Source organism: Trinickia mobilis (assembly GCF_017315705.1).
Taxonomy (GTDB): domain Bacteria; phylum Pseudomonadota; class Gammaproteobacteria; order Burkholderiales; family Burkholderiaceae; genus Trinickia_A; species Trinickia_A mobilis.
This window is the reverse complement of the sequence record NZ_JAFLRF010000007.1, coordinates 117,521-174,085: the sequence shown is the minus strand read 5'-3', so window position 1 is coordinate 174,085 and position 56,565 is coordinate 117,521. Positions and strand designations below refer to the sequence as shown.

At 66.0% G+C, this 56,565-nt stretch carries 52 protein-coding genes and 3 pseudogenes (2 of these 55 only partly in view); 20 read left to right on the top strand and 35 right to left on the bottom strand.

Annotation, left to right across the window (positions count from 1 at the left end):
- The 3 genes and pseudogenes from hpaE to J3489_RS12460 all read right to left on the bottom strand — a co-directional run.
- Positions 1–666 carry the beginning of a 5-carboxymethyl-2-hydroxymuconate semialdehyde dehydrogenase gene (gene hpaE / locus J3489_RS12470; RefSeq protein ID WP_206998346.1) on the bottom strand. Its footprint begins 798 nt before the window's first position, so the window shows 666 of its 1,464 coding nt (coding positions 1–666); its start codon is at positions 664–666; the stop codon falls past the left edge of the window.
- Between the two features lie 24 nt (positions 667–690).
- Complete coding sequence (locus J3489_RS12465; protein ID WP_206998344.1) at positions 691–1,455, bottom strand: fumarylacetoacetate hydrolase family protein; 765 nt, start codon at positions 1,453–1,455, stop codon at positions 691–693.
- A gap of 128 nt (positions 1,456–1,583) precedes the next feature.
- Positions 1,584–2,270, bottom strand: a pseudogene (locus tag J3489_RS12460) (fumarylacetoacetate hydrolase family protein); the annotation flags it as partial.
- Between the two features lie 153 nt (positions 2,271–2,423).
- On the opposite strand from J3489_RS12460, the pseudogene hpaR reads away from it, so the two are divergent.
- Positions 2,424–2,849: pseudogene (gene hpaR / locus J3489_RS12455) on the top strand (homoprotocatechuate degradation operon regulator HpaR); the annotation flags it as partial.
- A 394-nt stretch (positions 2,850–3,243) separates the two neighbouring features.
- On the opposite strand, the gene J3489_RS12450 reads toward hpaR, so the two are convergent.
- A complete protein-coding gene (locus J3489_RS12450; RefSeq protein WP_206998338.1) occupies positions 3,244–3,813 on the bottom strand; it encodes a cupin domain-containing protein in 570 nt (189 codons plus the stop codon).
- 142 nt (positions 3,814–3,955) lie between these two features.
- The gene (locus tag J3489_RS12445; RefSeq protein WP_242539970.1) at positions 3,956–4,615 is read right to left on the bottom strand and encodes a hypothetical protein; all 660 of its coding nucleotides are present in this window, start codon (positions 4,613–4,615) and stop codon (positions 3,956–3,958) included.
- A gap of 59 nt (positions 4,616–4,674) precedes the next feature.
- Here J3489_RS12445 and cydX point away from each other — a divergent pair, with 59 nt between their 5' ends.
- Both cydX and J3489_RS12435 read left to right on the top strand, forming a co-directional pair.
- Positions 4,675–4,827, top strand: a complete 153-nt coding sequence (gene cydX / locus J3489_RS12440) for a cytochrome bd-I oxidase subunit CydX (protein WP_206998336.1) — start codon at positions 4,675–4,677, stop codon at positions 4,825–4,827.
- A complete protein-coding gene (locus J3489_RS12435; protein WP_206998334.1) occupies positions 4,824–5,444 on the top strand; it encodes a P-loop nucleotide/nucleoside kinase family protein in 621 nt (206 codons plus the stop codon). The genes cydX and J3489_RS12435 overlap by 4 nt, the downstream gene beginning before the upstream one ends.
- Before the next feature lie 27 nt (positions 5,445–5,471).
- Here the strand turns inward: J3489_RS12435 and J3489_RS12430 are convergent, their stop codons facing one another.
- Both J3489_RS12430 and J3489_RS12425 read right to left on the bottom strand, forming a co-directional pair.
- A complete protein-coding gene (locus tag J3489_RS12430) occupies positions 5,472–6,569 on the bottom strand; it encodes a saccharopine dehydrogenase family protein (RefSeq protein WP_206998331.1) in 1,098 nt (365 codons plus the stop codon).
- A gap of 257 nt (positions 6,570–6,826) precedes the next feature.
- Positions 6,827–7,555, bottom strand: coding sequence for a TetR/AcrR family transcriptional regulator (locus J3489_RS12425; protein ID WP_206998329.1), 729 nt, complete (start codon positions 7,553–7,555; stop codon positions 6,827–6,829).
- Between the two features lie 70 nt (positions 7,556–7,625).
- On the opposite strand from J3489_RS12425, the gene J3489_RS12420 reads away from it, so the two are divergent.
- Positions 7,626–8,207, top strand: coding sequence for a hydrolase (locus J3489_RS12420; RefSeq protein ID WP_206998327.1), 582 nt, complete (start codon positions 7,626–7,628; stop codon positions 8,205–8,207).
- A 154-nt stretch (positions 8,208–8,361) separates the two neighbouring features.
- On the opposite strand, the gene J3489_RS12415 is transcribed toward J3489_RS12420, so the two are convergent.
- Entirely contained in the window at positions 8,362–8,826 is a 465-nt protein-coding gene (locus J3489_RS12415; RefSeq protein ID WP_206998324.1) for an Lrp/AsnC family transcriptional regulator, read from the bottom strand.
- Between the two features lie 50 nt (positions 8,827–8,876).
- The gene (gene panE, locus J3489_RS12410; protein ID WP_206998323.1) at positions 8,877–9,827 is read right to left on the bottom strand and encodes a 2-dehydropantoate 2-reductase; all 951 of its coding nucleotides are present in this window, start codon (positions 9,825–9,827) and stop codon (positions 8,877–8,879) included.
- Between the two features lie 393 nt (positions 9,828–10,220).
- Between panE and J3489_RS12405 the strand changes: the two genes are divergently transcribed.
- On the top strand, positions 10,221–10,688 hold the full coding sequence (locus J3489_RS12405; RefSeq protein WP_206998320.1) for a Spy/CpxP family protein refolding chaperone: 468 nt from the start codon (positions 10,221–10,223) through the stop codon (positions 10,686–10,688).
- A gap of 163 nt (positions 10,689–10,851) precedes the next feature.
- Positions 10,852–11,286: a PGDYG domain-containing protein gene (locus J3489_RS12400; protein WP_206998318.1), complete on the top strand. Its 435-nt coding sequence runs from the start codon at positions 10,852–10,854 to the stop codon at positions 11,284–11,286.
- A 38-nt stretch (positions 11,287–11,324) separates the two neighbouring features.
- Here J3489_RS12400 and J3489_RS12395 read toward each other — a convergent pair whose 3' ends face one another.
- From J3489_RS12395 to J3489_RS12360, 8 genes are all read right to left on the bottom strand, one after another.
- The gene (locus J3489_RS12395; protein ID WP_206998316.1) at positions 11,325–11,690 is read right to left on the bottom strand and encodes a DUF3022 domain-containing protein; all 366 of its coding nucleotides are present in this window, start codon (positions 11,688–11,690) and stop codon (positions 11,325–11,327) included.
- Positions 11,691–11,743: 53 nt separating this feature from the next.
- A complete protein-coding gene (locus J3489_RS12390; RefSeq protein WP_206998314.1) occupies positions 11,744–12,574 on the bottom strand; it encodes a YhfC family intramembrane metalloprotease in 831 nt (276 codons plus the stop codon).
- 93 nt (positions 12,575–12,667) lie between these two features.
- On the bottom strand, positions 12,668–13,750 hold the full coding sequence (locus tag J3489_RS12385) for a LacI family DNA-binding transcriptional regulator (protein ID WP_206998312.1): 1,083 nt from the start codon (positions 13,748–13,750) through the stop codon (positions 12,668–12,670).
- Positions 13,751–14,016: 266 nt separating this feature from the next.
- Entirely contained in the window at positions 14,017–14,994 is a 978-nt protein-coding gene (locus J3489_RS12380) for a 2-hydroxyacid dehydrogenase (RefSeq protein ID WP_206998310.1), read from the bottom strand.
- Between the two features lie 35 nt (positions 14,995–15,029).
- Positions 15,030–16,310 (bottom strand): MFS transporter, encoded by a 1,281-nt coding sequence (locus J3489_RS12375; RefSeq protein ID WP_206998308.1) that lies wholly within the window; start codon positions 16,308–16,310, stop codon positions 15,030–15,032.
- A 125-nt stretch (positions 16,311–16,435) separates the two neighbouring features.
- A complete protein-coding gene (locus J3489_RS12370; protein ID WP_206998306.1) occupies positions 16,436–17,431 on the bottom strand; it encodes a sugar kinase in 996 nt (331 codons plus the stop codon).
- 85 nt (positions 17,432–17,516) lie between these two features.
- A complete protein-coding gene (locus tag J3489_RS12365) occupies positions 17,517–18,332 on the bottom strand; it encodes an IolE/MocC family protein (protein ID WP_206998304.1) in 816 nt (271 codons plus the stop codon).
- A gap of 92 nt (positions 18,333–18,424) precedes the next feature.
- Positions 18,425–19,378 (bottom strand): LysR family transcriptional regulator, encoded by a 954-nt coding sequence (locus tag J3489_RS12360; protein WP_206998302.1) that lies wholly within the window; start codon positions 19,376–19,378, stop codon positions 18,425–18,427.
- Positions 19,379–19,486: 108 nt separating this feature from the next.
- On the opposite strand from J3489_RS12360, the gene J3489_RS12355 reads away from it, so the two are divergent.
- The 6 genes from J3489_RS12355 (at position 19,487) to J3489_RS12330 (ending at position 25,543) form a co-directional block, all read left to right on the top strand.
- Positions 19,487–20,578: a YeiH family protein gene (locus J3489_RS12355; RefSeq protein WP_206998299.1), complete on the top strand. Its 1,092-nt coding sequence runs from the start codon at positions 19,487–19,489 to the stop codon at positions 20,576–20,578.
- A gap of 174 nt (positions 20,579–20,752) precedes the next feature.
- Complete coding sequence (locus J3489_RS12350; protein WP_206998297.1) at positions 20,753–21,475, top strand: glutathione S-transferase; 723 nt, start codon at positions 20,753–20,755, stop codon at positions 21,473–21,475.
- Between the two features lie 128 nt (positions 21,476–21,603).
- On the top strand, positions 21,604–23,337 hold the full coding sequence (locus tag J3489_RS12345; protein ID WP_206998295.1) for a ClcB-like voltage-gated chloride channel protein: 1,734 nt from the start codon (positions 21,604–21,606) through the stop codon (positions 23,335–23,337).
- Positions 23,338–23,544: 207 nt separating this feature from the next.
- Positions 23,545–24,882, top strand: coding sequence for a C45 family autoproteolytic acyltransferase/hydrolase (locus tag J3489_RS12340; protein ID WP_206998293.1), 1,338 nt, complete (start codon positions 23,545–23,547; stop codon positions 24,880–24,882).
- A gap of 108 nt (positions 24,883–24,990) precedes the next feature.
- Complete coding sequence (locus J3489_RS12335; RefSeq protein WP_206998291.1) at positions 24,991–25,251, top strand: hypothetical protein; 261 nt, start codon at positions 24,991–24,993, stop codon at positions 25,249–25,251.
- Between the two features lie 61 nt (positions 25,252–25,312).
- The gene (locus J3489_RS12330) at positions 25,313–25,543 is read left to right on the top strand and encodes a DUF2795 domain-containing protein (protein WP_206998289.1); all 231 of its coding nucleotides are present in this window, start codon (positions 25,313–25,315) and stop codon (positions 25,541–25,543) included.
- 27 nt (positions 25,544–25,570) lie between these two features.
- Here J3489_RS12330 and J3489_RS12325 read toward each other — a convergent pair whose 3' ends face one another.
- Positions 25,571–26,191, bottom strand: coding sequence for a TetR/AcrR family transcriptional regulator (locus J3489_RS12325; RefSeq protein ID WP_206998287.1), 621 nt, complete (start codon positions 26,189–26,191; stop codon positions 25,571–25,573).
- A gap of 301 nt (positions 26,192–26,492) precedes the next feature.
- Between J3489_RS12325 and J3489_RS12320 the strand changes: the two genes are divergently transcribed.
- The 3 genes and pseudogenes from J3489_RS12320 (at position 26,493) to J3489_RS12310 (ending at position 32,240) form a co-directional block, all read left to right on the top strand.
- On the top strand, positions 26,493–27,590 hold the full coding sequence (locus tag J3489_RS12320) for an efflux RND transporter periplasmic adaptor subunit (RefSeq protein WP_206998510.1): 1,098 nt from the start codon (positions 26,493–26,495) through the stop codon (positions 27,588–27,590).
- Positions 27,587–30,781, top strand: coding sequence for an efflux RND transporter permease subunit (locus tag J3489_RS12315; RefSeq protein ID WP_206998286.1), 3,195 nt, complete (start codon positions 27,587–27,589; stop codon positions 30,779–30,781). Before J3489_RS12320 ends, J3489_RS12315 begins: the two co-directional genes overlap by 4 nt.
- A 2-nt stretch (positions 30,782–30,783) precedes the next feature.
- A pseudogene (locus J3489_RS12310) lies at positions 30,784–32,240 on the top strand (efflux transporter outer membrane subunit).
- On the opposite strand, the gene J3489_RS12305 reads toward J3489_RS12310, so the two are convergent.
- The 4 genes from J3489_RS12305 to J3489_RS12290 form a co-directional block, all read right to left on the bottom strand.
- Complete coding sequence (locus J3489_RS12305) at positions 32,237–33,079, bottom strand: ABC transporter permease subunit (protein WP_206998508.1); 843 nt, start codon at positions 33,077–33,079, stop codon at positions 32,237–32,239. The pseudogene J3489_RS12310 and the gene J3489_RS12305 sit on opposite strands and share 4 nt — an antisense overlap.
- A complete protein-coding gene (locus tag J3489_RS12300; RefSeq protein WP_206998285.1) occupies positions 33,079–34,008 on the bottom strand; it encodes an ABC transporter permease subunit in 930 nt (309 codons plus the stop codon). Before J3489_RS12300 ends, J3489_RS12305 begins: the two co-directional genes overlap by 1 nt.
- On the bottom strand, positions 34,005–35,165 hold the full coding sequence (locus J3489_RS12295) for an ABC transporter ATP-binding protein (RefSeq protein ID WP_206998284.1): 1,161 nt from the start codon (positions 35,163–35,165) through the stop codon (positions 34,005–34,007). The genes J3489_RS12300 and J3489_RS12295 overlap by 4 nt, the downstream gene beginning before the upstream one ends.
- Positions 35,166–35,257: 92 nt before the next feature.
- Entirely contained in the window at positions 35,258–36,358 is a 1,101-nt protein-coding gene (locus J3489_RS12290) for a polyamine ABC transporter substrate-binding protein (protein WP_206998283.1), read from the bottom strand.
- Between the two features lie 458 nt (positions 36,359–36,816).
- Here J3489_RS12290 and J3489_RS12285 point away from each other — a divergent pair, with 458 nt between their 5' ends.
- The gene (locus tag J3489_RS12285; protein WP_206998282.1) at positions 36,817–37,020 is read left to right on the top strand and encodes a DUF1289 domain-containing protein; all 204 of its coding nucleotides are present in this window, start codon (positions 36,817–36,819) and stop codon (positions 37,018–37,020) included.
- Between the two features lie 209 nt (positions 37,021–37,229).
- Here the strand turns inward: J3489_RS12285 and J3489_RS12280 are convergent, their stop codons facing one another.
- Together J3489_RS12280 and J3489_RS12275 are read right to left on the bottom strand one after the other, a co-directional pair.
- Complete coding sequence (locus J3489_RS12280; RefSeq protein ID WP_206998281.1) at positions 37,230–38,822, bottom strand: ABC-F family ATPase; 1,593 nt, start codon at positions 38,820–38,822, stop codon at positions 37,230–37,232.
- A 150-nt stretch (positions 38,823–38,972) separates the two neighbouring features.
- The gene (locus tag J3489_RS12275; RefSeq protein ID WP_206998280.1) at positions 38,973–41,321 is read right to left on the bottom strand and encodes an AsmA family protein; all 2,349 of its coding nucleotides are present in this window, start codon (positions 41,319–41,321) and stop codon (positions 38,973–38,975) included.
- Positions 41,322–41,482: 161 nt separating this feature from the next.
- Here J3489_RS12275 and J3489_RS12270 point away from each other — a divergent pair, with 161 nt between their 5' ends.
- Together J3489_RS12270 and J3489_RS12265 are read left to right on the top strand one after the other, a co-directional pair.
- A complete protein-coding gene (locus J3489_RS12270) occupies positions 41,483–42,175 on the top strand; it encodes an ABC transporter ATP-binding protein (RefSeq protein WP_206998279.1) in 693 nt (230 codons plus the stop codon).
- A complete protein-coding gene (locus J3489_RS12265; RefSeq protein WP_206998276.1) occupies positions 42,172–42,981 on the top strand; it encodes an ABC transporter permease in 810 nt (269 codons plus the stop codon). The genes J3489_RS12270 and J3489_RS12265 overlap by 4 nt, the downstream gene beginning before the upstream one ends.
- An 18-nt stretch (positions 42,982–42,999) precedes the next feature.
- Here J3489_RS12265 and J3489_RS12260 read toward each other — a convergent pair whose 3' ends face one another.
- Both J3489_RS12260 and J3489_RS12255 read right to left on the bottom strand, forming a co-directional pair.
- On the bottom strand, positions 43,000–43,572 hold the full coding sequence (locus J3489_RS12260) for a DUF6013 family protein (protein ID WP_206998275.1): 573 nt from the start codon (positions 43,570–43,572) through the stop codon (positions 43,000–43,002).
- Between the two features lie 375 nt (positions 43,573–43,947).
- On the bottom strand, positions 43,948–44,964 hold the full coding sequence (locus tag J3489_RS12255; protein WP_206998273.1) for a zinc-binding alcohol dehydrogenase family protein: 1,017 nt from the start codon (positions 44,962–44,964) through the stop codon (positions 43,948–43,950).
- Positions 44,965–45,178: 214 nt separating this feature from the next.
- On the opposite strand from J3489_RS12255, the gene J3489_RS12250 reads away from it, so the two are divergent.
- Positions 45,179–46,141 (top strand): LysR family transcriptional regulator, encoded by a 963-nt coding sequence (locus J3489_RS12250; protein ID WP_206998271.1) that lies wholly within the window; start codon positions 45,179–45,181, stop codon positions 46,139–46,141.
- Positions 46,142–46,171: 30 nt separating this feature from the next.
- On the opposite strand, the gene J3489_RS12245 is transcribed toward J3489_RS12250, so the two are convergent.
- Entirely contained in the window at positions 46,172–47,416 is a 1,245-nt protein-coding gene (locus J3489_RS12245) for a cytochrome P450 (RefSeq protein ID WP_206998269.1), read from the bottom strand.
- Positions 47,417–47,500: 84 nt separating this feature from the next.
- On the opposite strand from J3489_RS12245, the gene serB reads away from it, so the two are divergent.
- The gene (serB, locus tag J3489_RS12240; protein WP_206998267.1) at positions 47,501–48,340 is read left to right on the top strand and encodes a phosphoserine phosphatase SerB; all 840 of its coding nucleotides are present in this window, start codon (positions 47,501–47,503) and stop codon (positions 48,338–48,340) included.
- 72 nt (positions 48,341–48,412) lie between these two features.
- Here serB and J3489_RS12235 read toward each other — a convergent pair whose 3' ends face one another.
- The 8 genes from J3489_RS12235 to J3489_RS12200 form a co-directional block, all read right to left on the bottom strand.
- A complete protein-coding gene (locus J3489_RS12235; RefSeq protein WP_206998265.1) occupies positions 48,413–49,600 on the bottom strand; it encodes a cystathionine beta-lyase in 1,188 nt (395 codons plus the stop codon).
- A 52-nt stretch (positions 49,601–49,652) separates the two neighbouring features.
- Positions 49,653–50,168, bottom strand: a complete 516-nt coding sequence (locus J3489_RS12230; protein ID WP_206998506.1) for a hypothetical protein — start codon at positions 50,166–50,168, stop codon at positions 49,653–49,655.
- 203 nt (positions 50,169–50,371) lie between these two features.
- The gene (gene bktB, locus J3489_RS12225; RefSeq protein ID WP_206998263.1) at positions 50,372–51,556 is read right to left on the bottom strand and encodes a beta-ketothiolase BktB; all 1,185 of its coding nucleotides are present in this window, start codon (positions 51,554–51,556) and stop codon (positions 50,372–50,374) included.
- 142 nt (positions 51,557–51,698) lie between these two features.
- Positions 51,699–52,646: a sugar kinase gene (locus J3489_RS12220; RefSeq protein WP_309491367.1), complete on the bottom strand. Its 948-nt coding sequence runs from the start codon at positions 52,644–52,646 to the stop codon at positions 51,699–51,701.
- Between the two features lie 2 nt (positions 52,647–52,648).
- The gene (gene rimO, locus J3489_RS12215) at positions 52,649–54,025 is read right to left on the bottom strand and encodes a 30S ribosomal protein S12 methylthiotransferase RimO (RefSeq protein WP_206998261.1); all 1,377 of its coding nucleotides are present in this window, start codon (positions 54,023–54,025) and stop codon (positions 52,649–52,651) included.
- Between the two features lie 330 nt (positions 54,026–54,355).
- The gene (phaR, locus tag J3489_RS12210) at positions 54,356–54,919 is read right to left on the bottom strand and encodes a polyhydroxyalkanoate synthesis repressor PhaR (protein ID WP_137332321.1); all 564 of its coding nucleotides are present in this window, start codon (positions 54,917–54,919) and stop codon (positions 54,356–54,358) included.
- A 115-nt stretch (positions 54,920–55,034) separates the two neighbouring features.
- Entirely contained in the window at positions 55,035–55,775 is a 741-nt protein-coding gene (locus J3489_RS12205; protein WP_206998259.1) for a 3-ketoacyl-ACP reductase, read from the bottom strand.
- A gap of 114 nt (positions 55,776–55,889) precedes the next feature.
- Positions 55,890–56,565, bottom strand: the 3' portion of a protein-coding gene (locus J3489_RS12200) for an acetyl-CoA C-acetyltransferase (protein ID WP_206998256.1). The gene runs 506 nt beyond the window's last position; the window shows 676 of its 1,182 coding nt (coding positions 507–1,182); the start codon falls outside the window, past its right edge — the gene reads right to left on this strand; the stop codon is at positions 55,890–55,892.

Here is a 56,565-nt window from a genome sequence, read left to right as displayed (position 1 = left end):
CGTAAACGACACGGCGCGCACATCGGGGTGACGCACGAGCGCATCGCCGGCCGTCGCGCCGTAGCCCTGCACGACGTTGAACACGCCGGGCGGAATCCCCGCCTCCAATGCCAGCATGCCGAGCTGATCCGCGGTGAGCGGCGACAGCTCCGACATCTTCATCACCGCCGTATTGCCGAGCGCGAGGCACGGCGCGGTTTTCCACGTCGCCGTCATGAACGGCACGTTCCACGGCGACACGAGCGCGCACACGCCGACCGGCTGATATAGCGTGTAGTTCAGCATCTGATCGTCGACCGGGTAAGTGCGGCCGTTCATCTGCACGCACACTTCGGCGAAGAAGTTGAAGTTCTCGGACGCGCGCGGAATCAGCTGCTTCCTGGTCTGCGAGATCGGCAGGCCCGTATCCCGCGTTTCGAGCGCGGCGAGTTCCGGCACGTGCTGGTCGATCAGCTCGGCGAGCTTGCGCATCCGCTTCGCGCGCTCCTTTGCGGGCGTGTTCGCCCATTTCGGGAACGCCTCTTTCGCGGCCCGCACTGCGAGATCGATCTCGGTCTCGCCGCCCGACGCAACCGCCGTGATTTCCTCGCCGGTCGCCGGGTTGTAGGTGATGAAGGTCTCGCGGCTCTCGACTTGCCTGCCGTCGATCCAGTGTTTGATGGTCATCGTTGGCTCCTTGCGCCGACGCCGTCAGCCCGCGCGGTAGTAATCGGTTTCACTCACGATCGAATTGACGAGCCGGCCGACACCTTCGATCTCGGTCACGACCTCGTCGCCCGGTTTCGTATCGGCGAGCCCTTCCGGCGTGCCCGTCAGGATCACGTCGCCCGGCGAGAGCGTCATGAAGCTGCTGAGGGTTTCGATCAGCGACGCAATGTCGAAAATCATGTCGTGCGTCGAGCCTTGCTGCGTCTTGACGCCGTTGACGAACGTGGAGAGCGTGAGGTTCATCGGGTCCGGCACGTCGTCGCGATCGACTAGCCACGGCCCGAGCGGCGTGCAGGTATCGCGGTTCTTCACGCGCAGGTTCGGGCGGTAGTAGTTTTCGAGGTAGTCGCGGATCGCGTAATCGTTCGCCACGGTGTAGCCACGGACGTACTCGTCGGCGTCTTCGCGCGACACGCGGCGAGCCGTCTTGCCGATCACCACTGCGAGTTCGCACTCGTAGTGCATGTAAGTCGCGTCGACCGGGCGCACTGTCTGCGCGCGATGGCCGACGAACGTGTTCGGGCCTTTCAGGAAAATGAGCGGCTCTTCGGGCGCCTTGAACGCGAGTTCCTTCGCATGGTCGGCATAGTTCAGGCCGAGCGCGAAGGCCGTGCGCGGCTCGACGGGCGGCAGCCAGATCACGTCGCGCTCGGCGAGCACGCGCCCGGTGTCGAGGCGGATCAGATCGTCGCCCGCGGGCGTGGCGGTGTGCACCGCGCCGTTGAATGCCACACGTGCCGTTTTCATCGTGCCTCCCTTCCCCCAATCCCCCAATCCCCCAAAGGGACTTCCTGCGGGGCGGGGGACGTCCTGCGAGGCGCGGGACTTTCTTCGCGGGGCAGCGAACGATAGTGAGCGTCGGGGTCGTCAATCTTCTCCGTCACGAGCGTATGCGTAAGCGTGCCCACTTCGCCGATGGCGATCTCAACCATGTCGCCCGTGCGAGCGCGCGGCACATTGGCCGGCACGCCGATCAGCAGCACATCGCCGGCGTCGAGCGACATGAACGACGTCACGTCTGCGATCAGTTGCGCGACAGGACGCACGAGGTCGCCGGTATTCGTCTCCAGCCTGGTTTCGCCGTTTACGCGCACGGTGAGCGACAGACGATCCGGATCGCGCACCGCGTCGCGCGCGACCACAGACGGGCCGATCGGGCAGAAGCCGTCGCGGCACTTGAAGCGCACGGCCGGTCGGTAATAGTTCGGATGCGGCACGCCGACGTCGCTGACGACCGTGTAGCCGAGCACGTAGCCGAGCGCGTCGGCGGCCGTTACGCGCGTGGCGCGACGGCCGAACACTACGCCGAGCGTCGCGCCGATTTCGAGTTCGCCGACGCCGTCCGGCACCGCGACCAGAGCGCCGTCGTGCGCGTAGGTGTTCGCGGGCTTGATATAGAGGATCGGCGCTTGCGGCGGCTTGCCGTACGGCGCCGCGTTGACCGCGTCGCCCAGCGCGGTCAACGCGCTGCGGAAATTCAAGAGCGCCCCATAGACGCTTTTCAACTCGACCTCGCCGCGCGCCGTGCGCCCGGCCTTGTCGGTCACCACAGAAAGTCTCATCGGCTTGACTCCTTGCTCGTCGGCAGGATGGGTTCCCGGAACATAGTAATTAATATGTTAATCATAGGCAAGCGAATCCGCCGATAGTTGATTGCGGTATGCGGCATGCGGCGTCCCTGATAAGATTTCGCCATCGCCTTTCCGTCCAAAGCCATGACCCGCCAGTTCGACCACCGCAATCTCGCGATGCTGCTTCTGCAGGCGCGCGAAACGCTGATGGGCATGTTCCGCCCGATCCTCAACGAGTTTTCGCTGACCGAGCAGCAGTGGCGCATCATCCGCACGCTCGACGCGCAGCCGTCGCGCGAACTCGAAGCGGGCCAGATCGCGAAGCTGTGCTGCATCCTGAGCCCGAGCCTGACCGGCGTGCTGGAGCGTATGGAGCGCGATGGCCTGATCCGGCGCATGCGCCCGCTCGCCGACCAGCGCAAGCTCATCGTGACGCTGACGCCCAAGAGCACGGAGCTGGTCGCGCAGATCGGCCCGCGCGTCGACGCCCAATACCAGCTTCTCGAAGCGCGCCTCGGCACGAGCACGCTCAATGAAACGTATCAGCTTCTCGACCGCATGATTGCTGTATTGCCGCGCAACGACGGCGAGGAAGCGACTGCGGCTGCGGCCGCCGAGCAGCGCCGCCCACGCGCCCGCGCGGCACGAACGCCCGCTTGACGCACGCGGGGCCGCACCTGCTGCGGCTCCGTACCGCACGCAACTGAACATTCCCCGCAGCTCGCCATATCGGCCGCGTTCAAGATACGACGCGGAACTTCGTCTGCGCCGGGTGTGCAACACCCTAGCCGCATCACTTTAATGCATAATTTAATTATCTATTTTTCGTTAGGCGTTATCAAAAATCATAATAATGCCCTGGCACGTACGTTCAAGGGAGAATCGGCCGAGGTGGCCGATGCATTTTCGGCTCGCGACTCTTACGTTCGCAATGGACTGGTCACGAGCTGGATATCCAAGATTGTCACGGTGCGCGCGGCGCGAGGCGCCGGATCAGTTCTGCGTGGCTCGGATGCGCGGCGGCCAGTGCCTCGGCGTCGGCCAGTTCGAACTCGCTGAACTCGAATCCGGGCGCAACCGTGCAGCCGACGAGCGCGAAACCGGCCGCACCCGCCAGATCCGCCTGATCCGCGAGAGCGGGACATTGCGCGGCAAACCAGCACCCGGCCGGCACGACGGCCTGAAAGACCGCGTCGTCGCGAACCAGCGCATTGCCGAGCCGGTGCGTGACGAGCTGCCCGGCGGCATCGAGCACGTGCACATCGAGCGGGTCGCCGGCGTAGAAATGCCAGACCTCGTCGGAGCGAATCCGGTGCCACGCCGAATACGCGCCGTCGCAGAGCATGTAGTAGATGCAGGTCGACGCACAACGCGAAGCATCGGTCGCCCCGCTGCGCTCCCCGTCGCTCGTGCCCGTGATCCGAGCGACGCGCGCGGGATCGCGATGCGTCTCGCGGTAGTGGCCGCCTTCGGGATGCGGGATCAGCCCGAAACGCTCGATCAGATGGTGTTTTGCGTGGCTGGCTGAGTTCATCGGATGACCCTCCTCGAGGATGGGCGCTCGCACGACAAGCGGCCGCATGTTAGCGCAAAGGCGCGGCGAGCCGCGTGCAAAGGCGCGCTGACTTGCCGCAATGTCTGAATGCATCCGCCCCGAAACCCGCCGCAACGGCTCGCTAATGCGGCACGCGCCGCAAACCGACGCGATGGTCCTTGTCGAACGCGACGCTCGCGACGTTCGTATAGCGGGCATCGACCGTAAAGCGAATCTCGATCACCGGATCGAACTGTGTCGACACCGCCAGCCGGTGCACGCCCGGGCTCAGATAGAACACGACATGCTCGCCGTTTTGCAGATCCGTGACCTGCACGCCGTCGACGTAAACGAGCGCGTCGCGAAACCGCACGATCACGTTGTCGGTGCGCTCGCGGCGCACGTCGACGGCGACTTTGCCGGCGGCCGGCTGCGTGACATCCGGCTTGAGGATGCGTTCGACCGGCACCGGCCTGAACGCCACGGGTGCCGCAGGCGTCGCCGCGCAGCCGGCCAAGACCGCCGAAGCGGCGACGAGTGCCGCCGCGATCGTCCCCGCCGTGCTCGGGCGCACCGCCGCCCTCGCCTTGCCTGCCCAATGCCCGCGCATGCTGTTCCCGTCGTCGGCGTCGAATGCGAGAGAGTGTAGCGGCTCGCCGTCCGCGCGTGCATCCGGTGGCGCACACAGCCGCGTAGACCCTTCCCTCTTGCGCGGCAAGGCGTTCTTGATCATGATCGAACGTGCATCCGGCGTCCCCGGCGACGCCGCGCTGGGCTTGCCGCCGCGGCCCCATGCTGTCATCCCGCACTCCGGCGCACGGCGGCGGGCAGCGCCGCAGAACCCACCTCAAGGAGACCGCCATGTGGTATTTCGCCTGGATCCTCGGCATCGGCGTCGCACTCGGCTTCGGCATCATCAACGTGATGTGGCTCGATGCGAACGATACCTTCGCGCACGATGCCGTCGAAGGCGCCGATGCTCAGGCGGACGACTCCAAGGACAAGCACTCGTGACCTATCTGGTTTTTCTGTGCGGTCACGCGGGCACGGGCAAGACGACGATCGCCAAGCGCCTGATCGGGCCGCTCATGCGCACGACGGGCAGCGCATTCTGCCTGCTCGACAAGGACACGCTCTACGGACACTACAGCGCCGCCGCCATGCAGGCGCTGACCGGCGACCCCAACGACCGCGACAGCCCGCTTTTTCTCCAGCATCTGCGCGATCCCGAGTACCGGGGCCTCATCGATACGGCTCGCGAGAATCTCGAACTCGGCATCAGCACAGTCGTGATCGGGCCGCTTTCGCGCGAGATTCGCGACCGCCGGCTTTTCGACCGTCAATGGCTCGGTGTCGCGGACGACGTCGTGATCCGCATCGTCTGGGTGCTGACGTCGGAAGAGACCGCGCATGCACGCATCGTCGCTCGCGCCAATCCGAACGATGCGTACAAGCTCGCGCACTGGGACGAGTACCGGCAGCGCCGCTTCGTGCCGGGCGGCACGGCGCGCGTTGGTCTCATCATGTTCGACAACACCGCGCCGAGCGCGGCCGATTTCGACGCGCTGCTGCGCGAGATCGTGCAGATGCCGTCGCGGCCGGCAACGATCCTGCCGCCGGGGCCCGCCTGACGCCGCGCTCCACCGCGGCATTCATGCTCAAGCCGTCGCCATCGCCTCGAGCGTCGCGCCTTCGTACAGCTTGCCGAAGCGATTGTCGAGGAAGTCGCGCAACGACACTTGCTCCTGGCGCACGAAACCGCTTTGCGGCAGCTTCTTTTCGCGGAACAGGTCGAGCACCGCGCACATCGCGCCCGCCGTGGTGATTTGAATCGCGCTCATCGGCACGCCGCACACGGTCTTCGCAAAGATCTTGCGCGTGAACACGTCCTGCACGAGCTGGCCGTCGCGCATGCCCGTCACGGTGACGAAGATCAGCACGACGTCTTGCGCGGTCGACGGCACCGCCCGGCGCATGATCGACTTGAGCGTGTCACGATCGCTCGACAGACGCAGCTCTTCGAGCAGGAACTGGATCAGCGCGCGGTGGCCGGGATAGCGGACCGACTTGTAGTCGAGCGATTCGACACGGCCGGACAGCGTCTCGCACAGCGTGCCGAGGCCGCCCGACGTATTGAACGCTTCGTACTCGATGCCGTCGAGCGAGAAATGCTCGAGGCCTTCGAGCGGCTGAACCCATTGCGAGCGGCCGTCGCGAATCGCTTCGCACGGCTGGCAGTATTCGTTGATGAGGCCGTCGACACTCCAGGTCAGGTTGTACTTGAGCGCGTTGGTCGGAAACTCCGGCAACGCACCGACCCGCATCTTCACTTCGCGGATCTCTGAGAAGCGGTTCGCCAGTTCGTGCGCGGCAATGCCGATGAAGCCCGGCGCGAGCCCGCACTGCGGCATGAACGCATGCGTCGCGCCGTCGGCGAGGCTGCGGATCGCGTTGGTCGCGCGCACGTCCTCGGTGAGGTCGAAATAGTGGACGCCCGCGGCCTTCGCCGCCGCAGCCACGTTCACCGCGAGGTAGTACGGCAACGCGTTGACGAGCGCGTCGAAGCCTTGCACGGCGTTCTGAATCGCGTTGGCGTCGGCCGAATCGACGCGTTCGGTGGGGATGCCCTGGGCGGCGAGCTTGGCAAGCGCGTGCGGATCGCGATCGAATGCAACGACTTCGTACTCGCCGGTCTCCCGCAGCATGTGGGCAATGGTGTGGCCGATCAGACCGGCACCGACGATGGCAACTTTCATGCGCTTCTCCTGATTGTTCTGCGTGTCGTGGATGGTTGCCGCCGCCTGCGGCACAAGGCAGCGGGTGGAAACTCTGCACACAGTGTAGGGATGCGCAAAAACAGTTTATAGACGCAAAGTGCTGCGCTCTGACTGCGAATTTCGTCATAATGACGAGGCAAATCGTCACTATGACGAAAACGTGTAAAAATTGTGCAAACGCGGGCGGCGGCGCGGCAGCGCTGTCGTCGTGAACGAACCGCAAACGGTATCTGGCTCTACGGCTTTTCCTTGCCCTTGCTCTTCGGACCGGCGCCGTTGTGCGAAGGGGAACGCCCCTTGCGCGCCGCGCCTCGCTGCGCTCCGCCGGTCTGTCGGCCACACCGTGCTTCCATCACGTCCTCGAGGTAGTGCTGCACCACGCGCTGGAACTCCAGCATCGCCGCGTGGCGGCCGGCCACGCTCGCATCGTGGCTCAGCGCGACGGCTGCCTTCATAAGATGCTGGACGACCACGGCCCGGAACAAAGCCTCTTTCGCGGACAGTCGCGGCGCGAGGGCGGCCAGCACGGAGGCGATTCCCTTGCGCAATCTTTCGCGCACGCCGGTGGCGCCAGGCAGCACGACATCATGCGCGTCGGCCAGCACCACGAAAGCGGGGTGCGTCGCGCGAAACGCCACGAACAACGTCGTCAGCCGGCCCGCAACGACCGATGCGTCAAGCGACGGCACCTCCTCGCTCAGCCGGTCGAACGCTGCCTCGAGCTCGGTCACGTATTGCTCGATCAGCGTACCTGCGACCTGCTCTTTCGTCGGAAAGAACTGGTAAAGCGAACCGATCGACGACTCCGCGCGCGCGGCGATCGCTGTCATCGTCGTTGCTTCGTATCCTTTTTCGGCGAACTCCGCGCCTGCGGCTTCCAGCAACGACGCGACCCGCGCATGACCGCGGGCGCGGCGCGGCGCCTTCGCCTCGCCAGGATTCGGCGTTGACTTTTGTGAGTTCATCCTCATACACTATTTGTGAGCACCCCCTCACAATACACCAGCGGCTCATCGCTTTCAACGGAAGACCATCATGTTGCAGAAACTTGACCCCAAGACTACCGCCCTCGTTCTGATCGATCTTCAGCAGGGCATTCTCGGATTCGGGAAAGCACCCCGCCCAGGCGTTGCCGTGGTGGCTACCGCGGCAACGCTCGCGAAACGCTTCCGGGAAGCGAATGCGCCAGTCGTCCTGGTCCGGGTGGGCTGGAGCGCCGACTTCGGCGATGCACTGAAGCAGCCCGTCGATCAGCCCGCAGCGCTTCCCCCCGGCGGACTCCCCTCGAACTGGTGGGACTTCCCCGCCGAACTGGCGGTGGAGGAGCGTGACATCAAGATCACGAAGCGCCAATGGAGCGCTTTTTACGGCACCGAGCTCGACCTGCAATTGCGGCGTCGCGGCATCGAGACCATCGTGCTCGGCGGGATTTCGACGAACATCGGCGTCGAGTCGACGGCCCGCGCCGCGCACGAGCACGGGTACTCGCTGGTGCTCATCGAGGACGCAATGAGCTGCGCCGCGCCCGAGCATCACCATGCGTCGCTCAATTACATCTTCCCGAGGCTCGGTCTCGTCCGGCAATCCGGCGAAGTACTCGCGGCGCTCGCAGGCTGACGACGCCCGATGGACAAGTCAAGCGCGGCCGGAGAGCCACGATGAGCAGCGAACTTCACTCCGCGGCTTCGCCGCCCTTGCGCCGCGTCGAAACCGTGTTCGACGGTCGGGTGTTGGGTTTTGGTCTATTTGCCGGCGCCGCAGCGAGAAACGCCTATCCGCCGATCATCCCGCGATCGATCTTGCGCGCGAGGATGATCGACGTCGTCGTGCGCTCGACACCTTCGAGCCCGCCGATCTGATCGAGCAAGTCGTTGAGGCGGTCGGGCGAATCGGCGCGCAGCCACGCGACGTAGTCGAACTCGCCACTGACCGCGCACAGCAGCTGCACCTCCGGCATCTTCGAGAGGCGCTTCAACACATCCGCTCCGAACTTCGGCGCGAGGATGATGCCGACGTACGCGTAGATGCTCGCATCGAGCACGTCCTGGCCGAGGCGCACGCTGTAGCCCGCGATCACGTTCGTGCGTTCGAGCCGCTCGATGCGAGCGATCACGGTGGTCCGCGCGACGCCCAGCTGGCGCGCGAGATTCGCGACGCTTTCGCGCGCGTTGGCCTGAAGCAAAGCAACCAGGTTGCGGTCGAGTTCGTCGAGCTGGTCGAGGCGCGGAGGTCTCATCTAGGGAAAAGCCGGGCTGGAGGTAGGAAGAACCGGATTATCGCCCGGCGTTATGCCGCCGTGGCTGCTGTGCGCGAGCGCCGCGCTTCGTAGGCCTTCACGTGGTTATATGCGATGCGCAGAATCGACAGCCCGCCGTCCGCTTGCGAAGCGCCATTCGCGCGGGCGAGCAAGTCGCCCAGCACGTGATCGCCCTCGGTGCGTTGACCGTTCTCGATATCGCGCATCATCGACGCCGACAGCGGCGACCCCGGCCCGAACAGCGGCCCTTTCGTGCGCTCGGCAAACGGCTGCCGGACCGGATAGCCGTTGGCCTGCGCGATCGCGCTGCATTCGGCGAGGATGGCGGCGATCGCGGCATGGCCGTCGGGCGCGTTCAGAATGTCGCCGATGGTCGCGCGGAACAGGCACGTGCTCGCGGCGAGCGTCGCGAGGAAGACCCACTTCTCCCACATTTGCTGCACGATGGTTTCGCTCGCATCGACGTCGAAGCCGCCCGCGCCGAGCGCCTTTGCAATCGCGGCCACGCGCTCGGAGCGCGTACCGTCGAGTTCGCCGAAGCCGATCGCGTGCATGTCCGTCATCTGGACAATCGCGCGGTTCGCATCGAGCGTCGCCGAGATCAGGCAGATGCCGCCCACCACGCTCGATGCGCCGAAGCGCTCGCGCAGCACATCCAGATGGCGCATGCCGTTGAGCAGCGGGAGGATCACGGTCGACGGGCCGACTGCGGGCGCGAACGACTCGATGGCGTTGTCGAGATCGTAGGCCTTGCAACTGAGGAGCACGAGATCGTAAGGCGCGTGGATGCGATCGGCGAGCACCGTCTGGACGTTCGTCAGCGTGGCGTCGCCCTTCGGGCTCTTGATGACGAGCCCCGACTGTTTCAGCTCCGCGGCGCGCTTCTCGCGCACGAGAAACGTCACATCCTGACCGGCGAGCGCCATCCGGCCGCCGAAATATCCGCCGGTCGCTCCGGCGCCCACTACGAGAATTCGCATCGTCGTCCTCTCAGTTGCTGTTTTGCGCGAACGCCGTCGATTGGAAAATCGCCGGTTCGCTCGCCGAAAGATGATCACTGTAATATAAAACGACCCGGAACACCGGCCGACACCGGCAAGCGCTGTCGGCTTTCAATGTCCTTTCCGTGGGGCGCTTCCGGTTGTCCGGCACCGGCCACGGAAATTTCCATGCAGACGAGTCGATTCGCGGTCCCAGCGGTTTTAAGTTGTAGTTCGTTTCGGTTGTAAGCAGTTGTCGCATTGTGGCCGTAATGGGGAATTATCGTGATACAAATAGCGCGATCGGCGAAGAGCGCTGGTGCAAGAGGCCGTGCCAAACGGCACCGCACTCGCTTCGCCGGGGTTCCATCCCACACGTCAAGAGGAGTTTCGATGAAAAAAGCACTGGTTATCCTCGCTTCCACCTTCGCCATGAGCGGCGCTTTCGCCCAGGCTTCGGCGCCGGCCGCGACGCCGGTCGCTGCATCGGCCACGGCGGGCCACGAGGCGCGGGTCGAACAACGCATTGCGATGCTGCATTCGGAATTGAAGATCACGCCGGCTCAGGAAACGCAGTGGCAGCAGTTTGCCGACGTGATGCGCCAGAACGGCGAGACGATGGGCGACCTGTACCGTCAGCGGATGGCTGACAAGGACCTGTCCGCGCTCGACGACATGAAGCAATACACGCAAATCGCGCAGGCGCATGCGGACGGCATGACCAAGCTCGTTGCCGCGTTCGAGCCGCTTTACAGCTCGTTCTCTCCGGATCAGAAGAAGGTCGCCGACGAGACGTTCCGCCAGCACGGCGAGGAGCATGGCGGCCACAAGGGCCACACGGCGAAGCCGGCGCAGCAGTAATGCGTTGAGGGCGCCGATGCGCAGCCCGGCAGGTGACTAGACGCCCTGTGTGCCTGCGCTGCGATTGGCGCCGATGCCTTGCCATGAACGCCCGCCTCTCTTGGCGGGCGTTTTCGTGTCCCATGCCTCTCGCCCCGTCACTCCCCCTTTTTTTCCGCTTCCGATGATCGAACTGAAAGACGTCGACTTGCGCAACGATCCTGCTGCGCAGCGCTATATCAAGGATGAAACCGTCGCCGTCGAATTTGCTTGCGGCGAGGGCGAACTGATGAGCCTCGAAGGACCGAACCGCTACGCGCGCGGCGACGCGCTGATTACGGGATCGACCGGCGAGCGCTGGGTGGTCTCGCGCGAGCGCTTCGACGCGAAGTACCAGCCTGCCGCGCCGGCGCTCGCTCATGGCGAGCCTGGCCCGTATCGCAATCGCCCGGCAGTGGTGCTCGCCAAGCGGATGGACGCGCCGTTCTCGATCGCGCGCTCAGCCGCAGGCGACGTGCTGCGCGGCATCGCCGGGGATTGGGTCATGCAGTACGCGCCCGGCGACTACGGCGTCGTGCAGGCGCAGCGCTTCGCGAAGGTTTACCGTCGGACTGACTGAAGGCGTCGCGCGGCAAAACACGCGCGCTGCGGCGCGCGTCACGCGAATTCGTCCGCGAGTTCGATCGTCACTTCGCGCGGCACCGCTTCGCCCTTCGCATACTGCTCTTCGAGCGAACCGAGCATCGCTTCCACGTACGCGCGCAGCACCGCGAAACTGCGGCCGCGCGCACGCGGCGGCGTCGCGCGATAGCGTGCGAGCGCGGGCGGCTCGATACGCACTTCCATCGCGATGCGCTTGGCCGTCGAGCCGAACCGCATCGCGACCCACTGGATCGACAAAGTCGGCGTGCCGTCCTCGGCGGGCTGTTCCACAAAGCGCGTCTGCTCGGGGAAGAGGTCGCTGACGACGCGCGCCAGCTCCTCGAAGTCCGCACTCGCGCATTCGTATTGATAGGCTTCCATCGTCGTTTTCGTGATCGCCTCAGTGTTCGCTCTTTCGCGCGTTAAAGCCCGCCTTAGACCACCGCCTTCGCAGCCGCGCCGGCATCGCCTTGCGCGGGACGCCGGCAAATCTTGGTCAGCACGCCGGCCACTACGATCGCGCCCAGCGCGTATGCGCCGTCCACCGCGACGAGCGGCAGCTTGCCCGCCTGAAACAGCGCGGCGGGCACGTCGATCAGCGCGTGCACGACGATCGCGAGCGGCAGGATGCCGCGCCAGCCGGCCCGCAGGCCGCGCCACATGAGCACCGACAGCCCGATCTGAAACACGAGCGCCGCCGTGCGTTCCAGCACGAAGATCAGCGCCATCGGCACCGACAGCGTCGAGAGCAGCAAGTGAATGCGCATCACCGTTTCGTCGGGCAGGTCCGTCATGCCGGGATCGAGCTTGCCGTGGCTCGCGAGCACCGCGTACACGATCCACTGCAACTGCACCGTCACACCGACGAGCCAAGCCTCCGCGCCGCCGTGGCCCAGGCCGTAGCTGAGCGCGGGGCCGTCGGAGCGGTGCTCCGAAAGAGGAGCGGCGCCGCGCTGCCTCATGAGCCAGCGCATGCCGAGCCAGCGCCCCACCTCCTCGCATACGCCTGCGATCAGCGCGCCGTAGGTGACGAACACGACCGGGTTCATGAGCCACATCGCGGTCATCGGGTTGCGGCTCAACAGATAGCTGTTGAGCCCGCGCTCGATCACCATCGCGAAGAGCGCGAACACGGCGATGCCTGCGATCGCGTAGCGCTTATCGAACGCCATCGGCACCCGCAGCCGCCAATACAGCACGACGGGCAATGCCGCGACGAAGAGCGTCGCGATCGTGAGGCAAATGAGCGTGAGCGGTGCAACCATGAACGTCCTTGTTGGTGTCGAAGCGGTTGTCGATGCGGTGATCGATGCTTCGATCGATCACACCCTTGACGAAAAGCGCGAGGCGGCAGGCGCTTAGCGCGCCGTCGAACCCCTGACGACCAGCTCGCCCGGCAGCATCGCTTCACGCGTGGGGGAAAGCACGCCGCCGATGCGCTCGTGCAGGAATTCGACCGCGCGATAGCCGATCGCATAGGTCGGCTGGCGGATCGTCGTGATGCCCGTCAGTTCGGCCCATTCGGGATCGTCGACCGACATCAGCGCGACGCGGTCCTGCCAGCGCGGCCCGTAGTGCGAATTCAGATGCAGCGCGAGCGACAGCGCGACCGGCGCGTTCGCCGCGAACAGCGCCAGGCGCTTGCCGGAGCCGTCGACGGCCGCGTCGATGCGGCGATCGAGCGCCGCGTGCGTGCGCATCACGGCTTCGGGGTCGGCGAGATCGAGCACCGTCGTCTCGCCTCGCGGACGCGGCTCGCCCCCGGCTGCATCGGAGTCGGCCGCGCGTGCCGCATTGTCGATCGTCTCGCGAAACGCGGCCTCGCGCACGCGCCGCGAACTGACCCGTTCGAACGGCTGCACGACGAAGCAAATCTCGTCGAAGCCCCGCCGGAGCAGATGCTGCGTGCCGGCCCGAACAGCCTCGGCATTGTCGAGCCCGACGATATCGGCATCGAGCTCCGCCACCTTGCGGTCGACGAGCACCGCCGGAATCCCGCCCTCGCCCAGCGGCTTGAGCGCCTCGTCCTTCACGCCCAACGCGTTGACGATCACGCCTTCGACCCGATATGTCGTCAAGAGCTGCAGAAAGCGCCGCTCCATCTCGACTTCATTCGCGGCGTGGCAGATGAGCGGCATGTAGCCGAGCGCTTGGCACGCGGCTTCGACGCCTTGCAGCACTTCGACCGTATAGGGGTTCGTCAGGTCGGCGACGAGCATGCCGATCAGGCGGTTGCGCCCGCGCTTCAGGCCACGCGCCATCTGGTTCGGCTGGTAGTCGAGCCGCTTGATCGCCGCTTCGATCCGCTCGCGCAAATCGAGCGACAGCACGTTGGTCTCGCCGTTCAGATAGCGCGAGACGCTCGTCTTGCCCGTGCCCGCTTCGCGCGCGACATCGCTGATCGTCGCGCGGCGCGGCGCGCCCGTACGCATGTAGCTCATCGCGCAGCCTCGTGAGCGGCGCGGCCGCATGCGCACGAGCGGCTCGTGCGGCGGCAGTCGGAGAGGTGCGGAAATACATCAGCCAACCGAAAACTCCTCGTTGTCAAACCCAAAGCGGCAGCGCGGCGCCCGTGCGCGAGGATCGCCCGCGGCATGCGCCAACTATGCGCCGAAATAGACAAAAGCGCGCCGTAGGCGCGCTTTCGAACTGCATCAGTGCGCGCATCATAGCGCACGCCGCTACCCGGCACCACTTAAGCACCCGCTTAGGGCCGCTTCAACACCTCGCGGTTGACGATATTGCGCGTGAGCGTGCCCGCCAGCGCCGCGACAAGGTTCTCGGCCGCGCAGCGCGCCATCGCGTGACGGGTCTCGCGGGTCGCCGAGCCGATGTGCGGCAGCGCGACCACGTTCTTCATCGTCAGCAACGGTGAATCGGCCGCCAGCGGTTCGCGCTCGAACACGTCGAGACCCGCGCCCAGGATCGTGCCGTGGCGCAATGCTTCGATCAGCGCGGCTTCGTCGACGATCGCGCCGCGCGACGTGTTGATCAGGATCGCGCCCGGCTTCATCGCCTTGAGTTCGGCAGCGCCGATCAGGTGCCGGGTCTCGGCCGTCAGCGGCACTTGCAGGCACACGAAATCGGCCGCGCCGAGCAATTCCGCAAGCTCGACGCGTTTCGCCCCATACGCACGCTCTGCCGCTTCGTTCGGGTGGCGGTTGGTGTACAGCACGCGCATGTCGAAGCCGAGCGCCGCACGCCGCGCGAGCGCTCCGCCGATGCGGCCAAGTCCGACGATGCCGAGCGTCTTGCCCTGCACTTCGACGCCGAACTGCGCCTCGCCGACGCTCTTTTGCCACTGCCCCGCCCTGACCCAGTCCGCCAGTTCGACGACGCGCCGCGCGCTTGCGAGGATCAGCGCGAACACGGTGTCGGCGGTCGATTCGGTCAGCACGTCCGGCGTATGCGCGAGCAGGATGCCGCGCCGCGTGAGGTCGTCGACGTCGAACTGGTCGACGCCGACGGAGATCGTCGACAGCGCTTTCAGCCGGGTCGCGCCTTCGAGCATCGCGGGCGTCACCTTCACGCTCGCGCCGATCGCGCCGTCGGCGTCTTTCAGTGCGGCGGCGAGCGTGCCGGGCGAGAGCGCCGCATCGTCGAGCGTGACGACATCCGCGTGTTCGCGCAGATAGGCGAGCACGTCGTCGGGCAGCGCCTTATAGGCGAGGATGTTGGGTTTCATCGTTGTCCTTCTCGTTTGCCTTGTCCTTGTCGTTGTCATTTCCCTGGCAAGTGAGCGGCCAGCTCGGGCGACGACACAGCGCGCGCCTTCACCGCGAGCGTCAGGATCACGGCCGCCACGAGCGCGACGCTCATGAACGCATACGACGCCGCCGGCGAGCCCGTCGCGCCGTTCAGATAGCCGACGACATACGAGCCGACGAACGAGCCGAGCGCGCCCATGCTGTTGATGAGCGCCATCGCGCCGCCCGCGACGTTCTTCGGCAGCAGCTCCGGCACGATCGCGAAGAACGGCCCGTATGGCGCGTACATCGCGGCGCCTGCGATCACGAGCAGCGCGTACGAGGTCCAGAAGTGCGTCGAGCCGAGCGCGTACGATGCCGCGAACGCCGCTGCGCCGATGAGCAGGAACGGCCAGACGAACGCCTTGCGCGCATCGAGCTTGTCGGAGGCCCACGAGACGGCGACCATCGCGATCGTCGCCGCGAGATACGGAAGCGCTGATAGCCAGCCCGTCTCGACCATGCCGAGCGTCGACCCGTTCTTCAGGATCGACGGCAGCCACAGCACGAAGCCGTACACGCCGATGCTCCAGCAGAAGTACTGCGCACACAGCTTGATGACGGCGGGCGACTTGAACGCCTCGCGATAGTTGCGCACCGGCTTGATCGCGGCTTGTTCGGCGGCGAGGACGGCGTCGAGCGCGCGCTTGTCCGAATCGGACAGCCACGACACCTGCGCGGGCTTGTCCTTCACGATGAACCACCAGCACACGGCCCAGACGATCGCCGGCACGCCCTCGGCGACAAACATATTGCGCCAGCCGAACGAATGCACGAGATAGCCGGACACGATCGACATCCACAGCACCGTCACCGGATTGCCAAGGATCAGGAAGGTGTTCGCGCGCGAGCGTTCGCTCTTCGAGAACCAGTTGGAAAGGAAGATCAGCATCGCGGGCAGGACGGCCGCCTCGACGACGCCGAGCACGAAGCGGATCGCCATCAGCGACGGGATATTGCTCACGACGCCCGTCAGCGCCGCGCAGGCGCCCCACAGAATCAGGCTCACGAACACGAGCTTCTTCACGCTGCGCCGCTCGGCGTAGATCGCGCCGGGGATCTGGAAGAAGAAGTAGCCGAGAAAGAACAGCGCGCCGATCAGCGACGCGAGCCCTTTGCTGATGCCGAGATCCTGATTGATACCGGCTGCCGATGCGAAGCCGAAGTTCGCGCGGTCCAGGTAGGCGAGGCTATAGGTGATGAAAACGATCGGCATGATCGCCCACCAGCGGCGGGGGGCTAGCGTTGCGGGCATGGTTGTCTCCTAGGTCTTGAGTCGAGGAATCGAACGAGCCGTGTCGTTGAGCGTAGGCGAACCGGTGGGTTGCGCCGAGCTCGCCGGCCTCTTGTTGGCGTTATCGGTAAGGTCTGCGGTGCGCGTCAAGCCAAGGCATCGGTCTCGGCGCGGGCGCCGCCATCGCCGAGCCGCTCCAGGCGCTCGAGCCTCGCGAGCTCCGTGCGCGTCGGCAGGCCTTCCGAATCGCCGCTCACCTGAATCGCGAGCGCGCCGATCCGGTTGCCGCGCGCCACGGCCGCCGGCAGCGTGAGGCCCTCGAGCATCGCGCTGATGACGCCGACCGCGAAACCATCGCCGGCGCCGACCGTGTCGACGACGTTCGCGACTCGCTGCGCGGGAATCACGCCGTCGCAGTCGCCGGTGCGGAAATACGCGCCCTCTGCGCCGAGCTTGACGATCACGCCGCGCGCGCCGGCCTCGAGGTAGAAGCTCGCGATGTCCTCGGGCTGGTCGAAGCCGGTCAGCGTGCGGCCTTCGCCGATGCCCGGCAGCACCCAGTCGGCGAGCGCGGCGAGCGCATTGAGCGACGCGGCCATCGCCTCGCGCGACGGCCACAAGGTCGGCCGCAGATTCGGGTCGAACGAGATTGTCTTGCCTGCTGCGCGCATTTCTCGCGCCAGATGGAACGCAAGCTCGCGCGAGGACGCCGAGATCGCAGGCGCCACGCCCGTCAGATGCAGGTGACGCGCGCCGAGCGCGTAGTCGGCGGCATAGTCCTCGAGCGACAAGTGGCTCGCGGCCGAGCCCTTGCGGAAGTACTCGACGGCCGGGTCTCTGCCGTCGTCGTGCTTCGACTTCAGCAGGAAGCCGGTCGGATGGCGCGCATCGACCGTCACGCGGCTCGCGTCGATCCCTTCCGTTGCGAGCGTGTCGAGCACGTACTGGCCGAACGAATCCTGCCCCACGCGGCTCATCCAGCCGACCTTGAAGCCGAGGCGCGACAAGCCGATCGCGACGTTCAGGTCCGCGCCGGCGATGCGCTTCGTGAACTGACCGACGCCGGCTAGCGGCCCGGTTTCGTTCGCGACGAACATCGTCATCGCTTCGCCGTACGTGAGGACGTCGAGATGGGTGGACATCGTTGACTCCTGCCCCCCAAGGGGACGGGGCAGCGAACGAACGTGAGCGTGAGGGGGGGTCATGTTTCTCCTTCTGGAGGCTTTTTCATAGGTCGGCGAGCCACGCGACACGCCGCTTGGCGTCGGCGGCAACGCAGTCGCTATCGAACGGAAATTCGATGCCGCGCGGCACGTGCCGGGGCAGCAGCGAAAAAATCCCGGCGCACAACGGATCGCCGGCGGCGGGCGCGGCGGCGAAGCGGCGCGCGCCCTCGCCTGCGACGGCCTTGCAATGGATGTAGTCGACATGCGGCGCAAGCGCCTTCGCGGCTCGAAGCGGCTCCTCGCCGGGCCACTGCCAATTGCCGATGTCGAACGCCATCCCGAGCGCGCCCGCGGCGCCTTCGCGCTCGAGGCCCGCGAACAGCCCGACGAACTGGCTCAGCAACCCGCCCGCCGGCAGCTGGCCGTTTTCGACGACGAGCCGCGCCCGCCCCCCGGCGACGGCACGGCAAATGCCATCGCCGTCGGCCCGTCCGTCAAACGACCCGAGCTGCAGCTTGACGAAGCGCGCGCCGAGCGCGTCGGCCTGGGCGGCGGCGGCGGTCAACGCGGCGCGGTCGAGCGAACCGTCGCCGCGATAGAGCGAATCGGGCGTCGAATACACGGACCACATGCCGAGCCGCGCGATCGCGTGCCCGAGCAGCGCGAGCCCGTCGAACGACGCCTCGACAGCGGACCCGAACAGTTCGCGGCGTACTTCGAAGCCGGCCGCGCCGGCGTCCGCCGCGGCGGCCAGCCATGCGAAATGACCGTCGCGCCGGATCGCGTCGGCGCCGAACGCACTCGCGACGATGACGACATCCGCCTTGCCCGTTCGACCCTGAATTCGCGTCGAACCACCGCTTGGAACCGGTTCCATCAGTAGACTTTAAAAAAGCGCCGATGCGCTGGATGGGCGGATATTGCGCCGCCCATGCGCCACCGCGCCATAGTGGAAATCCCTAGTCCGGTTCAGGCGGCACCTGCGAGGCACAGCTCCAGAAACCGCTCGGCCGCGCGCGACGGCGCGCTCTCGTGCGGCACCAGGATCGAAAAGCGCCGGGTGAGCGGCGCCGGGCCAAGCGAGACGCGGCACAGCGCGTCGTCCTCGTGCCGCATCGACATCGCGGATACGAAGCCGATGCCCATCCCCGCTCGCACGGCCTCCTTCACGCCTTCGACGCCCGCGACTTCGAGCGCCACGCGCATCGGCAGGCCGTGCCGCGAGAACGCGCGCTCGACGAGCTGACGCACGCCCGACCCTTCTTCCCGCAGTACGAGCGGATGTGCCGCGAGCTCGGCGAACGTCGCCGACAGCGCCGGCCGCGCGGCGCGCTCAAGGGTATCGGCCTTGCCCGCTGCTGCCTCAGCCTCCGCCTCTGCCGGCCCCCGCTGCGCCAGCGGATGCTCGCGCGGCACGATCGCGACGATTTCATCCTCGCCCCACGGATGCACCCCCGTGCCGGGCGGCAGATCGGCCCCGACCGGCCCTTCGATCATCGCGATATCGAGCGAGCCGAGCGAGTTGACGATATCGGCGGTGTTGCCGCCCGCCGTCTGAATCGAGATCTCGGGAAAGCGCCGCTGGAAGTCGGCGATCAGGTATGGCAGCAGATAGCTCGCGAGCGTGGTGCTTGCGCCGACGCGCAGCGTGCCGCGCTCGAGGCCGCGCAGCGCGTCGCGATACACATGGGCTTGGCGGTACGTGTCGCGCAGCCGCTGCGCGTATTCGGCGAGCTGCGCGCCGCTCGGCGTGAGACGAACGCCCCGGCCGTCGCGCTGGTACAGCGGCTCGCCGAATTCCTCCTGCAACTGGCGCAGCTGCCCGGACACTGCCGGTTGCGACAGATGCAACGCCACGGCGGCGCGGCTGATGTTCAGATGCTCGGCGACGGCGGCGAAAGTTATAAGCTGATCTGGGGTCATGGCGGCTAACTATCGTGTATGCCGATATTTTACGTCACAAATGACGATTTTTCATATCGATATAACCAAACTAGGATTAGGCCATCGAAATCGACCCAGACCCACATCATGTCTACCCCACACCTTTCCGCCCCGCTGGCCGCGCATGAATCGACGATGCGCGGCCAGCTCAACGGCATCCTGTTCGTCGCGCTGTTCGCAGCGGCTGTCACGAGCGTCGCATCGCTGCCCGCCATCGCCGGGCTCGGCATGAGCCCGCTGATCGTCGGCATCGTCGCCGGCGCGATTTACGGCAACGCGCTGCGCGACGGCATGCCCGCCAGCTGGGCCGCGGGCGTCAACTTCTCGGCGCGCAAGCTGCTGCGCATCGCGGTTGCGTTCTTCGGGCTGCGCGTGAGCCTGCAGGAAATCGCGCAAGTCGGACTGCCCGGTCTCGTCGAATCGGTGGTGATCGTCGTCAGCACGCTCGCGATCGGCACCTGGGCCGGCATGAAGCTCATGAAGCTCGACCGCGACACCGCGATCCTTACCGCCGCCGGCAGCGCGATCTGCGGCGCGGCGGCCGTGCTCGCGTTCGAATCGACGCTGCAGTCGAAACCGCACAAGAGCGCGATGGCCGTGGGCAGCGTCGTGCTGTTCGGCACGCTGTCGATGTTCCTCTATCCGGTGCTGTATCGCGCGGGCTGGCTGCATCTCGACACGCTCGGCGCCGGCCTCTTTTTCGGCGGCACGATCCACGAGGTCGCGCAGGTGGTCGGCGCGGCGAGCAACGTGAGCGGCGAAGCCACCCACGTCGCGACGATCGTCAAGATGACCCGCGTCATGCTGCTCGTGCCGGTACTGCTCGCGCTCGGCGTGTGGCTCAACCGCGCGAAGCAGCCGGCCGCGCATGAGTCGCATGATGCGTCGCATCGCGCCGCCAAGCCGCGCAAGCTCGCCGTGCCGTGGTTCGCGATCGGGTTTCTCGCGTGCGTCGTCGTGAACTCGCTGCATGTGCTGCCGGAGGCCGCTACGCAGACGGTCAACTTGCTCGACACGTTTGCGCTGACGATGGCGATGACCGCGCTCGGCATCGAAACACGCGTGTCGCAGATTCGCGAAGCGGGCCCGCGCGCACTGCTGACCGGCTTCATCCTGTATGTGTGGCTGATCGTCGGCGGGCTGGGTATCACCTGGGCCGTGGAGCGTTTGTTCGCGTAAGCGTTCCGAGGCACGGCGCACGCCGCCTGCAAACGGGTTGTGCCCCGCCTCGCGCGGGGCATGCGCGTTTGCAGGAGGTCCTTGCGGCGCGCGAGGGCTCGAACGCTCATACTTGCCGTGGTTCGATGCGGACCCGCGGTTGCCACGCACCGCAAACTTCAGCGAGGACAAGAGATGGCTTACGAACTTTATTACTGGGACGGCCTGCAAGGCCGCGGCGAATTCGTGCGGCTCGCGCTGGAAGAAGCGCAAGCGCCGTATGTCGACATCGCGCGCGACGACGACGGCAGCGGCGCGATGATGTCGATCATGGACAGCAAGACCGAGCCCTACCCGCCGTTCGCCCCGCCTTTTCTGAAAGACGGCGACCTGATCGTCTCGCATGTCGCGAACATCCTGCTCTACCTCGGCCCGAGGCTCGGCCTCGCGCCGCAAGACGATTCGCGCTTTGTCGTGCACGGCCTGCAGCTCACGATCGCGGACATGGTGACCGAAGTCCATGACACGCACCATCCGCTGGCGAGCAGCCAGTACTACGAGGAGCAGAAGGAAGCGGCCAAGGCGCGCGCGACCGATTTCATCGACCACCGCCTCCCGAAATTCATGCACTACTTCGAGCGCGTGCTCGAGCTTAACCCGCACGGCGGCCGCCACATGGCGGGTAACGCGCTGACCTACGTGGACTTGTCGATGTTCCAGTTGATCGACGGGCTGCATTACGCGTTCCCGCGCGCGATGAAGCGATTCGGCGAGCACTACCCGCGCCTCGCCGCGCTGCATGACGCGGTCTTGGCGCGCCCGAACATCGCCGCGTACCTCGCATCCGCCAGGCGCCTGTCACACAACGAGTCGTGCATCTTCCGCCACTACCCGGAACTCGACAAAGCCGCCCGCTGACGTCGCGGGCACCCTCCGGCTCAGCCGCCTCTGCCCGCACGGAGAAAACGCCGATCCCGCATTTGAACCCTAGCCTGGTGCTATCCTTGCGCTCGCCCCGGAAACGATAACGATCCCCGCCCCAAGCCGTGCTTTCATTCCTGCTCCGCCTGCGCACCCGCGCCAAAGAACTGTTTCGACTTTCCGACGCGCACACGATGCTCGTTTGGTCCGTGATCGTCGGCGTGTTGGGCGCGTTGGCGACCATCGCGTTTCGCCAGGGGATCGACGTCTTTCAATGGCTTTTCACCGGTAAGATCGGCAGCTTCGTCGAGATGGCGCGCGCGCTGCCGTGGACCGTGCGCATCTGGCTGCCGGCCGCGGGCGGCCTCCTCGCCGGCTGTGCGCTCCTGATCGCGCGCCGCGGTGCCGACAAGAAAGCGAACTCCGACTACATGGAAGCGATCGCGATCGGCGAAGGCGTGGTGCCGATCTGGCAGAGCCTGTGGCGCAGCATCTCGTCGCTTTTCACGATCGGGTTCGGCGGCTCGATCGGCCGCGAAGGCTCGATGGTGCAACTGGCCGCGCTCGCCGCCTCGGCGGTCGGGCGCATCCTGCACTTCGATCCGGCGCGGCTGCGCCTGCTCGTCGCGTGCGGCGCGGCGGCCGGTATCACGTCGGCCTACAGCGCGCCGATCGCCGGCGCGTTCTTCGTCACCGAGATCGTGCTCGGCTCGATCGCGATGGAGAGCTTCGGGCCGATCGTCGTCTCGTCGGTTGTCGCCAACATCACGATGCGCGAGTTCACGCGCTACAAGCCGCCGTACGAGATGCCCGTGTTTCCGGCGATCACCGGCGTCGAGGTGCTGCTCTTCGTCGCGCTCGGCTTGCTGTGCGGCGCGGCCGCGCCGCAGTTCCTGCACCTGCTCGATGCGACCAAGAAACAGTTCAAGCGCCTGCCCCTGCCGCTGCCGCTGCGGCTGGGGCTCGGCGGTCTCGTGGTCGGCGTGATCTCGGTGTGGGTGCCCGAGGTGTGGGGCAACGGCTATAGCGTCGTCAACCACATCCTGCATTCGCCCTGGACCTGGACCGCGATCGTCACCGTGCTCGTCTTCAAGCTGATCGCGACGGCGGCGACCGTGGGTTCGGGCGCGGTCGGCGGGGTGTTCACGCCGACGCTCTTCGTCGGCGCGACCTTCGGCTCGCTGTTCGGCATCGCGGCGCATGCGATCTGGCCGCACGGCACGTCGGCCGCGTATGCGTATGCGATGGTCGGCATGGGCGCGTTTCTCGCCGGCGCGACGCAGGCGCCGCTGATGGCGATCCTGATGATCTTCGAGATGACGCTCAGCTACCAGGTCGTGCTGCCGCTGATGCTCTCGTGCATCGTCGCGTACTTCGTCTCACGCGCGATCGGCAAGACGTCGATGTACGAGATCACGCTGCGCCGTCTCGAAGACGAACAGGAGCGCCTGCGGCTGCGCTCGCTGCTGTTGCGCGAACTGGTCAAGCCCGCCGAAACCGTCGTGCCGCTCTCCGCGAGCGTCGATCACATGACGCGCATCTTCCTCGAGTACCCGGTGAAATATCTGTACGTCACCAACGATGCCGGCTGCTTCCTCGGCGTCGTCGCATTGAAGGACATCACCTCCGACCTGCTCGATAAGCGCGATACCGCCGAGTGCACCGCCGCCGATTACCTCCAGCAGCAGTTCGACGTGCTCACGCCCGACATGCCGATCGGCGTCGCGCTGCAGCATTTCATGGCGTTCCAGGGCGAACGGCTGCCGGTGATCGAAAGCACGGCCGAGCCGAAGCTCGTCGGCGCGGTCTACAAGACGGCGCTGCTCGACGCGTACCGTCGGATGAATCCGGCATTCTGACGCCCTCCCAGGGGGGCGCGCTCACGCCCCCTGCGCAAGCCTCCCGCCACATCCGCCGACGCCAAGACCTCGCCATCCCCGCTGCGCGCGATGGCAAAGCGTGGCATATTTTCTACAATTGATTCAGAACCGTGCGGCGCCCCCGCGCCCGGGTTTGCAACGACGAGCGAAGCCGCTCGCGCGGCAGTCAATCATCTCGGAGCGAAGATGAGCGAACCTTCCCTCGATGCCGTGCGCCGCGATCACGCCGGCTGGATCTTTGTCCATATCGAAGGCGAACCCTACGACCGTGGCGAACAACACGGCCAGCTCCTCGCAGCCGAGATACGGAACGCGATCCACACCGCCAAATACCTGGCGCGCTGGGATACGGGCGAAGACTTCGAAACCTTCACGAAAGCTGCGGTCGCGCAGTTCGCTCCCAAGCTCGACACCGAATTCGCCGACGAAATCCAGGGCATCGCCGACGGCGCGAAGCTGCGCTTCGAAGAAGTGCTCGCGTGGAACGGATATATGGACTTGCTGCAAAGCTGGTGGCCGAGCCAGGCCGCCGCGCGCGATCCCCGCCTCGGCATCAAGCCGTGGCGCGGCCGGCGCGGGCATCATTGCAGCGCGTTCATCGCGACCGGCAGCGCGACGCGCGACGGCCGCATCGTGATGGCGCACAACTCATGGGACCGCTACGCCGCGGGCGACGCGTTCAACGTCGTGTTCGACATCGTCCCCGAGTCGGGCCACCGCATCCTGATGCAGGGCCTGCCCGGCTGCATTTCGAGCCTCACCGATTTCTGGATCACGTCGGCCGGCTTGATGGTCACCGAGACCACGATCTCGAATTTCGCCGGCTACAACGCCGCGGGCGCGCCGGAGTTCTACCGCTCGCGCCGCGCCACGCAATACGCGAACAGCATCGGCGACTGGTGCGAGATGTTCGCGATCTCGAACAACGGCGGCTACGCGAATAGCTGGCTGCTCGGCGACTGGAAGACGGGCGAGGTCGCGCGCTACGAACTCGGCCTGCACTACTCCGGCTTCGAGAGCACGAAGGACGGTTTCTATAGCGGCTACAACACCGCAACGGATTTGAAGATCCGCAATCAGGAATGCATCGGCGAAGGCGAAGACTTCACGGACGTGCGAAAGAACGGCGCGCGCCGCCTGCGCTTCATGCAGCTCGCGGAGATGCACCACGGCAAGATCGACATCGATCTCGCCAAAGAGATGATGGCCGACCATCACGACGTCTATCTCGATCGCGCCGACAACCCTTGCTCTCGCACGATTTGCGGGCACCTCGAACTCGACGACGCGCGCTTCGGCGGCTCGGACCAGGGTCCGTTCAACCCGTGGGGCGCGAACGACGGCAAGGTGGTCGACAGCGAAATGGCGCGCGACCTGGCGTTCTGGGCGCGCTGGGGACACCCATGCGGGCGGCCGTTCGACGCGCAGGCGTTCATGAAACGCCATCCGCAATGGAACTGGCTCAACGGTTATATGCGCGACCGGCCGTCGTGGCCGTGGGCGCGCTTCGAGGTGCTGCGCTAAGGGCTGCGTCAGGGACTGCGTAACGGGCCACCTGAGAGTCCGCGTCAAGCACGGCGCGTGCTGGCCGGTATGGCACCGGCGGCGGCGCATAGAGAAGGAGGTCGAGCGATGAAAATCTCGACAGTGACAGCCATGGCATTGCTCTCGGCTTCATGCTTCGCGGCACCCGTTCACACGACCGCGCTCGACGGCCTGATCGCGCGGGACGCCGCCCTCGCCCACCGCGCCAATGCCGCCCCCGTCGCGCCTCCCGCTCCCGGCGTGAACGCCGTCGCAATCCGGCCGGACGGCTGGGCCCGCATCAGGCTGCCGAAGCCGACGGGGCTCGCGCACAAGTTCGCCGCGCACGAGCGGCAGGCACAGACCTGAAGCGCTTGCCGGCATAAAGTCTGGCCAAGCGCAGCACGACCACAGAGGATGGGACCGCGACATGAGCAAATCGAACATCCCGACCGAAGCCATCGACCTGCAAATCACGGACGTGTTGCGCGCGGTGCCGTATCCGGCAAACAAGGACCAGCTCGTCGAGATCGCTCGCGACGCGGGCGCGAGCAACGAGTTGCTATCGATTCTCGACGGCCTGCCCGAGCAGGACTATCCGGATATCGAATCGGTGACGCGGCTGATCGGCAGCAACTGCGGGCCGGGCATCAGCGTCTGAACCCGCGCAAAGAGAGCACGCGGGCGCTCAACTCGGATTGCGCCCGAACACCACTCTCGCGAAGAACCCCGCCAGCACCGACTCCGTCAACTCGGCCGTCACGTGCTGCGGGTCGGAAAGATAGAGCGATTGCACGCCGTCGCACAGGCCCATCAGGCCGACTGCGAGCATCTCGGGCGGCAGCGGCAGCGGCGTGCCGACGCGCTCGGAGAACGTGCGGATATAGCCCGACATCTCTTCGCGCTTTTCGTGCATGAACGCGTTGAAACGCGTGCGGAATTTCGCGTCGCGGCTCGCCTGCAGCTTCGCTTCGCCCCAGAGCAGGAAGCACTTGTTGTCGCGAAAGAGCTGGCTGTAGTAGGTCAGCACGTTCGCTTCCATCTGCTCGCGCGTCGCCCCCTCCACGAAGATGTCTTGCAGTTCCGACTGCATGCGCTCGTGATCGACTCTGAGCAGCTCGAGCAGCACCTCGGGTTTGCCGCGGAAATTCGAATAGAACGCACCGCGCGTGTAACCGGCCGCTGCGGCGATGTCCTCGACGCTCGCAGCGACGTATCCCTTCTTCGTGAAGATGGTCAGGGCAGCATCGAGCAGACGCTGGCGCGTCTGGTCCTTGCTCTGTTCGCGGGTCAATCGTTTTCGTGTCATGGGGCAAATTTTACATCGGCGCCTGACGGATTCAGCTTTGCATTCAGATACAAGTGTGTATTAGAATCCAGTTCGTATTTTGAGGCAATGGGGCGCGCGGCGTTTGAAACGCTTACTGCAAGCCTCTGCGGCAGGCCTTTTCCGCTTGTCGAATCCGTTCGCTTTCGTAAGCCATGGTGTCACTGTGAATCGTCCGAGTCTTCGCCCGTCACCCGCGGCGCGCATGCCAATCCGCCCATTTCGTCCTGGCCGTCCCGATCGCCTCGACCCTTCATTCGTCAGCCGAATTCGTCTAGGCGGCATGGCGCTTGCGCTGTGCGGCGCCATTGCGCTCGCCGGGTGTCATCAAACGGAAACGGCCGCGCCGGCGCCGCGCCCCGTCGTCGCCGTCGCCGTGCATCCGGACGGACGCCCTGCGCTCGCGTCGCTGCCCGGCGAGGTCGATGCGCGCTATTCCACGCCGCTGTCGTTTCGCGTCGCAGGCAAGATCGTCGACCGGCAGGTGCGCCTCGGCGACACCGTGAAGGCCGGGCAGATCGTCGCTCATCTCGATCCGGAAGATCTGCAGAAGAACGTCGCGAGCGCGCAGGCACAGCTCGACGCCGCGCAGCACCAGCTCGTCTATGCCAAGCAGCAGCTCGACCGCGATACCGCGCAAGCGCAGGAAAAGCTGATTGCGCCCGCACAGCTCGAACAGACTCAGAATGCATACGCCTCAGCCGCCGCGCAGCGCGATCAGGCGCAGCAGCAACTCGCCCTCGCGAAGAACCAGTTGCAATACACGACGCTCGCCGCCGATCATGCGGGCTTCATCACCGCCGAAGACGCGGACACGGGGCAGAACGTCTCGGCCGGTCAAGCTGTTTACCATCTCGCGTGGTCGGGCGATATCGACATCGTCGGCGACGCGCCGGAAAGCGCGCTCGCGGCGCTCGCGGTCGGCCGAACGGCGACGATCACCCTGCCGGCATTGCCCGGCAAGCGCTTCACTGCGCGCGTGCGCGAAGTGTCGCCCGCTGCCGATCCGCAAAGCCGCACCTATCGCACGAAACTCACGCTCGAAGCGCCGAGCCCCGACGTGCGCCTCGGCATGACCGCCGACGTCGCGTTCGACGGTGTGACGAACGACGCGCATCCGTTCACGCTGCCCGCCACCGCCCTCTTTCACGACGGCACCGATCCGGCCGTGTGGATCGTCCGTCCGGGCGGCGCTACGTCGAGCACCGGCACGCTCGAACTGCGCCGCGTGCAGGTTTCGCGCTACGACGAACGCACCGTCTCCGTTTCCGCTGGCTTGAACGATGGCGATCGCGTTGTGCTGCAAGGCGTGCATACGGTCAGCGCCGGAGAAAAAGTGCGCGTCATGGCGCCGCTGCACCCCGAGGACTTCGCATCATGAGCACGGTGGATCGCGAAGGCCCGGACGAGCGGGCCGGCCCGCGCACGCACGCGGGCGATGAAGAAGGCCGCTTCAATTTATCCGCGTGGGCGCTGCGGCACCAGGCGCTCGTGATCTTCCTGATCACGCTCGCGACCTTGTTCGGCATCCTCGCCTATACGCAGCTCGCACAATCGGAAGACCCCCCCTTCACGTTCCGCGTGATGGTGATCCAAACGTTCTGGCCCGGCGCCACCGCGCGCCAGATGCAGGACCAGATCACCGACCGCATCGGCCGCAAGCTGCAGGAAACTCCGAACATCGACTTCCTGCGCAGCTACTCGCGCCCCGGCGAATCGCTGATCTTCTTCAACATGAAGGACTCGGCGCCCGCCAGGGACGTGCCCGAGACCTGGTACCAGGTGCGCAAGAAAGTCGGCGACATCGCCGCGACGCTGCCGGCCGGCGTCCAGGGCCCCTACTTCAACGACGAGTTCGGCGACGTCTACACGAACATCTACACGCTCGAAGGCGACGGCTTCTCGCCCGCGCAACTGCACGACTACGCGGACGAACTGCGCACCGTGTTTCTGCGCGTGCCGGGCGTCGCGAAAGTCGACTACTTCGGCGACCCGAACCAGCACCTCTACATCGAGGTCCCGAACACGCAGCTGACGCGCCTGAACATCTCGCCGCAGCAGCTCGCGCAGGCGATCAACGCGCAAAACGCGGTCTCGCCCGCAGGCACGTTCACGACCTTCGACGACCGCGTCTTCGTGCGCCCGAGCGGCCAGTTCAAGGACGTCAACGCACTCGCCGACACGCTCATCACGATCAACCAGCGCTCGTTCCGCCTCGGCGACATCGCGACGATCAAGCGCGGCTACGACGACCCGCTGTCGACGCAGATGCGCTTCGAAGGCCACGCGGTGCTCGGCATCGGCCTCACGATGCAGCCGGGCGGCGACGTGATCCGGCTCGGCCGTGCGCTCGACGCGCAGGCCGCGGAACTGCGCGCGCATCTTCCTGCGGGGCTCAAGCTCGTCGAAGTGTCGAGCATGCCGCACGCGGTCTCGCATTCGGTCAACGACTTTCTCGAAGCGGTCGCCGAAGCGGTGGGCATCGTGCTGATCGTGAGCCTCGTGTCGTTGGGCGTGCGTACCGGGATGGTCGTCGTGATTTCGATTCCGGTCGTGCTCGCCGTCACCGCGCTTTGCATGTACGTGTTCGACATCGGGCTGCACAAAGTTTCGCTCGGCACGCTCGTGCTCGCGCTCGGCCTCCTGGTCGACGACGCCATCATCGCGGTCGAGATGATGGCGGTGAAGCTGGAACAAGGCTGGAAACGCACGCGCGCGGCCGCGTTCGCCTACACGAGCACCGCGTTTCCGATGCTGACGGGCACGCTCGTCACGGTGTCGGGCTTCCTGCCGATCGCGCTGGCCAAATCGAGCACCGGCGAATACACGCGCTCGATCTTCGAGGTGTCGGCGATCGCGCTGATTGCTTCGTGGTTCGCGGCCGTCGTGCTGATTCCGCTGCTGGGCTACCACCTGCTGCCCGAGCGCAAGCGCGCCGCGCATGAGCCTGACGCCCCGAAGGAAGTCCCCTTGGGGGACGACCACGAACACGATATTTACGACACGCGCTTCTATCAGCGCCTGCGCGGCTGGATCTCGTGGTGCGTCGAGCGACGCTTCGTCGTGCTCGCGATCACCGTCGCGCTTTTCATCCTCGCGCTGGCCGGCTTCTCGCTCGTGCCGCAGCAGTTCTTCCCGAGCTCGGACCGCCCTGAATTGCTCGTCGACGTGCGGCTGCCCGAAGGTGCCTCGTTCGATGCGACGCTGCGCCAGGCTCAGCGAATCGAAACCACGCTCAAGGGCCGCCCCGAGATCGATCATTTCGTCGACTTCGTCGGCACCGGCGCGCCGCGTTTCTACTTGCCGCTCGATCAGCAGCTCACGCAGCCGAACTTCGCGCAGTTCGTGATCACCGCGAAGACCGTCGAAGACCGCGAGAAGCTCGCGCGCTGGCTCGACACGACGCTGCGCGACCATTTCCCGGCCATCCGCACGCGCTTATCAAGGCTCGAAAACGGCCCGCCGGTCGGCTACCCCGTTCAGTTCCGCGTGAGCGGCGACGATATCGCCGCCGTGCGCTCGATCGCCGAGAAAGTCGCGGCGACGATGCGCGCGGACCACCGCACGACCGGCGTCCAGTTCGATTGGGACGAGCCCGCCGAGCGCTCGGTGCGCTTCGAGATCGATCAGAAAAAGGCGCGCGAAGTAGGCGTCACGTCGGAAGACGTGTCGAGCTTCCTCGCGATGACGCTTTCGGGCTACACGGTCACCCAGTACCGCGAGCGCGACAAGCTGATCAGCGTCGATTTGCGCGCACCGAAGCGCGAGCGCGTCGATCCCTCGCATCTCGTGAACCTCGCGATGCCCACGCCGAACGGACCGGTGCCGCTCGGCTCGCTCGGCCATCTTCGCAACGACCTCGAATACGGCGTGATCTGGGAACGCGACCGCCAGCCGACCATCACCGTGCAGTCCGACGTCGTGGGCCGCGCACAAGGCATCGATGTGACGAAGCGCATCGATCATGCGCTCGCGCCCGTGCGCGCCGCGCTGCCGCTCGGCTACCGGATCGAGATCGGCGGCTCGGTCGAGGAAAGCGGCAAGGGCCAGGCGTCGATCAACGCGCAGATGCCGCTGATGGTGATCGCCGTGCTGACGCTCCTGATGATCCAGTTGCAGAGCTTCGCGCGTGTGATGATGGTCGTCCTGACCGCGCCGCTCGGGCTCATCGGCGTGGTCGGCACGCTGCTGCTGTTCGGCCAGCCGTTCGGTTTCGTCGCGATGCTCGGCGTGATCGCGATGTTCGGGATCATCATGCGCAACTCCGTGATTCTCGTCGACCAGATCGAGCGGGACATCGCGGCGGGACACCAGCGCTTCGACGCGATCGTCGGCGCGACCGTGCGGCGGTTCCGCCCGATCACGCTGACCGCCGCGGCCGCAGTGCTTGCGCTGATTCCGCTGTTGCGCTCGAACTTCTTCGGGCCGATGGCGACTGCCCTGATGGGCGGCATCACGAGCGCGACGGTGCTGACGCTGTTCTATCTACCCGCACTGTACGCAGCGTCGTTCCGGGTGCGGCGCGACGAGCGCGATCCGCCCGCGTCGCCCACCGCGCACACGGGGAATTGACCATGGCGAATTGTCCAAGACACTCCGCGCCCGCCGTGGCCGTCGCTGCAGCCGCCGCGTTCGCGCTTGCCGCGTGCTCGTTCGGTCCCTCGGGCGAGCCGCCTGCGATGCCCTCGCCCGCTCACTACGGCGCCGGCGCGCAGCCCGCGCAAACGGTCGCCGCGCAGGGCGTCGCGCAGCGCTTCGAAATGGGCGCACAGCCGGTGCCCGAGTGGTGGCGCCTGTACCAGTCGGACGCGCTCGATGCGCTCGTCGACGAAGGCCTGCGCAACAGCCCGACCCTCGCCGCCACCGACAAGCTGCTCGCCTCCGCACATGAGCAGCTTCGCGCGCAGATCGGCAGCTCGCTGCTGCCGCAGATCGATGCCGGCGGACAGGCCACGCGCCAGCGCGCGCTCGGGACTCCCGAAATCGGTCCGAATACGGTTCTCTACAACGTGTTCGCCGGGCAGATCCAGGCGCACTACACGTTCGATATCTTCGGCGCGGCGCGCCTTGCGAACGCGGCGCTCGGCGCGCGCGTGAACCAGCAAGCGTATCAGCTCGATGCCGCGCGGCGCGCGCTTGCCGCCAACATCGTGACTGCCGCGATCAACGCCGCGGCGCTGCAAGCGCAGATCGAGACGACCGAACGGCTCGTCGCACTGGCGAATGAACAGGCTCAGGACGCGCAGCGGCGCTACGAACTCGGTTCGCTCGCGCATGCCGATGCGCTGAATGCGCGGCAGAGCGCATCGGCGCTCGCAGCCGGCCTGCCAGGACTGCGCCAGCAGCGGACGGCGACGCGCCATGCGCTCGCCGTCCTGCTCGGCCGCACCCCGGATGCCGCGCCGCCCGATCTCGACCTCGCGACCTGCACTTGCCCGAGCAAGTGCCGGTCGCCGTGCCGTCGGACCTGCTGCGCGCGCGGCCCGACATCCAGGCGGCGGACGCCGCGTTGAAGGCGGCGGCAGCCGACGTCGGCGTCGCGACGGCGCAGATGTTCCCGAGCCTGTCGCTGACGGCGTCGATGGGGCAAGCCGGATTTAGCTGGCCGCTCGCGCTTTCGGGCGCGGGGGCGATCTGGAGCATCGGCGGCTCGCTCACGCAGCCGATCTTCCACGGCGGCGCCCTGCTCGCGCAGCGGCGCGCGGCCGTCGATGCATACGACGCCGCGGTGCTGCAGTACAAGCAGACGGTGCTGTCGGCATTCGAGAACGTGGCGGATACGCTCGCGTCGCTCGAGCACGACGCACAGGCGCTCGATGCGTCGAGCGACGCGGCGCGCGCCGCGCGGCAGGCCTACGACGAAACCGCCGCGCGCTACCGGCTTGGCGCCGTGCCGATTTCGACGGCGCGCTCGGGCGAGCAGCAGTACCAGAACGCCCGGCTCGACGAGATCCGCAATATGAGCGCGCGTTTGAGCGACACGGCCGCGCTGTTTCAAGCGATGGGCCAGCCGCCAATCCACCCAAGTTAAGCGACTTCGAGTTCGGCCATGCGCCGCTCTTCGGCCATGCGCCGTTTCTCTGCGCGCAGCATGAAGTGATTGGCGCCGATCACGCCGATCGTCACGACGACGATGAACAGCGTCGCCAATGCGTTCATCTCGGGATTGAGCCCCAGCCGCACGCGCGAGAACACGACGAGCGGCAGCGTCGTGGACCCAGGTCCCGACAAGAAAGCCGACAGCACCAGATCGTCGATCGACAGCGTGAACGACAAGAGCCACCCCGACACGAGCGCCTGCGAGATCAGCGGCAACGTGATCGCGAAGAACACCTTGAGCGGCGTGGCGCCGAGATCGAGCGCGGCCTCTTCCAGCGACGGATCCAGATCGCGCACGCGCGACTGCACGATGATCGCGACGTACGAGATACAGAGCATCACGTGCCCGATCCAGATCGTCACGATCCCGCGGCCTTCCGGCCAGCCGAGCCACTTGCCCATCTCGATGAAGAGCAAGAGCAGCGAAATGCCCTGGATCACCTCGGGAATCACGAGCGGCGCGTTGATCATCCCCGTATAGAGCGTGAAGCCGCGAAAGCGGCCCATGCGCGCCAGCACGAAACCGGCCCACGTGCCGATGATCACCGACGCGAACGCCGTCATCAACCCGATGCGCAGCGACAGCCAGGCCGCGGCGATCAGCTCGTCGTCGGTCACGAGCGCTTCGTACCAGCGCGTCGAGAAGCGCGTCCAGACCGTGACGAGCTGCGACTCGTTGAACGAATAGACGATCAGGCTGAGGATCGGGATATACAGAAAAGCAAAGCCGATGCCGAGCGCGACGACTTGCAGGGTGCGATTCGGTTTGATCATCGGCGTTCTTCCATTTGCTTGGCCTGGAAGTGCTGGAACATCGCCATCGGCACGAGCAACAGCAGCACCATCGCGCACGTCACCGCCGAAGCCATCGGCCAGTCCGCGTTATTGAAAAATTCATTCCACATCACGCGGCCAATCATCAACGTGTTCGCGCCGCCGAGCAGCTCCGGAATCACGTACTCGCCCACCGCCGGGATGAACACGAGCAGGCAGCCCGCGATGATCCCGTTCTTCGACAGCGGCAGCGTGATGGCCAGGAACGCTTTCCACGGCTTCGCGCCGAGGTCGTAGGCAGCCTCGAGCAGCGTGAGGTCCATCTTCACGAGGTGCGCGTAGAGCGGCATGACGAGAAACGGCAGGTACGAATAGACCATGCCGATATAGACCGCGGTGTTGGTGTGATAGAGCTCGATCGGCTGATGGATGATCCCCGTCCACATGAGGAAGTTGTTCAGCAAGCCGTTGTTCTTCAGGATGCCGATCCACGCGTACACGCGAATCAGGAACGACGTCCAGAACGGCAGCATCACGGCCATCATCAGGACGTTGCGCGTCGACGGATTCGAGCGGGCGATGTAGTACGCCATCGGATAGCCGAGCAGCAGGCACAGGAGCGTCGTGATCGCCGCCACCACGACCGAGTTCACGTAGGTCGCGAAGTAAAGGCTATCGCTCAACAGGAACGCGTAGTGGGCGACGTTCAGCGAAATCTGGACGACGCCGTTCTGGATCGCTACGAGTTCCGTGTACGGCGGAATGCCGAGCTGCAGCTCGGCGAAGCTGATCTTCAAGACGAGCAGGAACGGCACGAAGAAGAACAGCAGCAGCCAGATGAACGGCCCCGCCACGACGGCGGTGCCGCCCGTCAGATTGAAGCGCCGCACCGGCCAGGTGAGGAACGATGTCAGAGCGCTTTTCATGCCGTCAGCACCACGCCTGCCGACGCGCTCCAGCGCACGTAGATGTCATCGCCCCAGGTCGGCGAGTCGATTTCGGTGAGCGCGAGACTCGACACGTTCGCGATCACGGTCTTGCCCGAATCGAGCTTCACGTGATAGAGCGAATAGCCGCCCATGTACGCGACGTTCGAGATCGTGCCGTGCCCCCAGTTGTACGCGCCTTCCGGCGGCTTGCGCGTGAGCGCGATGCGCTCCGGGCGCACCGAAATCGTGACCGGCATGCCGAGCGGCCCGGTGATGCCGTGGTTCACGTAAAGACGCGTCGATAATGCGGTCGTCTCGACGAACACGTGATCGGGCTCGTCCTCGACGACGTGGCCGTCGAACAGATTCGTCGAGCCGATGAACTCGGCCGAGAACCGCGTGTTCGGGAATTCGTACACTTCGTGCGGCGTGCCGATCTGGACGATCTGGCCTTCGCTCATGACGGCGAGGCGGTTCGCCATCGTCATCGCCTCTTCCTGATCGTGCGTGACCATGATGCAGGTGACGCCGACCTTGCCGAGAATATTGACGAGCTCGATCTGCGTGCGCTGGCGGATTTGCTTGTCGAGCGCGGACATCGGCTCGTCCAGAAGCAGCACCTTCGGGCGCTTCACGAGCGAACGCGCGAGCGCGACGCGCTGCTGCTGCCCGCCCGAGAGCTGATGCGGCTTGCGCTTGGCGAAACGCCCCATCTGCACGAGATCGAGCGCCGCCTGCACGCGGTCCTTCAACTCGGCCTTCGGCACGCCTTCCTGCTTCAAGCCGAATGCCACGTTCGATTCGACCGTCATGTGCGGAAAGAGCGCGTAAGACTGGAACATCATGTTGACCGGCCGCCGGTACGGCGGCAGCTGCGCGAGATCCTCGCCGTCGATCAGGATCTTGCCCGAGGTGGCCGTCTCGAGGCCGGCGAGCATCCGCAGCAAGGTCGACTTGCCGCAGCCCGAACTGCCGAGCAGGGCGAAGAGCTCGCCCTTCTCGACCGACAAATTGACGTTCTTGACGGCGATCGACTCGCCGAACTTCTTCACGACGTCGACGATCTGCACGAAGTTGTCCGCCGCCACCGCGGCGGAAGTATTGGCGAAGGACGGCGTGCCGGTCCCTGCCAGCGCGCTCGACTGGTCACTCATGATTTGCGGCTTCACTCCACACGTTTGACGAACAAAGCCCCCGGTTCGGCACCGAGGGCTTCATGACCGCTTGCCGGATTGCGGCGATAGGCTTAGCGGCCCGACTTGAACTCCGTCCACAGCCGCGTTTCGAGCCGCTGGATCTCCGGCGGCAGCGGCTTAAGCAGGAACAGCGTCTTGATGACGTCGGGGCTCGGATAGACGGCCGGATCGTTCGCCACGTCCTTGTCGACGTACTTGCGCGCTTCCATGTTCACGCTCGGGTAGTACACCGCATTCGTAATCGCCGCGTGGACTTGCGGCGTCTCGATGTAGTTGATCCACTGGAGCGCGGCGTCCTTGTGCGCGGCGTCCTTCGGAATCGCCATCACGTCGAACCAGACCGGCGCACCGCCTTTCGGGATGTAGTACTCGATCTTGTACGGCTTCTTCGCCTCGATCGCGCGGTGCTTCGCGATCACGACGTCGCCCGACCAGCCGTACGCGAAGCAGACGTCGCCGCCCACCAGGTCGTTGATATAGCCCGACGAGTTGAACTGCGTGATGTACGGACGGATCTTCTGCAGCATCACGAGCGCCGCGCGATAGTCGGCCGGATTCGTGCTGTTCGGATCCTTGCCGATGTAGTGCAGCGCGGCCGAGAAGACCTGGTCCGGCGCGTCGAGGACCGAGACGCCGCACGCCTTCAGCTTCGAGATGTTTTCGGGCTTGAACAGGATGTCCCAGTTATCGAGCGCCGCGTCCTTGCCGAGGATCTGCTGGACCTTCGTCACGTTGTAGCCGAGGCCGGTCGTGCCGTACGCCCAGGGCACCGCGTACTTGTTGCCCGGGTCCGCACCGGCGACGAGCGCCATCAGCGACGGATCGAGGTACTTGAGGTTGGGCAGCTTCGATTTGTCGAGCGGCTGGAAGATGTTCGCGGCGATCTGCTTGCCTGCGTAGTTGCTCGTCGGCACGACGATGTCGTAGCCCGAATTGCCGGTCAGGAGCTTGGCTTGCAGCGTGTCGTCGCTGTCGTAGTTGTCGTATCTGACCTTGATGCCGGTCTGCTTTTCGAAGTTCGGAATCGTGTCCTTGGCGATGTAGTCCGACCAGTTGTACACGTTCAGTTGCGTGTCCTTCGCGCTTGCCGTCAAGGCCGCGGTCGCGCACAACGCCACTGCTGCCAGTTGTGCCGCCATTTTTACTTTCATTCGCTTCTCCATCCCGTTCGAACCGGGTCGATGCCACACCCTTGCCCGTGCTGCCGCCTACCTGCCGCGAAGCGGGCAGCCCCCCTTTTGAAAGCTCGAAAACTACCATTAAATATCGTGCTTTTTTAAAAAAACGCCAAGTTGTCGCGCAAAGGGTACAGCGCACGGCAACCGCTGCCGCCTGACAGGCGCCTTACCGGTTCTTCGCGCCACGCCAAAGGCGAAGCCGGCGCAATTTTATCGGGTTATCGCGGCCTGTCCACCGTCAAAAAAAGACATGGAATCAAGAATGGGCAGTTTGCGGCGGTTTTGGCCGGCCGCCGGCCTTGACGCCGCGACGCCGTGCGCCCGGCCCGGGGCCCAATACCTGCGGTTCGCTTTCAGCGCCGCCGGGCGAGCTCGCGCATGCGCTAACATGGCGGTCTTCCCGGTCTCCCGTCTCGAATGAAAGGTCCTCGATGCCATCCAACCTTCACGCCCTGCCCGACAGCCCTTGCATCGGCGTCTGCTCGACGCTCTTCGACGAAATCTGCAAAGGCTGCGGCCGCACCGCCGCCGAGGTGTCGAACTGGGTCTTCATGAGCGACGAAGAAAAGCGCGCGGTATGGGCGCGCATCGAGCGCGAGGGGACCGCCTTGCGCTTTCAGTACGACAAGCTCTGAGAGGCGGCGCGGCAAAAGCAAGGCCCCGATCCGTCGGCTATCAAGCGACGATGTGCTTAGTGATACGTAATAATCGCATTGGCCTCGATCAATTGATCGGCATTCATACGGCGCGCATTTTGTGCGAGATCAAGAAAAACGGCGCGTGCGAGTGATCGCACGCGCCGTCTTGAATTGCGCCAGCAGGTGGCTTCAGGCTAAGCCTGAAATTACTGCACACCCTGGCTCGCGAGGAAATCCTCGTAATTCCCACCAAAGTCATACAGCGTGCCGTCGGTCCGCACTTCGATGATCCGGTTCGCCAGCCCGCTCACGAACTCGCGGTCGTGCGACACGAAAATCAGCGTGCCTTCGTACTTATCGAGCGCGATCTGCAGCGACTCGATCGACTCCATGTCCATGTGGTTGGTCGGCTCGTCCATCAAGAGCACATTGTGGCGGCCGAGCATCAGCTTGCCCCAGATCATGCGGCCCTTCTCTCCGCCCGAGAGCACCTTGACCGATTTCCTGATGTCGTCGGCATTGAAAAGCAGGCGCCCCAGCGTGCCGCGCACCATCTGCTCGTCGTCGCCGTCCTTGCGGTAATCGTCGATCCACTCGGTGAGCGTGACGTCGCTCGGAAATTCTTCGTAGGTGTCCTGCGGCATGTAGCCGACGTTCGCGTTTTCGGCCCACTTGACCGTGCCGCCGTCCACCTGCACGCCGCCCTGCAGCGAACGCAAGAGCGTGGTCTTGCCCGCGCCGTTCTCGCCGATGATCGCGATGCGCTCGCCCGGCTGCACGCTCACGCTGAAGTTCTGGAAGATCGTGCGGTCGTACTTCTTCGTGATGCCTTCCGCGACCACCGCGATGTTGTGCAGCTTCTTCTCGTACTCGAAGCGGATGAACGGGTTCTGCCGCGACGACGGCTTGAATTCCTCGATCTTGATCTTGTCGATCATCTTCAGGCGGCTCGTGGCCTGGCGGGCCTTCGACTTGTTCGCCGAGAAGCGGCGCACGAAGTCCTGCAGGTCGGCGACGCGTTCCTTCGCCTTCGCGTTCGCGGCAGCCTGGCGCTCGCGCGCCTGCGTCGACGCGAGCATGTAGTCGTCGTAGTTACCCGGGTAGACCTTGAGCGTGCCGTAGTCCATGTCCGCCATGTGCGTGCAGACCTGGTTCAGGAAGTGACGATCGTGCGAGATGATGATCATCGTCGAGTTGTACTGGTTGAGGATGTCCTCCAGCCAGCGGATCGAGTTGATGTCGAGGTTGTTGGTCGGCTCGTCGAGCAGCAGCACGTCGGGATTCGAGAACAGCGCCTGGGCGAGCAGCACGCGCAGCTTCCAGCCGGGCGCGACATTGCTCATCGGGCCGCTGTGGTCCTCGATGTGGATGCCGATGCCGAGCAGCAGCTCGCCCGCGCGCGCTTCAGCCGTGTAGCCGCCGTATTCGGCGAACTTCGCCTCGAGTTCGGCGGCGTGCATGTAGTCGTCGTCGGTGGCGTCGGGGTTCGCGTAGATTGCGTCGCGCTCGGACATCGCGGCCCACATTTCGGTGTGGCCCATCATCACGACGTCGAGCACGCGCACGTCTTCGTAAGCGAATTGATCCTGGCGCAGCTTGCCCAAGCGGATGTTCGGCTCGAGCATCACGTTGCCCGAGCTCGGCTCGAGGTCGCCGCCCAGGATCTTCATGAAGGTCGACTTGCCGCAGCCGTTCGCACCGATGAGACCGTAGCGGTTCCCTTCCCCGAATTTGACCGAGATGTTCTCGAAGAGGGGCTTGGGCCCGAATTGCATGGTGATATTGGCAGTAGACAGCACGGCGCGTCCCTTTGAATGATAGATCGGCGAAAAACCGGTTATTTTAGCAAGCTTTTGGCGCGAGCGGGCGCCACGGCCGACGCCGGGCCCGCCACCGCTCCGTCAATGTGGATGCCGCATGAGACAAGCGCGTGACGGCGGAAGCGCGCGTCAGCTCCCCTTGTACTGGGCAGCTTCGGCGGGGCTCAGCGTGCCTGCGCCTGCTGCCGCGGACGCCTTGTGCGCACCGCCCGATGGGCCACGCGCGGCGGGCGGCGCCGCATGCGCCCCGGAACCGGCGAACGGCGGCTTGCTCGCCTGCTCTTTCTTGCCGGGCGGCAGCGCGCTCGGCGCCGGCTTCATCTGCGCGAGCAAGTCGTCGCACCGCAGCGGCTGGTTGTTGCTCGGAGCGATCAGCGGAATCAGCGCGGCGAGCGGGTTGATGAGGCCGAGCCCCACCATCGCGCCCGCGCGCAGCGCCAGCGCGCCCGCGCTTACCCCGACGTGCGGGTCCTTGAACGTGCCCTTCACGTAGAGCGGCGAGCGCAGCGTGATGACGCGCAGGCCCTTCGTGTGCGGATGAATGCCGAGATCGATCGACTCGTCGCGCAGATCGACGTGGCCGTCGATATTGATCACGGCGTCTTCGGTATCGAGTGCGAACACGCGCGAATCGAGCACGCCGTTGGTCGCGACGAAATCGGCCGCCGCGCAGTTGATCTTCACGTCCTGGCCGCCGAACAGCTTCTCATAGACGACGTTGGCGACGTTGAGCCCCGCGGCCTCCATCAGGAACCGGCTGATCGTGCCCTGGGTCACGACCGCCTTCACCTCGCCGTTGGAGGTCGCGGCAAGCGCCGCCGGCGAGTTGCCCGTGGCCGACAGCGCCGCGTCGCCGTTCACCTCGCCGAGCGCCGACTGCATCGTGTTCACGTTCGGGAACAGTTGCTTGAGCTTCAAGTGACGCGCGGAAGTCGAAAAGCGTCCTTTGAGGGGCGCCGCGCTGCCGTCGAGATGAAGGGTCGACGACAGCGTGCCGCCCGCCACGCCGAAGTTGAGCGGCTCGAGCGACAGCACGCCGTCCTGCATCACGACGTGCGCATAGAGGTCGCTGATCGGCAGATCCGGGTTCTTGACGATGCGCTTGCCGGTGAACTTCACGTCGGCGTCGATCGCCTTCCAGCGGTCGGTCTGGAACGGCTCGACGGGCAGCACGCGGCCGGCGGGCTGCTTCGCGGTGTCGCCGCGCTTGGCCTTGCTCGCGCTGCTGTCGGCACCGATGATCGGAGCCAGATCCGAGAACTGCAGGACGTTCGATACCAATTCGCCCTGCAGCAACGGTCGCGGCTCGCGTCCCGTGTAGGTCATCGAGCCGTTGATATCGCTGCCGCCGACCCGCCCCGTGAAGTTCTCGTAAGTGAATTCGTTGCCGCCGGCCTTGAAACGGCCGATGAGGCGTCCGTCGGTCGCATAGGGGGGCGTCTGCGGCAGCGTGATGCCGGTGATCGAATACAGATGCGAGAGGCTCGCGCCCGCGAGCCAGAGCCGCAGGTCGAGGGCGGCGAGGTGCGCCGGGTCGGTCAGCGTGCCGACGAGCGCGAGATGGGTGTCGCCGATCCTCACGCCGGCTTGCAGGGGAAACGGCCGGGCGGCGTCTTGCAGCGCGAGCACGCTGCCGAGCTTGCCGGAGCCGGAAATCGCCGTGCCGTTGTAGCTGCCCTTCGCGGTCCAGCCGAGCGCGTATGTCAGCGCGGGCTGTCCGTTCGCGGCAGTGCCCGATGCTGCCGCGACAGCGCTCGCCTGCGCCGCCAACTGCTGCGCGCCGCGCTGGCCGACCGTCTGCGCCGACGCCGTCCGCGCCGACGCCTCCTGCGCCTTCAGCACGTCCCCAAGCGGTACGGCCTGCCCGAGCGTATCGATGCCGATCTGCAGGTCGACCTTGCTCTGCGCGTCCGACACGGAAACGCTGCCCTTCGCGAACGCGAGGTCGCGCAACTGCAGCGTCCAGGTGCTCGGCCCGCTGGAGGACGCCAGCTTGAACGTCCAGTTGTTGCGACCGTCGGCAAGCCGTTCGACGTCGACCGCCGGGTTCACGAGATCGATCGACGGAATCACGATCGTATGCGCGAGGAGCGGCAGCACCTCCACCTCGAAGCCGATCTCGTCGAGCGTCGCGAAGTGCGGCGACTTGGCCCAGTCCGGATTGCCGACGGTGATGTTCTGCGCGGTGAAGCGCGGCCAAGGCACCCACGCGCGCCAGCCTGATTCGCCGGCCGGACGCCGCCAGCCGATGCGCAAGTCGCCGTTGATCGCGAACGGCCGTCCGATCGCCTGCGTGACCTTGTCGTCGACCCATGGCCGCGCGCGGTTCCAGTCGAACGTCAACGCGAAAATCACCGTCGCAGCAATGAGAACGACAACGATCGCGAGCAGGCTCGCGGCGATCTTGCCGAGCGCGCGCGGAAGGCTTCGCGCGGCAACCGCGGCGCTTGCACCGTCTTTTTTGTTTTCTGAAGACATGAGCGAGTTGGGGCTCGATTGACGCCCGTCTCAATTCAGGTTGATATGCAGTGCCGCAGCACACGTGCCCGGCCAAGGGCGCTTATTATGACGCACTGCCGCAACGAAACCACCGTGGCGGCCGCGGCTCCCGTTGCCGTTCATCAAGCCTTCCCACACTCATGACGCCTTCTGCTCTAGTCGAAGCACACGGCATCGTCCGGCGCGATCCGCAGCGCGGACAGACGCTGCTCACGCCGACCGACTGCGCGCTGCGCGCCGGCGAGCGCATCGCGATCAACGGCCCGTCCGGGTCGGGCAAAAGCGTATTCCTGCGCGCGCTCGCGCTGCTCGATCCGCTCGCGGCGGGCTATGTCGCGTGGCACGGCCGGCGCATCGAGCGCGCGGCGATTCCGCGCTACCGGCGCAGCGTCGCCTACATCCGCCAGCGGCCGGCGATGCTCGACGGCACGGTCGAAGACAATCTGCGCTATCCGTACACGCTCGCCGCCTACCGCGACGTGCACTTCGACCGCGAGCGGGCCGCGACGCTGGCAACGCAGGCCGGACGCGCTGCCGATTTTCTCGACAAGCAGGCGAGCGAACTGTCGGGCGGCGAAGCGCAGATCGCCGCGCTGATCCGCGTGCTGCAGCTCGAGCCCGAAGTGCTGCTGCTCGACGAGCCGACGGCGTCGCTCGACCCGCAGGCGTCGCTCGAAATCGAACGGCTCGTCACGCGCTGGTTCGAGGCCGCTCGCGACATGCGCGCCTACCTCTGGGTCTCGCACGATCCGGCGCAGGCCGAGCGCATGAGCGAGCGCAGCCTGTCGATGCGCGCCGGCACGCTCGGCGCGGTCCCGGCGGCCGTGCGATGAACAGCGTGCTGCAAGACCTGAGTCTTTGGGATGTCGCGATCGCGGCGCTTTTGATCGTCGTGAACGGGGCGGTGTCGGTCGCGCTGTCGCTGGACCTCGGGCGCAAGCTCGCGTGGGCCGCCGTGCGAACCGTCGTGCAGCTCCTTGCAATCGGCTACGTGCTCAGCTGGGTGTTCGCGAACGCGCGCTGGTACGTCGTGCTGCCGCTGATGGCGCTGATGACGCTCATCGCGGGCCTCGCCGGCTCGCAGCGCGGCGCGCGCACCTATCGCGGCCAGCTCGCGGACAGCCTCACGTCGATCTGGGTCAGCTCCTGGCTCGTCGCCGCGGTCGGGCTCTTCGTCGTGATCCGCATCCATCCGTGGTACGAGCCGCAATACGCGATTCCGATTCTCGGCATGGTCCTCGGCAATACGCTGACAGGCGTGTCGCTCGGCATCGAGCGGATGACGGAGGAATTGACCGCGCGGCGCGACCGCGTCGACATGGCGCTCGCGCTCGGCGCGACACGCTGGGAAGCGGCGCAGGGGCCCGCGCGCCAGGCCGTGCGTGCCGGGATGATTCCGACTTTGAACCAGATGGCCGTGGTCGGCGTCGTGAGCCTGCCGGGGATGATGACCGGCCAGGTGCTCGCCGGGCAATCGCCGCTCCAGGCCGTGCGCTATCAGATCGTGATCATGTTCCTGATCGCGGCCGCATCGGCCCTCGGCACGGTGGGCGCCGTGCTGCTCACATACCGGCGGCTCTTTTCGCCGGAGCACCGGTTCCTGGCGTCGCGGCTGGTCGAGCGCAGCGCGCGGCGGTAGCGCGCTGCGCCCTCCTCGTCAGCGCTTGGCGGACACCGCCACCTGCGAGCCGTCCGAGAGCGTGAGCGTCTTCACGCTGCCGTTGGTCGGCATCGTGAAGCGCACGATCTGGGAGATCGATACGCTCTTCGGGCATTGAATCTGTTTTCCGCCTGCCTTGACGGCGGCCGTGCCGTGCGGCGTCTGGGCCTGGAAGCTCATTTGCACCGTCGCCGTGCCGTCTTGCGCGACGACGGGCGCCAAGCGGATCTGCGTCTGCCGGATCATCGCGCCGTTCGCGTCGAGCGGCAGCGACGCGTAGTTCGGGCACAGATCGGTCGCGGCGACGGGGCCGCCCGGCGGCACGGTCTTCCAGTTGAAGTCGTCGGTCTGGCCGGAGCTGATCGTGCGGGTCTCCTGCGAGTTGCCGAATTGCTTCGACGTGACCTTGACGGTGTATTGGATCGGCCCGTCCGGCGGCACTTGCGACGTGACGGTGATCGGGGGCGCCGCGTGCGCGGCGGCGGCGAACATGCCCGCCGCCAGCGCGGCAGCGGCAACGGCCGCGGAACGGGAAGCGGGGCGGGCGTTGGGTTTTCGGCGACGGCTCATGCTGTGACCTCCTCGTAGTGCGGCCGCACGATGCGCGATGCGGGCCGTGCGGGCCGGATGCATGCTGCCTCCCGCGGGGCCGCCCCAAGGGAGGCATCGGCCCCCTCGGGGGGCGCTTTGCATGGGACCGGAGTAAGCGCTAAAGCGCTAACTCCGGTCGACAGCGAACGTAAGTGAGCGTGGGGGCGGTACATGTGCGCTTCCAGTCTAACGCCAACCGGGCCGCAAGGCGCCGGCCGACGATCGGGTGTTACCCCGCTTGCGTTCGCCTCAAGAAAACGCTGGGCCGCCCCAAGTTTTCCGCCCCGCAGGAAGTCCCCCTGGGGGATTGACCCCCTCGGGGGGCCTGGCGCGCAGCGACAGGTCTGGGGGCATTCAAAATCCGCTCAGCACCAGCTTGCCGATCGCGCGCCCTGCCTCGAGCATTTGATGCGCGCGCCGCACATTTTCCGCGTTGATCGGGCCGAGATTCCGGCCGACCGTCGTGCGCAGCGTGCCCGCATCGACAAGCCGAGCGACTTCCGTGAGCAGCTTGTGCTGCTCGATCATGTCCGGCGTGCCGAACATCGCGCGCGTGAACATGAATTCCCAGTGAAACGCCGCGCTCTTCGTTTTAAGCAGCTCCACTGCGAGCGGTTTCGCGTTCTCGACGATCGTGCAGATGCCGCCCTGCGCACGGACCGCTTGCGCCGCCGCGGGGAAGTGCTTGTCGGTGTCGTTGAAGATCAGGACGTAGTCGACCTCGGCAAAGCCCGCGTTCTTCAGTTGCGCGGGGACATCGCCGAAGTGATCGACGATGTGGTCGGCGCCCAGCTCGCGCGCCCATTTCGCCGATTCGGGGCGGGAGGCCGTCGCGATCACGGTCAGCTTCGCAAGCTGTTTGGCGAGCTGGATGCCGATCGAGCCGACGCCGCCTGCGCCGCCGACGATCAGCACCGACTTGCCCGCGTCCGCGCCCTGCGGCGACACGCGCAGCCGGTCGAACAGCGCTTCCCACGCGGTGATCGCGGTAAGCGGCAGCGCGGCGGCTTGCGCGAAGTCGAGCGACGCCGGCTTGCGGCCGACGATGCGCTCGTCGACCAGGTGGTATTCGCTGTTCGCTCCCGGCCGCGTGATGCTGCCCGCGTAGAACACGGGATCGCCGGGCTTGAACAGCGTGACGTCCGGGCCGACTGCCTCGACGATGCCCGCGGCATCCCAGCCGAGCACGCGCGGCGCGGCTTCGACGGTGTCCTTCGGCGCGCGCACCTTGTAGTCCACCGGATTGACCGAGATCGCTTCGATTTTGACGAGCAGATCGCGCCCGCTCGGCTGCGGTTTGTCGATCTCGACGTCGATGAGGGCTTCCGGATGGTCGATCGGCAGATAGCGGAAAAGACCTACGGCTTTCATGGATGCCTCCTGTCTGGCAGCGAACGATAGCGAGCGTGGGAATGGTTCATGAGGGCTCCTGGTGGGTTTTCAATCGATTAAGGACTGGACTTGGACAACGCCCTGCGGCGCTTCGTTGCCGTGCGTGGCGAGTTGGATCGACCGCATCGTAGGGCGATCCGCCATCCGAGAAAACCATCATAATCACTGAAACATTTTCTTGGATTTCAGAATAATGGAAACGCCCTCGCTTCCGGCCGGCCCGGCCGGCGCCGGCAGCCGCCTCGATTTGCTCGACGTCGGGCTTTTCCTGCGCGCGGCTTTGCTCGCCAACGTGTCCGCAGCGGGACGGGAATTCGAACTGTCGGCGGCGGTCGCGAGCGCCCGGCTCGCCAATCTCGAACGGCTGCTCGGCGCGCGCCTGTTGCATCGAACCACGCGGCGCGTGAGCCTCACGCAAGAAGGTGAGGCATTCATCAAGCACGCGCAGGCCCTTCTCGACGCGGCGGACGCCGCGCGCGCGTCGGTCGGCCGCGCGCGCGACGAGCCGCAAGGGCGCCTGCGCGTCTCGATGACGTCGTCGTTCGGACGCCAGCACATCTCGCCGGTCATTCCTGAATTCCTGCGGCGCTACCCGGGCGTGTCGGTCGAGTTGCGGATGTCGGATCGGATCGTCGACCTCGTCGACGAAGGCGTCGACGTCGCGATCCGGATCGGCGCGCTGAAGGATTCGTCGCTCGTCGCGCGCAAGCTCGCCGCGAACCGGCGCGTGATCTGCTGCGCGCCCGCTTATCTGGAGGCGCACGGCGTGCCGCATCATCCGGAGGAACTCGCACGCCACGAGTGCATCGTGCTGTCGGGCCAGCGCGACTGGTCGTTCGTCACGCCTGCGGGGCCGGTTAGCGTGCGTGTCGGCGGGCGGCTCGCCACCGATAACGGCGAGGTGATTCGCGACGCCCTCCTCGCCGGCTTCGGCCTCGCGATCAAATCGACGTGGGACGTGGGCAGCTATCTCGCGAGCGGCAAGCTCGTGCCCGTGCTCGAGGCCTACCCGCTCGCGGAAACGGTGGCGATCTGGGCGGTCTACCCGACGCGCGCATTCGTGCCGACGAAAACCACCGCGTTGATCGACTTCCTCGCCGCGCATTTCGGCGATCCGCCCTATTGGGATTCGCAGAGCACGGGCGCAGCGGCGTAGCGATTCATGCGCAGACGCGCGAAGACGCCGTCAACGCACCTCGCACGGCACCGACGCGTACCCGCGAAAGCGCGCGCGTCCGCCTCGTACCGGCTCGCCCGCGAGCCGGTAGTCAGGAAATCGTTCGACGCACCGCCCGATCGCAACGCGCGCCTCGAGCCTCGCGAGCGACAGCCCCGCGCATTGATGGATGCCGAACCCGAACGCGAGATGCCGATTCGGCGCGCGGCGAATCGAGAAATGCTCAGGCGCCTCGAACTGCGCGGGATCGTGATTCGCCGCACCGATGCACAACGTGATCAGCGTGCCGCGCGCGATCGCGACGCCGCCGATTTCGGCATCCGCAGTGGCGATCCGGTTGCCGAGCTGGTTCGAACTCTCGAAGCGCAGGCATTCTTCGACCGCCGATTCGATCAGCCCAGGCTCCCGCAACAGCAACGCACGTTCGCCGGGCCATTGCGCAAGCGTCACGAGACCGTTGCCGATCAGGTTGGTGGTCGTCTCGTGCCCGGCGTTCAGGATGAAGATGCAGTTCTGCAGCAGCTCCGTCTCCGACAAGCGCTCCCCGTCCGCCTCGCCGGCGATGAGCCGGGTGAGCACATCGTGCTGCGGGTCGCCGGGCGAGCGGCGGCGGCGCGCCACCAAGCCCTCCAAATAATCGACGAACTCCGTCACCGCGCGGTTGCCGCGTTCGAGCTGCGCGGCGCTAGGCGCCGGTTCGAGCGCGCCGAGGATCGCGAGCGACCAGTCGCGCAGCGGAGCGCGTTCGTCGTGCGGCACGGCGAGCAGATTGCCGATGATCTCGACGGGAATCGCCGCGGCGAAGTCCGAGATCAGATCGAAGGCGCCGCGCTCGGCCGCCCGGTCCAGCAAGCCGTCGACGAGCCGCACGAGGTCCGGCTCCATCGCCGCGATGGCGCGCGCGGTCAGCGCGCCCGCAATTCGCTTTCGCACGCGCGTATGCAGTGGCGGGTCGTTGAAGACGAGGCTCGTCGTGTGATGCTCGTACAGCGGCGAGTCGCCGTACTTCGGCTTGAATTCGACGGTCTTGTCGGAGCTGAACGTCCTCGGGTCGCGGTAAACCGCCTGCACATCCCGGTAGCGTGTCAGGAAGAGCGAGCCGTCGGGCATGCGCTTGATGGGCTCGAAGGTGCGCAGTGCATCGTAGACGGGATACGGGTCGGCGTAGAACGCCGCATTCAGATGCCGCAAATCGAAAGCGCGCGCCAGTTCGCGGCTGCGCTCGGACAGCTGTGCTTGGGGCTCGGGACACATCGGCGGTCTCCGTCATACACCGACCCGCTACAATAGCCGGATTTTCCACGCGCCGCTCGCGCCCTTCGCTCCCACGCGCCTTCCATGAATCTCGTCATCCAAAGCCCCGCGCCCTTGGCCGCTGCCCACGTCAAACCGCTCGTCGCGCTGTCGCGCGGCACCGGCTCCGCGCCCATCGACGCCTTCGCGCTTCGCATCGAAGGCGCCGACCCGGCCCAGCGCGCGGACCTCGAAGTCTATTGCGGCGCGCATGCGCTCGACTACGCGTTCGTCGAACCGGGCAAGACGCTGCACGATTTCGGGCTCGTCGCGATGGACATGGATTCGACGCTCATCACGATCGAGTGCATCGACGAGATCGCCGATTTCTGCGGGCTGAAAGCCGAAGTCGCCGCGATCACCGAGGCCTCGATGCGCGGCGAGATCGCGGATTTCAACGAAAGCCTGACGCGGCGCGTGGCGCTTCTGAAGGGACTCGACGCGAGCGCGCTGGAGCGGGTCTATGAAGATCGGCTGCAACTGTCGCCGGGCGCCGAGACGATGCTGGCCGGCGCGAAGGCCGCCGGGTTGCGCACGCTGCTGGTGTCGGGCGGCTTCACGTTCTTTACCGAGAAGCTCAAGGCGCGCTTGAATCTCGACTTCACGAACGCGAACACGCTCGAAATCGTCGACGGCAAGCTGAGCGGGAACGTGCTCGGCGAGATCGTCAACGCCGACGTGAAAGCGCGCATGCTGCGCGAGACCTGCACCAAGCTCGGCATCCCGCCGACGCAGGCGATCGTCTTGGGCGACGGGTCGAACGACTTGAAAATGATGGGCGAAGGCGGCCTGTCGGTCGCGTTCCGCGCGAAGCCCGTCGTGCGCGCGGCGGCGAGCGTCGCGTTCAATCACGTGGGACTCGACGGGCTGCTGCGGCTCTTTTGAACGTCAAGCGGGGCGCGCCGCGCGACGGCGCCCCGCTTTTATTTCGACGCTAAAACAGAGCGACGCCTGCCTTCAGGCGAGCGCCGAAGTCATCGCCCGCTCGATATCCAAGCGCAGATCCGCTTCGTCTTCCAAGCCGATATAGAGCCGTACCAGCGTGCCGCGATGCGGCCACTGCGAAGCCGTACGCATCGACGCGATGTCGTAAGGCATCGCAAGGCTGTGCGAGCCGCCCCAACTCCAGCCGATCGCGAACAGTTCGAGCGCCTCGACGAACGCGTCGATCTGCGTCGCGCTGTAGCGCGCGTCGAACACGACCGAGAACAACCCGCCCGCGCCGCTGAAATCGCGCTTGAACGACGCGTGCCCCGGGCAGTCCGGCAGCGCCGGATGCAGCACGGCCGCAATCTCGGGGCGGGTCCGCAGCCACTGCGCGAGCGCGAGCGCGCTGCGATCGTGTGCTTCGAAACGCGCCTTCATGCTCGGCAGGCTGCGCAGCACGAGCGAGCAATCGTCGACCGACACGCCGATCCCCATGTGCATCCGTGCGCGCTTGAGCTTCAGGTGCAGCTCGACGTCGACGGTGATCGTCGCGCCCATCAGCACGTCGCTGCCGCCCGACTGGTATTTCGTCAGCGCCTGCACCGAGATGTCGACGCCGTGCTCGAACGGACGAAACGCGAGGCCCGCCGAGAAGGTGTTGTCAATCGCGGTGACGACGTTGCGCGCGCGCGCCGCCGCCGTGATCGCGGGCACGTCGGGCACTTCCATCGTCACCGAGCCCGGCGCCTCGACCCAGATCAGACGCGTGTTCGGGCGGATCAGGTCCGCGATCCCCGCGCCGATCAGCGGATCGTAGTAGCGCGCGGTGATGCCGAAATCGCGCGCGAGCCAGTCGCCGAACTCGCGATTCGGCGAGTAGGCGTTGTCCGGCATCAGAACGTCGTCGCCCGCCTTCACGATGCCGAAGTAGACGTTGGAAATCGCCGACAGACCCGACGACTGGAGCAGCGCGTGCTTCCCGCCTTCGAGCGCCGCAAGGCGCTGCGCGAGCGTGATCGAAGTCGGCGTCGCGTGCAGGCCGTAGCGCCACTGTGCGTCGTTGCGCCAATCGAGTGCGCGCATCGTCGCGAGATCGGGGAACACGACCGTCGATGCGCGCGTGACCGGCGTCGAAAACGACGCGAAACCGGGTGTCAGCGCATCTTCGGGATGGACGATGCGGGTTTGCAAACCGCGTTTGGATGTGGGCTCGGTCATGATGTGTCGGGAGAGGATGCCGGTGGGCGTCGGTGGGTATCGGCTGCGGCCGTCAGTCGCCAGTCGACAGATTGCTCACGCCGCCGACTGCGCGCGGATTGGCCGTCGTCGCAGGCGCCGCGTTGGCGGGCGGCTGCGCCAAGCCCGCCGGATGCAAGTCGAACGGCTGGGGATCGGAGTCGTCGACGTTCAGCCGGTCGCCCTCCACCGAACCGTCCGGCGCGAACTTGCCGACCCAGTTGCCCGTGATGTGCGTGCCGTCGTTCGACTCTTCGACTTCGAGCGTGTCGCCGTCGCGGTCGCCCGCGATCAGGATGACTTCACCCGTGTCCGCGAATTGATATTCGCCATGCACGCCCGACGGGTCGTCGGTCTTCGGCCCGAGGCGCAGCACGATCCGGCGCGAGCCGAGCGTGCCCGCGTAGCTCGGGAACTTCGCGAACTCGGGGTTCGGCTTGAGCGGCAGCGGCGTCGCGGGCGGGGCCGCCAGCGCCTTGACCGGGTCGCTCGCCGCCGCGCTTGGCCCCGGTACCTGCGCGCAAGCGCCGCAAGCGAACAGCAGCGCCATGGCGCCGCGCGAGGCGAGCCGCTTCAGCGCGGGCGAGCTGTGGGCGGTCGTCGCGGCACGCTGTGTTGCAGACATCTTCGATCCTTGCATCCGTTCCATCCTCGTCCTGCCATTCAATCCCATTGCAATGCCAGTGCGGCCATGGCGGCGCAACGCCATGCGCCGCCCGAACCGCAGCCCGCGCGCGGCGAGCCGGACCCGCGTCAAATCCGCTCGAAAATCGCGGCGATGCCCTGCCCGCCGCCGATGCACATCGTCACGAGCGCATAGCGCCCGCCGATGCGCTGCAACTCGTACAGCGCCTTCACGGTGAGGAGCGCGCCGGTCGCGCCGATCGGGTGACCGAGCGAAATGCCCGAGCCGTTCGGATTGACCTTCGCCGGATCGAGCCCCAGCTCCCTTGTCACGGCACACGCCTGCGCAGCGAACGCTTCGTTCGCTTCGATCACGTCGAGATCGGCGGCGGTGATGCCCGCGCGCTCCAGCGCCTTGCGGGTGGCCGGCACCGGGCCGATGCCCATGTAGGCCGGGTCCACGCCCGCATGCGCGTAGGCAACGAGCCGCGCGAGCGGCTTGGCGCCGCGCGCTTCGGCCACGCGTCGCTCCATCAGCACCACGGCCGCCGCGGCGTCGTTGATCCCCGACGCGTTGCCGGCCGTCACCGTGCCGTTTTCCTTGGCGAACACCGGTTTGAGCTTCGCGAAATCTTCGGCGGTCGCGTTCAAGCGGACGTGTTCATCGGTATCGAAACTGACCTCGCCCTTCTTCGACGCCATCGCGACCGGCAGGATCTGCTCCTTGAACCACCCCGCTTCGATCGCGCGCGCCGCGCGGCGGTGCGATTCGAGCGCGAGCGCGTCTTGCGCGTCGCGCGTGATGCCGTACTTCTGCGCGACGTTTTCGGCGGTCACGCCCATATGAATCGACTGGAACGGGTCGTGCAGCGCGCCGAGCATCATGTCGATGATGCGCGCGTCTCCCATGCGCTGGCCGAAGCGCGCCGCCGGCGCGATATACGGCGCGCGGCTCATGCTCTCCGCGCCGCCGCCGATGGCGATATCGGCGTCGCCAAGCAGCACGCTCTGCGCCGCCGACACGATTGCCTGCAAGCCCGAACCGCACAGGCGGTTCACAGTCATCGCCGGCGCGTGCTGCGCGACGCCGCCGTCGAGCGCGACGACGCGAGCGAGATACATGTCCTTCGGCTCGGTGTGAATCACGTTGCCGAACACGACGTGTCCCACGTCATCCCCATTCACCTGCGCGCGCGACAGTGCCTCGCGCACGACGCGTGCGCCGAGATCCGTCGGCGAGAAGTCCTTGAGGCTGCCGCCGAAATCGCCGATTGCGGTCCGCACGCCGCTTGCCACCACCACTTCACGTTGCATCGCTGTGTCTCCAGGTTTCACGGTTATGAATCGGATGAACCTTTGGGCCGCCGGTCGTGGCCGGCGTCAGCCCCCTCCAGGCCTATTCGCGTCCGTCGCCTGCCACGCGGCGGCGCCGCCGCGGCAACACGTCAGGCACCACTCACTCGGCGAGCACCCGCTCCACCGACGCGCGATCGGGAATCGGCGCGACCGCCCCGAAGCCTTGCGTCGACAGGGCCGCGGCAACGTTCGCGTAACGCGCGGCGGCAAATGGATCGTCGCCTTCGACGATGCGCGCGATGAACGCGCCGCCGAAGCAGTCGCCCGCGCCCGTCGCATCGACCGCATTCACGACGCGACCCGGCACCACGCGGCGCTCGCCGGGCGTCGCGACGTAAGCGCCATCTTTGCCGAGCTTGAGCGCGACAATGTGCGGCCCGCGTGCGAGCAGGAAATCGACGATATCGTCGCGCCCGGTCAACCCGGTGAGCGCCGTGACGTCGTCCCAGCTCGGCAGGCAGATATCGGTTTGCCGGATCGCTTCGAGCATCACTGCGCGCGCACGGGCGAGCGGCCAGAGCTTGAGGCGCAGATTGGTATCGAAGCTCACTCGCACGCCGTTGGCGCGGGCGTGCTCGATCGCAGCGAGCGCCGCATCGCACGCGTTGACGCCGATTGCGAGACTGATGCCGGACAGATGGACGACTTTGGCGGCAGCGATCGCATCGAGCGGCAAATCATGCGGCGCGTATCGGCTAGCGGACGAACCGGCGCGCAAATAGTCGAACCGGTGCCCGTCAGGCCCGTGCGAAACGAAGTAGACCCCGGTCGGCGCATGCGCGTCGACGCGCACCATCGACGTATCGACGCCCTCGCGCTGCCACAGCGCGACCAGCAATTGGCCGAAATGATCGTCGCCGACGGCCGACACAAACCCCGTGCGCGCGCCTTGGCGTGCGGCGGCGATGCAGAAATTCGACGTGTCGCCGCCGAAGCCTTGCAGATAATCGGGCCGGCCCGGCGACGACTGATTGAACTCGACCATCGCCTCGCCGAGCGCGAGGATGTCGGGCGTGATCAACGCCGGCGACGAATGCGCGCGGCCCACGCTCAGACCTCGCCCCAGAGATCGTGCCCGTCGGCGCCGGTGATCTTCACCGAGACGAAGTCGCCCGCCTTGTAGCGCTTCGACGCCTTCGCCGCAGGCGCCACAAACACGACGCCGTCGATCTCCGGCGCATCGGCCGCGGTACGGCCGATGCCGCCGTCGGCATTCACTTCGTCGACGAGCACCTTGAGCGTCTTGCCGACCTTGCGCGCCATGCGCTTGGCCGACACCTCCTCGGCGACTTCCATGAAGCGCGCGCGGCGCGCTTCGCGGACGTCATCGGGAAGCGCGCCGTCGAGCTCATTGGCGCTCGCGCCTTCGACCGGCGAATACGCAAAGCAACCGACTCGATCGAGCTCGGCCTCGCGGATAAAGTCGATGAGCGTCTCGAACTGCGCTTCCGTCTCGCCCGGGAAGCCGGCGATGAACGTGCTGCGGATGGTCAGATCCGGACAAATCTCGCGCCACGCCCGGACGCGCTCGAGCGTCTTCTCGGCGTTGGCCGGCCGCTTCATGCGCTTGAGCACTTCGGGGTGCGCGTGCTGGAACGGCACATCGAGGTACGGCAGCACGTGACCCTTGAACGGACCCTCGGCCATCATCGGAATGATTTCGTCGACGTGCGGATACGGATAGACGTAATGCAGGCGCACCCACGCGCCGTACTGAGCGGCCAGCTCGCCGAGCGCACCGACGAGCTCGGTCATCCGCGTCTTGAGCGGGCGGCCGTTCCAGAAGCCGGTGCGGAATTTGACGTCGACGCCATAGGCGCTCGTGTCCTGCGAAATCACGAGCAGTTCCTTGACGCCGGACTTGAACAGGTTTTCCGCCTCGAGCATGACTTCCGCGACCGGACGCGAAACGAGATCGCCGCGCATCGACGGGATGATGCAGAACGTGCAGCGATGGTTGCAGCCTTCGGAAATCTTCAAGTACGCGTAATGGCGCGGCGTGAGCTTGATGCCGGCGGGCGGCACGAGATCCATGAACGGATCGTGCGGCTTGGGCAGATGGCTGTGCACGGCCTGCATCACCTCGCCGACCGCGTGCGGCCCGGTTACGGCGAGCACCTTCGGATGCACCTCCTCGATCAGGCCCGAGCCGCTCGCGCTCTTTTTCGCGCCGAGGCAGCCTGTGACGATCACCTTGCCGTTCTCGGTCAGCGCCTCGCCGATCGCATCGAGACTTTCCTGGACCGCTTCGTCGATGAAGCCGCAGGTGTTGACGACGACGAGATCCGCACCGTCATAGGTGCCGGAGATCTCGTAGCCTTCGGCACGCAGCTGCGTGATGATCTGCTCGGAATCGACGAGCGCTTTCGGGCAGCCGAGCGACACGAAACCGACTTTCGGCGCGGCTGAAGAGGAAGTTTGCGACATAAGGATGGTCCGGCGAGTAACGACAATCGGGCAGCGCTCAGGCGAATGCCGGAGGCCTGCCCGGCAAAGCTGCGCGCTGGCGCTGCATGGGCGATGGAGGGAGCGCAAAGCCGCCGCTGCATCGCTCGCGACGGGGTCGGAACACCTCGGAACGCCCTATCGGCGGCGGGGTCCGTCACGTCGCGTGAAAACCCGCCATTGTACCGCGCCGGGCCCCGATCCGTGCCGCCTGGCGCGGCGTCTCGCCCAAAGGACTCAGCCCGAGCAGTGCATGGGACAAGAAACTAGCCGGCCGCCAGGCCGGCTCTCGGCCGATTGCCGCAAACGCCGTTATTTCTTCTCCGGTTCCGGGTTCGGCTTGAACGGGAATGTGCTGAACATGTTCTTCGCCTGATTCTGCATCTGCTCCTGCATCTGCACGAACATGTTCTTCGACTGCTCGATGTAGCTCGTCATCATGCCCTGCATCATCGGCGCCTGCATGTTCATGAACTGAGACCACACTTCCGGGTTCAGCGCATTGCCTTCGTACAGGTTCTTCGACTGATCGGCGAGCTTGTTCTGGATCTCGATGAACGCCTGGATGTTCTTTTCCAGATACGTCCCCATCATTCCCTGCATCGCATGCCCGTAGAAACGGATGATCTGCGACAGCATCGAAGAGGAGAACATCGGCACTCCGCCGCTCTCCTCTTCGAGAATGATCTGCAACAGGATGCTGCGCGTCAGGTCTTCGTTGCTCTTCGCATCGATGACCTTGAAGTCCTCCTGCTCGAGCACAAGCTGCTTCACATCGCTCAAGGTGATGTAGGTGCTCGTCTCAGTGTCGTAGAGCCGACGGTTCGGATATTTCTTGATCAGTCGTTCGGCTGTTTTCTTTGTAGTGGTGGACATGTAACGCCTTTGAGCGCAATCGAAGCGCAGTGGCGGCGCCCGCGACCGGCCAAGCGCCCCCTATATTCTCTGACGCGGCTGCGACACCCTGGAAACCCGGGCGACGCAACACGAATCAGCCCATATGCAGCCCGCCGTTCAGCGAGAAATCGGCACCCGTCGCGAACCCCGATTCGTCCGAAGCGAGCCACGCCACGATCGACGCGATTTCGTCCGGCGAGCCCAGTCGGCGCACCGGAATCGTCGCGACGATCTTGTCCAACACATCCGGACGGATCGATTTGACCATATCCGTGCCGATATAGCCCGGCGACACCGTATTGACCGTCACGCCCTTGGTCGCCACTTCCTGCGCGAGCGCCATCGTGAAGCCGTGGATGCCGGCCTTGGCCGTCGAGTAGTTGGTCTGGCCGAACTGGCCCTTCTGGCCGTTCACCGACGAAATGTTGATGACCCGGCCGAATCCGCGTTCGACCATCCCGTCGATCACCTGCTTCGTCACGTTGAAGAGGCTGGTCAGGTTCGTGTCGATCACGGCCGTCCAGTCTTCGTGCGTCATCTTGCGGAACACGACGTCACGCGTGATGCCCGCGTTGTTGACCAGCACGTCGACCTCGCCGACTTCGGACTTCACCTTGTCGAATGCCTGCTTGGTCGACTCCCAATCGCCGACGTTGCCTTCCGACGCGATGAAGTCATAGCCGAGCGCCTTCTGCTGCTCGAGCCATTTCACCCTGCGCGGCGAATTCGGCCCGCAGCCCACGACGACCTTGAAGCCCTGCTTGTGCAGGCGTTGGCTGATGCTCGTGCCGATGCCGCCCATGCCGCCGGTTACGTACGCAATACGCTGAGTCATGAAACACACTCCATTATCGTTATCGGAAGCGGCCAGGGGCCGCTCCTTGCCCCACCTAAGTCCGCCCTGCCTGGACCCGCGCCTGCCGGCGCCGGGCGCGGCAACGCCCGGGGATCAGGCACGCTCCACTGCGAGCGCCACGCCCATCCCGCCACCGATGCACAGCGACGCGAGACCGCGCTTGGCATCGCGCTTTTGCATTTCATGCAGCAGGGTCACGAGAATCCGGCAGCCCGACGCGCCGATCGGGTGGCCGATCGCGATCGCACCGCCGTTCACGTTGACCTTCGACGTATCCCAGCCCATCTGCTTGTGCACGGCGAGCGCCTGAGCCGCGAACGCCTCGTTGATTTCCATCAGGTCGAGATCCGACGTCGACCAGCCAGCGCGCTCCAGGCAGCGCTTGGACGCCGGCACCGGGCCCATGCCCATCACCTTCGGATCGACGCCCGCGTTCGCATACGCCTTGATGCGCGCGAGCGGCGTGAGGCCCAGCGCCTCGGCCTTCTTCGCCGACATCACGACGACCGCCGCGGCGCCGTCGTTGATGCCCGACGCGTTGGCCGCCGTCACCGTGCCTTCCTTCGTGAACGCGGGCTTGAGGCCCGCAAGCGATTCGGCCGTCACGCCATGGCGCACGAACTCGTCGGTCGCAAAGCGCAGCGGCTCGCCTTTCTTCTGCGGAATCTCGACCGGCACGATTTCGTCGTCGAAGCGGCCGGCCTTCTGCGCAGCTTCCGCCTTGTTTTGCGACAGCGCAGCGAACTTGTCCTGCTCTTCGCGCGTGATG

Bases quoted from the DNA above. Each gene is read 5' to 3' on its own strand.
- J3489_RS12315 (WP_206998286.1), top strand. From the start codon at position 27,587: ATGAGCACGGTGGATCGCGAAGGCCCGGACGAGCGGGCCGGCCCGCGC.
- J3489_RS12270 (WP_206998279.1), top strand. From the start codon at position 41,483: ATGACGCCTTCTGCTCTAGTCGAAGCACACGGCATCGTCCGGCGCGAT.
- J3489_RS12330 (WP_206998289.1), top strand. From the start codon at position 25,313: ATGAGCAAATCGAACATCCCGACCGAAGCCATCGACCTGCAAATCACG.
- J3489_RS12420 (WP_206998327.1), top strand. From the start codon at position 7,626: ATGTTGCAGAAACTTGACCCCAAGACTACCGCCCTCGTTCTGATCGAT.
- J3489_RS12205 (WP_206998259.1), bottom strand. From the start codon at position 55,775: ATGACTCAGCGTATTGCGTACGTAACCGGCGGCATGGGCGGCATCGGC.
- J3489_RS12350 (WP_206998297.1), top strand. From the start codon at position 20,753: ATGGCTTACGAACTTTATTACTGGGACGGCCTGCAAGGCCGCGGCGAA.
- J3489_RS12395 (WP_206998316.1), bottom strand. From the start codon at position 11,690: ATGGAAGCCTATCAATACGAATGCGCGAGTGCGGACTTCGAGGAGCTG.
- J3489_RS12450 (WP_206998338.1), bottom strand. From the start codon at position 3,813: ATGAACTCAGCCAGCCACGCAAAACACCATCTGATCGAGCGTTTCGGG.
- cydX (WP_206998336.1), top strand. From the start codon at position 4,675: ATGTGGTATTTCGCCTGGATCCTCGGCATCGGCGTCGCACTCGGCTTC.
- J3489_RS12295 (WP_206998284.1), bottom strand. From the start codon at position 35,165: ATGAGTGACCAGTCGAGCGCGCTGGCAGGGACCGGCACGCCGTCCTTC.
- J3489_RS12390 (WP_206998314.1), bottom strand. From the start codon at position 12,574: ATGGTTGCACCGCTCACGCTCATTTGCCTCACGATCGCGACGCTCTTC.
- J3489_RS12250 (WP_206998271.1), top strand. From the start codon at position 45,179: ATGGAAACGCCCTCGCTTCCGGCCGGCCCGGCCGGCGCCGGCAGCCGC.
- J3489_RS12380 (WP_206998310.1), bottom strand. From the start codon at position 14,994: ATGAAACCCAACATCCTCGCCTATAAGGCGCTGCCCGACGACGTGCTC.
- J3489_RS12300 (WP_206998285.1), bottom strand. From the start codon at position 34,008: ATGAAAAGCGCTCTGACATCGTTCCTCACCTGGCCGGTGCGGCGCTTC.
- J3489_RS12255 (WP_206998273.1), bottom strand. From the start codon at position 44,964: ATGAAAGCCGTAGGTCTTTTCCGCTATCTGCCGATCGACCATCCGGAA.
- bktB (WP_206998263.1), bottom strand. From the start codon at position 51,556: ATGCAACGTGAAGTGGTGGTGGCAAGCGGCGTGCGGACCGCAATCGGC.
- phaR (WP_137332321.1), bottom strand. From the start codon at position 54,919: ATGTCCACCACTACAAAGAAAACAGCCGAACGACTGATCAAGAAATAT.
- J3489_RS12425 (WP_206998329.1), bottom strand. From the start codon at position 7,555: ATGAACTCACAAAAGTCAACGCCGAATCCTGGCGAGGCGAAGGCGCCG.
- serB (WP_206998267.1), top strand. From the start codon at position 47,501: ATGAATCTCGTCATCCAAAGCCCCGCGCCCTTGGCCGCTGCCCACGTC.
- J3489_RS12340 (WP_206998293.1), top strand. From the start codon at position 23,545: ATGAGCGAACCTTCCCTCGATGCCGTGCGCCGCGATCACGCCGGCTGG.
- J3489_RS12430 (WP_206998331.1), bottom strand. From the start codon at position 6,569: ATGAAAGTTGCCATCGTCGGTGCCGGTCTGATCGGCCACACCATTGCC.
- J3489_RS12260 (WP_206998275.1), bottom strand. From the start codon at position 43,572: ATGAGCCGTCGCCGAAAACCCAACGCCCGCCCCGCTTCCCGTTCCGCG.
- J3489_RS12265 (WP_206998276.1), top strand. From the start codon at position 42,172: ATGAACAGCGTGCTGCAAGACCTGAGTCTTTGGGATGTCGCGATCGCG.
- J3489_RS12445 (WP_242539970.1), bottom strand. From the start codon at position 4,615: ATGACAGCATGGGGCCGCGGCGGCAAGCCCAGCGCGGCGTCGCCGGGG.
- J3489_RS12335 (WP_206998291.1), top strand. From the start codon at position 24,991: ATGAAAATCTCGACAGTGACAGCCATGGCATTGCTCTCGGCTTCATGC.
- J3489_RS12375 (WP_206998308.1), bottom strand. From the start codon at position 16,310: ATGCCCGCAACGCTAGCCCCCCGCCGCTGGTGGGCGATCATGCCGATC.
- J3489_RS12360 (WP_206998302.1), bottom strand. From the start codon at position 19,378: ATGACCCCAGATCAGCTTATAACTTTCGCCGCCGTCGCCGAGCATCTG.
- panE (WP_206998323.1), bottom strand. From the start codon at position 9,827: ATGCGAATTCTCGTAGTGGGCGCCGGAGCGACCGGCGGATATTTCGGC.
- J3489_RS12385 (WP_206998312.1), bottom strand. From the start codon at position 13,750: ATGAGCTACATGCGTACGGGCGCGCCGCGCCGCGCGACGATCAGCGAT.
- J3489_RS12415 (WP_206998324.1), bottom strand. From the start codon at position 8,826: ATGAGACCTCCGCGCCTCGACCAGCTCGACGAACTCGACCGCAACCTG.
- rimO (WP_206998261.1), bottom strand. From the start codon at position 54,025: ATGTCGCAAACTTCCTCTTCAGCCGCGCCGAAAGTCGGTTTCGTGTCG.
- J3489_RS12285 (WP_206998282.1), top strand. From the start codon at position 36,817: ATGCCATCCAACCTTCACGCCCTGCCCGACAGCCCTTGCATCGGCGTC.
- J3489_RS12400 (WP_206998318.1), top strand. From the start codon at position 10,852: ATGATCGAACTGAAAGACGTCGACTTGCGCAACGATCCTGCTGCGCAG.
- J3489_RS12290 (WP_206998283.1), bottom strand. From the start codon at position 36,358: ATGAAAGTAAAAATGGCGGCACAACTGGCAGCAGTGGCGTTGTGCGCG.
- J3489_RS12465 (WP_206998344.1), bottom strand. From the start codon at position 1,455: ATGAAAACGGCACGTGTGGCATTCAACGGCGCGGTGCACACCGCCACG.
- J3489_RS12245 (WP_206998269.1), bottom strand. From the start codon at position 47,416: ATGTGTCCCGAGCCCCAAGCACAGCTGTCCGAGCGCAGCCGCGAACTG.
- J3489_RS12405 (WP_206998320.1), top strand. From the start codon at position 10,221: ATGAAAAAAGCACTGGTTATCCTCGCTTCCACCTTCGCCATGAGCGGC.
- J3489_RS12230 (WP_206998506.1), bottom strand. From the start codon at position 50,168: ATGGCGCTGCTGTTCGCTTGCGGCGCTTGCGCGCAGGTACCGGGGCCA.
- J3489_RS12325 (WP_206998287.1), bottom strand. From the start codon at position 26,191: ATGACACGAAAACGATTGACCCGCGAACAGAGCAAGGACCAGACGCGC.
- J3489_RS12275 (WP_206998280.1), bottom strand. From the start codon at position 41,321: ATGTCTTCAGAAAACAAAAAAGACGGTGCAAGCGCCGCGGTTGCCGCG.
- J3489_RS12365 (WP_206998304.1), bottom strand. From the start codon at position 18,332: ATGGAACCGGTTCCAAGCGGTGGTTCGACGCGAATTCAGGGTCGAACG.
- J3489_RS12370 (WP_206998306.1), bottom strand. From the start codon at position 17,431: ATGTCCACCCATCTCGACGTCCTCACGTACGGCGAAGCGATGACGATG.
- J3489_RS12320 (WP_206998510.1), top strand. From the start codon at position 26,493: ATGGCGCTTGCGCTGTGCGGCGCCATTGCGCTCGCCGGGTGTCATCAA.
- J3489_RS12235 (WP_206998265.1), bottom strand. From the start codon at position 49,600: ATGACCGAGCCCACATCCAAACGCGGTTTGCAAACCCGCATCGTCCAT.
- J3489_RS12355 (WP_206998299.1), top strand. From the start codon at position 19,487: ATGTCTACCCCACACCTTTCCGCCCCGCTGGCCGCGCATGAATCGACG.